Genomic DNA, 57,267 nt, shown 5'->3' with positions numbered 1-57,267 from the left:
CAGGCTATTAGAGTGCCAGAGTGGAACGTGAAGGGGTTTCCTGAAGAGTTGTAAGGTTCCTGAGGCTCTGGCAGGTAGTTGGCACGTAGTTTCCGGATGAGGCAGGAGGAGTTCAGGTGGTCCGCCCAGACAGCGATAAGCCGGTGAGCCGTGCAACCGCGCGCCGCGTGCATGTGCTGCGCGCAGTGGTTGACGATTACGTGAACTCACGCGAACCGGTCGGTTCTGCCGCACTCGTTGAACGGCATAACCTTGGAGTCTCGGCAGCCACGATTCGTAACGACATGGCGGTCTTGGAGGAGCAGGGACTCATCGAAGCACCCCATACCTCGGCCGGCCGTATCCCGACTGAGCAGGGCTACCGCTATTTCGTTGACCGTATCGAGGACATCAAGCCGCTTTCGGCGGCCGAACGTCGCGCGATCCACCAGCTACTTGAAGGCGCGGAGGAACTCGACGACGTTCTTGCGCGCACGGCACGCGCGCTGTCCGCATTGACCCAGCAAGTTGCGGTCATCCAGATCCCGAAGGTTTCTAACACGCGGATCCGGCACGTTGAGATCCTCACGATGGGGCCAGGCCAGGTTCTGGTCGTTGTGATCGCTAGCAACGGCGATGTGACCCAACGCATGGTGCCAGCACCGCACGAGGTCTCTGATGTGGACGTCGCTTTAGTGCGCGATCAGATTGCCGAGCACATCGTCGGGAAACCATTACACGCTGTAACCGGCGTGTTGACTTCGGTGTCTTCACCGCCACCTGGTGACCCAACTGGGTTCAACCTGCCGCGGCAGCTTCTGGACTTCGCCCACACCGTGGCCCGAGCGATCGCGTCCGCGTTGACAGCGCACCAGGTCGATAGGGTAGTGCTTTCTGGCACGGCGAATCTTGCCCGTTCGCAACAGGACTTCCGTAAAGATCTGACAGGTTTATTGGAAACCCTTGAAGAGCAAGTTGTCTTGTTGCGTCTGCTTTCAGAGATGGAAGCAGACGACGACCAGGTTGTGGTCCGTATCGGAAGCGAGAACACCCACGCGGAGCTCACGGACACCTCAGTTGTGGCCAGCAGTTATGGAGCTAATGGTTCCGCGATGCTCGGGGTACTCGGCCCTACCCGGATGGACTATTCAGGTTCGATGGGCGCAGTACGAGCGATCGCGCGTTACCTCAGCCGCATCCTGTCCAGCTAGAGGCACAAAGATTCATATACGACTCATTCAGCTAGCCCACTCAAACGACTAGACAACTAGACCAGCCAAGGAAAGCGACTTATTTACGTCATGGCTAACCACTACGAAACCCTGGGGGTATCCCAGGACGCTTCGGAAGAGGAAATCAAGCGCGCCTACCGCAAGCTTGCCCGTCAGCTCCACCCTGACTTGAACCCGGGTGAGGACACGCACGAGAAGTTCAAAGCGGTCACTCACGCTTATGAGGTGCTCTCTGATCCTGATAAGCGCCGCAATTACGATCGCACAGGCGATGAGAACGGCGCATCCGGTGGTTTCGGTGGCGGCGGATTCAGCGGATTCGGTGGCTTCGGGGATATTTTCGATGCGTTCTTCGGAGGCGGCGGTGGGGGTGGCCGCCCTCAACCGAAGTCACGGACTCAGCCGGGCCGTGACGGTCTAGTGCGGGTTCCGATCGATCTTGTCGATGCGGTTCAAGGTAAAGAGGTGACCATCACGGTTTCCACGGCTGTGGTGTGTTCGTTGTGCCACGGCTCCTGCACCGAAGGCAACACCGAGCCAGTCACGTGTGAAACATGCCACGGCTCCGGGCATATTCAGCGTCCGGTCCGCTCGATGCTCGGAGACGTCATGACTCTCTCCGAGTGCCCTGCATGTTCTGGTTTCGGTAGCCGTCTGGTCAAGCCGTGCCCCGAATGCAACGGTGAAGGTCGCGTCCGTGAGAAGACCGAGAAGACGATTAAGATCCCTGCGGGTGTCGACTCGGGTACGCGGATTCAGCTGCAAGGCGAGGGCGAAGCAGGTCCGGGTGGAGGCCCGAACGGTGACCTCTACCTTGAAATCAGCGTCCGTAACCACGCGACCTTCGAACGCGTCGGCAACGACCTTCACGCGGTCTTGTCGGTCCCGATGACTCAGGCGGCACTCGGCACCGAGGTCACGCTGGAGACGTTCGATGGTGACCAAGAGCTCGATATTCAACCTGGGACCCAGTCGGGCGAGACATTGACCTTGGCTGGCTTAGGTGTGCCGTCTTTGCGTGGCGGGCGCCGCGGGGATCTGCGAGTCACTGTCAACGTCGAGACCCCTAAGAATCTTGATGAGCAGCAGCGTGATCTTCTTGAACAACTTGCCCAAGCCCGAGACGAGCAGTTCACACGCGGCAAGCTCGCCCAGCGTGGCTTCATGAGTCGTCTACGCGAGAAGTTCCGGGGTTGACCGGTGTCGCTGAAATCGTTTATGGATCCCGCATCCACGCACTGGCAGCCAGGCGGTACGTATCAGCTGTGCGCCTCTGAGGCTCACCACGTGCGTGTCATGCGGTTTGAGCCGGGGGAGTCCATCCAGGTTGTGGATGGTTGCGGCCGGGCGGCGATCGTGACGCTGACCCGCGTGGATCCTGCAGGCGTGAGCGTTCTTGTCGACGAGGTCCACCAGGCGGCACCCGAGGTGAGGGTTGGCCTGATTCAGGCGCTATCGAAAAACGATCGTGACTTACAGGCCGTTGAAACCTGTGTCGAAATTGGTGCGGCATCCTTCATCCCCTGGCAGGCGGACCGCTCGATTGTCCGTTGGCGTGGGGAGCGTGCTCAGAAGGCCCACCAGAAGTGGGTCGATACGGCAGTGCGTGCCACTAAGCAGTCACGCCGAGCTGATCAGCCAGCAGTGGGTCCGATGGTCACCAGTAAACAGCTCGTCGACGCGGTTGCTCAGGCCAGCGAGCGCGGCGTGCTCGTTGCCGTGTGTCACGAGGAGGCCACACAGTATCTTGTCGACGTTCTGGCCACCAGGGCCAGCAGTCTTTCTCATCCACCTTCAACATCCACTCCGCCACCGGAATGGGATGTGGATGTGATGCTCGCGGTGGGTCCTGAAGGCGGAATCTCTCCAGCGGAAGTCGAGGCGCTCACTCATGCCGGCGCGGTTTTGGTTTCATTGGGGAGTAATATTCTGCGTGCTTCCACAGCGGGCGCGGTGGGCGCGGTGCTGACCCGCCATATTCTTGGCGATAAGACCTAGGTGATGTGTTCCTAGAGAACGCAGGCAGCGCGTCTTAGACTGAAGATAGATCCCGGTTGACCGGGATTCTGCCGAACTTCATATCTACCGAAGCGAGGATGAGCACGCACGTGCCCTTCACAGCAAAGAACAGCTCAGCCAAACCCTCTCATCATGGTGTTGCTGGGGACCCTGGCATCGCACACGCCCGCATCGATTTTGAATCCGATCAGGCAATGGTCGCCAGTCTTGGCCCTGCCGATACGCTTTTACGGATTGTCAGCGGGGTGTGGCCAGAAGTCACGTTGGCTCCCCGCGGCGATTCACTCGAATTGAGTGGACCGCTCGCTGGTGTTAAGGCTGTTCGGCGCGTCGTGGAGCAAGCTCGCGCCGCGGCGGCTGGTGGCAACGCCGTCACAGCCACGTTGGTTGAGCGCTGGATCATGGCAGAACGTCAGCTCGCGGCAGCCAACCCCGACCCTGCGGTGACTGGCGAGATTCTGCGCCACCGGGGCAAGAGCATCCGACCTAAGACGAATAATCAGGCGGCCTACGTCGAGGCGATGGACGCCCACACGATTACGTTTGGTGTGGGTCCAGCCGGTACAGGTAAAACGTATCTGGCGATGGCGCGGGCGGTTGCTGCCTTGCAGTCGGGCGAGGTTGACCGCATTATTCTGACCCGTCCCGCAGTCGAAGCCGGCGAGAACCTCGGCTTTCTGCCTGGCACGCTCTCTGACAAGATCGACCCTTACCTCAGGCCGCTCTATGACGCGCTGCACGACATGGTTGAGCACGAATCGATTCCGCGGTTGATCGCTGCCGGAACCATCGAGGTCGCCCCGTTGGCTTACATGCGTGGGCGCACGTTGAACAACGCGTTCGTGATCCTCGATGAAGCGCAGAACACGACCGCTGAGCAAATGAAGATGTTTCTGACTCGGCTTGGTTTCCGTTCGCATATTGTCGTCACCGGCGACATCACACAGATCGACCTTCCGGGTGGCAAAACATCCGGGCTCGGGATTGTGTTGGACATCCTCGATGGGATCGATGACATCGCTATCTGTGAGCTTTCAGCCGAAGACGTTGTGCGCCACCGCCTCGTGGGCAAGATTGTGGATGCATATCAGCGTTGGGACGAAGACCACCAGCGCATCAGCACCGGCAAACTCAAGCGTGCACGAGAGCCTCGAAGCAGTGGTGCCGAGCGCCGTAAAGCACCAGCAGCACAGTCCGCATCCGCATCTGCATCCGCAGGAGACTCTGAGTCAGCATGAGCGTCGAGATCCACAACGAGACCGAACACGAATGCGATCTCGAACAGCTCGGAACACTGGCCACTTTCCTCATGGATGAGCTCTATATCCACCCGGATGCCGAGCTGGGCGTGACCCTCATCGATGACGAAGCGATGGAACAGCTGCACATCGATTGGCTGGATCTGGCCGATACAACCGATGTTATGAGCTTTCCCATGGACGAGTTGCGGCCAGGTACCGTTCAGCATCCGAGCCCACCGGGTGTCATGGGCGATATCGTCATCAGCCCGACCGTAGCAGCTAAACAAGCGGAAGCCCAAGGGCACTCGACCCAAGATGAGATCTGTCTGTTGCTGACCCACGGATTCCTGCATCTGCTCGGTTTCGATCACGATGAGCCTGAGGCTAAAGCTGAAATGTTCGGTCTGCAGCGGGAATTGCTTGCGAAGTTTTTGAACCGCGAAGCACCTCAAGAAACTGAAACTAACTAACTCATGACTACCGTTGTCTTATTTCTCGCGGCCGGTGTTTTCTTCGCTCTGGCGTGGCTCTTGAGCACCGCGGAGGCCGCTTTCCTTGCGTTGTCCCGCCAAGCAGCTGAAGAGCTCACGGAACATCCACGCCGCAAACTTCTACCCAAGATCCTCGCGAAACCGACCCAACACACGTATGCGATCCGGTTCTGGAGAGTCTGGACCGAATCTTTGGCCGGCATCGCGTTGGCATGCGCGTTCTTCTTCGTGTTCGCACACCCGCTGGTGGCGGCTGGGCTTGCTGCATTAGTGACTGCGGTTCTGTCCATTCTTGTGGTTGGTTTCGCATCGCGTCAGTATGGGCAGCGCCATGCCGCAAAGACAGTACTTTATACGGCGTGGATCGTTCGGTTCTTGACCTGGCTGCTTGGCCCGGCTTCTTCGTGGCTGGTTGCGATGGCTACCCCTAAGGGCGCCCGCCCTGGGGCGACTTTCCTCACGGAGGAACATTTCCGTGACATGCTGGAGCGCGCATCGGAAACCCAACAGATCGATGATGCAGAAGCCGAACTGATTCACTCTGTTTTTGAACTCGATGACACGCTAGTCCGTAGCCTCATGGTTCCGCGCACAGACATGGTCACGATTTCGGCTGATTCCTCGGCAGAAGACGCGATCAGGCTGTTCATGCGTTCCGGTTGCTCCCGTGTTCCGGTGATCGGTGAAGACAGCGACGATGTTCGCGGCGTCGTTCACCTCAAAGACGTGATCGGGAACCTCTATTCGGATGAGCTGAATGCAACCAACGTGCTCGAGGTCGCTCGGCGTGCCCGTTTTGTACCTGATTCCAAGCACGTCAATGAGCTGTTGCAAGAGTTCCAGCGCGAATCCACGCACTTCGCGATTGTTGTGGATGAATACGGTGGCACCGCGGGGCTGATCACGCTTGAGGATCTTCTTGAAGAGCTCGTAGGCGAGATCGATGACGAATACGATTCGGATACACCTGACTACACGCAGCGCGAAGACGGAAGCTATGAGGTCGATGCCGGCTTCCAGATCGAACACCTAGGCGAACTTTTCGACCGCGAACTTCGCGATGAAGACGTCGATACGGTTGCCGGGTTGATGGGTAAGCTCATCGGCAAGGTCCCGATCGTCGGTTCCGTCGCTGAGATCGATGGGCTACGCATGGAGGTCAGAACCCTCGAGGGTCGCCGCAACCGTCCGGGCAAGATTATCGTCACGGAACTTGATCCACCTGTTGACAATGAAGCAGAAGACGATGGCGAAAGTGAATCTAATGCTGGTGCCACGACCATGCAACGCTATGAGCGGTTGCGAGGCGATCAATCGGGCGAGGACGGCACTCGCATGGATGACGCGGACGCTGGCTCAACAGATAGGCGCGTATCGGACCGTGACACACTAAGTGAAGAAGATGGGTCCGCTGGTAATGCTCAGCGGGCTTCGATGAGACGTGAAAGTGAGCAGGACTAATGCCTCCAGCACATGATTTCCGAGCTGGTTTCATTTCCCTTGTCGGGCGCCCTAACGCAGGGAAGTCCACTCTGACGAACGCTCTGGTGGGCCAAAAGATCGCGATCACCTCGAATAAGCCGCAAACAACCCGGCACACGATCCGTGGGGTTGTTCACCGCGAGAACTATCAGCTCATCTTGGTCGATACCCCCGGTATTCACCGCCCACGGACTTTGCTGGGGCATCGGCTCAATGACTTGGTTGAGAACACGTTGCGGGAAGTCGATGTCATAGGTTTCTGCACACCCGCAAATCAGGCGGTAGGGCCGGGGGACCGTTTCATCGTTGAACAGCTCGCTAAAGTTAAACGCACCCCGGTGATCGCGATCGTCACCAAGACTGACACAGTGGATAAAGCCCGCGTGGCTAACCACCTTCTAGAAGTCCAGGCGATGGGGGATGAACTCTTGCCTGGCGGGTTTAGAGCGATCGTTCCGGTTTCTGCACTCAAGGGTGAACAACTGGCAACCCTCGAAGACGTTATGGCTGAACACATGCCTGTCTCGCCGCCGCTGTATCCCGATGGGGACGTGACTGATCAGCCTGAACTCAAACTCGTCTCCGAGTTCATCCGCGAAGCCGCACTCGAGGGTGTCCGGGAAGAACTTCCGCATTCACTCACGGTCACCATCGAAGAGATGGCGCCGCGTGAGGACCGCCCGGAAGACAATCCACTCACCGATATCTACGCAACCTTATATGTTGAGCGTGATTCGCAGAAGGCGATCGTGATCGGTAAGCGCGGTTCGCGGCTACGGGATGTTGGGCAGCGTGCCCGACGATCCATCGAGGCGATGCTCGGAACTAAGGTCTACCTCGATATCCGCGTCAAGGTCGCTAAAGATTGGCAGCGCAATGCCCGCCACCTCGACCGTTTCGGTTTCTAACGCTCGGCTGAGGCGTAAGTCCACAGTTGCGTCATGAATGCACAAGCACCCCGGCCCGGGTGTTAGCTTTTAACCATGATCACGGTGCGCATGCTTCTTCTTGCTTGCCGCGACGAGATGCCACAGTTCTAAAGCCTTACTTACCCCCGCGCCAACGGCAGGTTGAAGGTAAACGTTTCGGCCGAGTCTCGTCGCGGAGTCTTTTGTTGCGGAGTTTTTCGCGCTCGGCCGTCGCACATTCGTCGTCTACAGGAGCTAAACCGTGAAGAATTTCCAGCAGCCATCTGGCATGCCAGTACACAAGTACGTCCCTTTTCATGAACAGATCACCGTTGATCTGCCTGACCGTACGTGGCCGGATCAGAAGATCACGAAGGCGCCGCGCTGGTGCGCGGTTGATCTGCGTGACGGTAACCAAGCACTCGTTGACCCGATGGACACCGACCGCAAGCTGAAACTGTTTCAGCTGTTGGTTGAGATGGGTTTCAAGGAGATCGAGGTGGGGTTCCCGGCCGCGTCCCAAACCGATTTCGACTTCGTACGCCACCTCATCGATAACGATCTGATCCCCGAAGACGTCACGATCCAGGTTCTGACCCAGTCGCGTGAGCACCTCATCGAGCGCACGTTCGAAGCCCTCGACGGCGTACACCGTGCGATCGTGCACCTATATAACTCGACATCGATCTTGCAGCGCCGCGTGGTGTTCCGTCAAGACGAGGACGGCATCGTCGATATCGCGTTGACCGGTGCCCGTCTGTGCAAGAAATACGAAGAGCAGATGTCCGGTGATACGGAGATCGTCTACGAGTACTCGCCGGAGTCCTACACGGGCACCGAGCTGGAGTTCGCTCGCCGGATCGTCGATGAGGTCGTCGAGGAGTTCGGTGCAACCCCGCAGAATCCGATCATCGTCAATCTGCCTGCAACGGTAGAGATGGCGACTCCGAACGTGTATGCCGATTCGATCGAGTGGATGCACCGCAACCTCAAGAACCGTGAGTCCATCATCCTCTCGCTGCACCCGCACAATGACCGCGGAACCGGTGTTGCTGCCGCGGAGCTTGGCTACATGGCTGGTGCCGACCGCATCGAAGGTTGCTTGTTCGGCAACGGTGAGCGCACCGGTAACGTGGACCTGGTTGCGCTGGGTATGAACATGTTCAGCCAGGGTGTGGACCCTGAGATCGATTTCTCTGACATGGATAAGATCCGCCGCACCGTCGAATACGCTAACCAGATGCCGATCCCTGAGCGTGTCCCGTGGGGTGGCGATTTGGTCTTCACCGCGTTCTCTGGATCGCACCAAGACGCGATCAAGAAGGGCTTCGAGGCGATGGAGGCCGACGCCGCGGCAGCTGGCAAGACCGTGGACGATATGGTGTGGGCTGTCCCTTACCTGCCGATCGATCCACGCGATGTTGGCCGAACCTACGAGGCTGTGATCCGTGTGAATTCGCAGTCCGGCAAGGGCGGGGTCGCCTACCTGTTGAAGGCGGATTACGGTTTGAATCTGCCGCGCCGTCACCAGGTTGAGTTCTCCCAGGTGGTGCAGAAGCACACCGAAACCTCCGGCACCGAAGTCACCTCGGAGCAGTTGTGGCAGGTCTTCAACGACGAGTATCTGCCCGCCAAGCAGGACGATTCGCAGTGGGGTTATTTCCGTCTGCTCAATGTTGAGAGCACCCACGAACCAAACGATTCAGTCAAGCTCACCGCGACCATGAAGATCGACGGTGTCGAGCGTGTACGCAGCGCTTCCGGTAACGGTCCGATCGACGCGCTCGTGAACCTGTTGAACTCCGAGGGTGTTGACGTGCGTGTCTTGGATTACACCGAGCACGCCCTCGAGGCCGGCGGTGCGGCGCGAGCTGCCGCCTACATCGAGGCAGCAGTCGATGACCGCGTCTTGTGGGGCGTTGGCATCCACACCAACACGACGCTTGCTGGCTTGAACGCTGTGATCTCGGCAGTCAACCGTGCGATCCGTGACCGTCAAGCGGCAGGCACCGCTGCTTCCTAAACCCTCGCACCGATTCCGGTAGCAGGCATTGTTGTGGGTGGGGCGAGCGCATCAACGCACGCCCCACCCACGTCTGTCTACGGCATAGGTCTATAGGCTGTAAGCATGGCCCGTGGTTCAACTTTCTCTGCGCGTTCTTATAAGGACCTCGCTATCGTGTTGCGCCACTATAAGCTCGCTGAAGCGGACCGGATCGTGGTGTTGCTGACGCAATCGCACGGGCAGGTGCGGGCGGTCGCGAAGGGTGTACGCCGGACCTCGTCCCGGTTCGGTGCGGTTTTGGAGCCGGGCATGGTGATCGATGTGCAGCTTGTTCAAGGCAGGAACCTGGATACCGTAACCCAGGCGCAGATCGTGGAGCCGTATGGCGCTACGTTGAGTGCGGACTATGTCCTCTATAGTTGCGCCGCGGTCATGGTTGAAGTTGCTGAGAAGCTCACTCGTGATGACGCCGATTCCACGCATGTCCAGTTCACGTTGCTCTACGGTGCATTGAATGCTTTAGCCACGCGGCAGCAGCACCCTTTCGCTGTGCTTGATTCGTACGTTTTACGTTCTCTTGCGGTTGCCGGCTGGGCGGCCTCGTTCGCTGAATGTGTCCGATGCGGCGCGCCAGGTCCGCATCGTAGCCTCAACGTCCCGCTGGGTGGCGCTGTATGCCCCGACTGTCGGCCTGCGGGTTCCCGTAGCCCAACGCCGGAAGTTATGGATCTGTTGGATGCTTTGAACACGGGGGAGTGGGAACGGGTTCAGCGCGCTGATCACGTGACGATGCGGCAGGCCGGTGAGATCGTGACACAATATGTGCAGTGGCACCTCGAACGCTCAGTTAGGTCGTTGAGTGTGCTTGATCGCGCGCAGGATGTTTGAATCGGAGGTTTGCGCTCATAGTGGCTGATGTTTCCGCTTCAGTTCCAGCACCAGGCCAAGGGGCTGTCCGCTTCATGCCGGACTATAAGAGGTCTTTGTTGCCTCACCATGTTGGCATCGTGATGGATGGCAATGGGCGATGGGCGAATCAGCGGGGCCTTCCCCGTACCGAAGGGCACCGGGCGGGGGAGCAGGCGCTACTCGATGTTGTCGCAGGAGCCATCGAGGCTGGCATTAAGCATGTTTCGGTGTATGCGTTCTCCACGGAGAACTGGAAGCGTAGCCCGGACGAGGTCCGCTTCTTGATGGGTTTCTCACGCGATGTTTTGCGGCGCCAGCGTGACACGTTGAACGAGTGGGGTGTGCGTGTTCGTTGGTCTGGTGAGCGTGGTCGGTTGTGGAAGTCAGTCATCTCTGAGTTGAGGACTGCCGAGCAGATGACGCGGAATAACACCGTCATGGACCTGGTGATGTGCGTCAATTACGGCGGCCGTTCGGAGATCATGCGTGCCGTGCGCGAGATCGCCTCCGCTGTTGCCTCCGGTGCGCTGTCTGAGCGGGGTGTCACTGAGAAAGCGTTGAACGCACGGATGTATCAGCCGGATCTTCCTGATGTGGATCTGTTTTTGCGCACCTCGGGCGAGCACCGGATTTCGAATTTTCTTCTATGGCAGTCGGCGTATGCGGAACTGGTTTTCTTGGATACGTTGTGGCCGGATATGAGCCGTGAAGTGTTCTGGGACGCGTTGGGCCAGTATGTTTCGCGGGATCGCCGTTTCGGTGGCGCGGTGAATAAGCCGGTGTCGTTAGGTTCCCAGCCTGGTTCGTCCCCTGCTATAAACGGCGAGGTTTAGCCCATGCACTATGGGCACTGTATTGGTCTGGAACGTTGTACTGATCAGGAAGTTGCTTGATGCGTTTTTACCCTACGTTTTTTAAGCTTGCGTTTTCTCGCATGGATGCGGAGAAAGCTCACCACCTCGGTTTTTCGATGATCCGCTTGGTCGAAAAATGCGGCCTTGGCGCGGTTTTGCGTCGCTTGACGCGCCCGTCGACTCCCGTGCGGGCAATGGGCTTGACCTTCCCTTCAGCTTTCGGGCTAGCGGCCGGTTTCGATAAGCACGGCGAGGGAACCACTGCGCTGACTAACCTGGGGTTCGGCCACATCGAGGTGGGTACGGTCACAGGGCAGGCTCAGGATGGAAACCCTCAGCCTCGCTTGTTCCGTCTGGTTGAGGACAAGGCGATTATCAACCGGATGGGTTTCAATAACGAGGGTGCTGCAGCGATCGCTCCACGTTTGGCCCGCACGCGGGAGGTTTTGAACCGCCGCGCCGGTATCCGCCCGATCATCGGCGTGAACATCGGTAAAACCAAAGTGGTTGAGCTTGAGAACGCTGTTGATGATTACCGGCTTTCGGCCCGCACTCTGGCGCCGTACGCGGATTACATGGTCGTGAACGTTTCTTCGCCGAACACACCGGGCTTGCGGATGCTGCAGGATATTGAGGCGTTACGTCCGCTGCTAGCGGCCGTTCGCGAGGAAGCCGATGCGGCGGTTACCGACCGCCGTGTTCCGTTGGCGGTGAAGATCGCCCCGGATCTTGCTGATGAGGATGTCCGCGATGTTGCCCGCTTGGCTCAAGATGTGGGGCTCGATGCGGTGATTGCTACCAACACCACGATCAAGCGGGAGCCACTTTCAACACCGACGAATGAGGTCGTTGCCCTGGGTGCTGGCGGTTTGTCGGGCCAGCCTCTGCGGGAACGTTCGATCGAGGTGCTAGAGATACTGCGTGAGGCACTCGCAGAAGAGATCGCGATCATCTCCGTTGGCGGTGTCACTACCGGCGAGGACGTGATTGAACGCATCGAAGCAGGCGCTGATCTAGTCCAGGGCTATACCGCTTTCTTGTATGAAGGTCCGTTCTGGGTCCACCGCATCAACCGTGCACTCAAGAAAGCCTATAAACGCAAGGCTGCTTAGCGGCCAACGCCTCACTTACTGCACGGTAGCTTCCCTTAAACACGGTTCGGGACCCTGTCAGGGTCCCGAACCGTTGTGTATTGAGCATTAGACCGCGGTGCTAGCACCGGCGGATTATCACTCAGGGTATTCGCCGCGCTTATTCTGTGGTTTTGGTTGGCGCATCGGGCGGAACTGCAGCGCACGCATGAATGCGTACCACATCGTTCCCTTCTCGACCTCACCGAATTTCAACAACAAACGCTTCTTGAGCTGGCGGCTTGCCCAGATGCCATCCACAATCACGATGAACAGGTAGATCCACATGATGAAGACCATGTTCGCCTGCGCCTCGGGAGGCAGGATCGAGGACATTAGAAGCGAAGTGACCAGGAAGAGCACCACAACGATGAGCAGGGTCTCACCGATGGATGTTCGGGCGTCGATGAATTCACGGGCGTAGCGGCGCTGTGGCCCCTTGTCGCGGGCGAGCAGGTAGCGTTCATCCCCGGTACGCATCCCTTCACGGATACGCGCGGCCTCAGCGGCGCGGCGCTCACGCTGACGCTGCTTCGCAACAGCAGGGGAGCCACCTACCAAAGGGCGGCGGTTCTTTGCTTCCTGTTCACGGCGTGAAGGGGTGGGGCCCTTCTTAGCGCTAGGGGAGCGGCCCTTGTCTTCTTCCACTACAGGCTCGGGGGCATTCGTTTGAGCTTTGCCCGCCCGTTCATTCTTTTTACGACCAAACACGGCCCCAATCCTATCGGCCTTTGGCTCAATTACCGAACACGCGACGTGTTATTGGCCTTGGTCACCGTATTAGTGTTGGTTCTATGACTGAAACAAACGAACCCTTTTCCGTTGTCTCACCTGATGTGGTCGATCAGCTGCGTTCAGCAGTTGATGGCCAACGTGAACAGCTCATCAAAGAGCTGAGCGCACTCGTTGAGATCCCTTCGGTCGCGTGGGATGATCTTGCCCCGCAACCGGTGATCGATTCCGCGGAAGCGGTGGCTGAGCTGTTCCGTTCAGCTGGCCTCGAAGACGTCCGTATTCTCTCCGCTGCTCGCCCTGATGGGGCGCAGGGCCGCCCGGCTATCATCGCGCGTCGCAAAGCAGCAGACGGTATGCCTACCGTGCTCATGTACGCCCACCACGACGTACAGCCCACCGGGGACGTGGAGCTATGGAACACGGACCCGTGGAAAGCCACTGAGGTCAATGGGCGCCTGTATGGCCGCGGCACGGCCGACGATAAAGCAGGCATCATGGTCCACCTTGGAGCGCTACGCGCTATCGACCAGGTAGCAGCCGCGACCGGGCTTGGCTTGACATATTTCATCGAAGGTGAAGAGGAAGTCGGTTCGCCATCGTTCGCTAACTTCCTGCAAGAGAATCGCGATGCGCTGGCAGCTGAGGTCATCATTGTTGCTGATTCGAGCAACTGGAAGGTCGGCCAGCCTGCCTTGACCACGTCGCTACGTGGCCTCACGGCAGGAGAGTTCGAGGTTCGGGTACTTGAGCACGCTGTTCACTCAGGTGTCTTTGGGGGCCCCGTTCTGGACGCCCCGACGATCGCGGCACGCTTGGTCGCAACCCTCCACAACGAGAACGGTGACGTGGCAGTTGAGGGGCTGGCCGTCGCCTCGACTGCCGAGATCGACTATGACGAGGCTGATTTCCGAGCCGATGCCAACGTAGTTGAGGGCTTACGTTTGGCAGGCACCGGTTCGATCGCGGATCGTTTGTGGCGCAAGCCAGCCATTTCGCTCATCGGTATGGACATCACCAACGTGTCGCTGTCTTCCAATACGATCATCCCGATGGTGCGGGGCAAAGTTTCAGTGCGTCTAGCACCGGGCCAGGACCCGGCGTTGGCGGCGAAAGCTATGGAAGAGCACTTTGCGAATCAAGACATCTTCGGTGCCGAGATTAGCTATAAGACCACGGAGGTTGGCCCGTCCTTCGCGACCGATACCTCCTCGCCGGCTGCTCAGGCGAAGATGTGGGCCCTTGAGCAAGCATGGAACGTCAAGCCAGTGGAAATGGGGCTTGGAGGCTCGATCCCATTCATCGGCGACCTCCAGGCGGTCTTCCCAGACGCCGAGATTCTCGTCACCGGTATTGAAGACCCGGATACCCGAGCACATTCGGCCAACGAATCGCTACATATTGAAGACTTCTTCAAGGCAACACTTTCGGAAGCTCTATTGCTTACGCATCTGGCCACTGAAGCGGCCAACAGCTAAGGTCCTCGGACTACACTAGAGACAAAACAAGGTTTTCCGATGGCAATAGAAATATCGCCTTCGATGACCGCAACAAGGCACACAGCATGCTGGATATCCGGCGTGCTGGGTATGGAGGTTTCTCATGACAACAGCTGCAGAGACTGCAAGCCATGAAGTCACTTTGACTGATGGTGCTGCCACTAAGGTTCGTGAACTGCTTCAGCAGGAAGGCCGCGATGATCTTCGACTACGGGTCGCTGTACAACCCGGCGGTTGTTCGGGTCTGATCTACCAGCTGTACTTCGACGAGCGTGTCCTCGACGGCGACGCCATCCGTGATTTCGATGGTGTCGAGCTGATCGTGGATCAGATGTCGGCTCCGTATCTTGCGGGATCGACCGTAGATTTCGAGGATTCCATCGAGAAGGTCGGCTTCACGATTGATAACCCGAACGCTGCGGGTTCATGCGCCTGCGGCGACTCGTTCCACTGACCAACATTAAGTGCATTCGGCGCGCCAACTGTGCGTCAGAGCGCAAAGAACGGTACTCTCTAAGGAGAGTAGGTGTGCCAGTTTCTCCACCGGCCGCCGCTTACCATCACGTCATCCGCATACACTCAAGAGGAAGGGCCGTCTGTGAGTTCGCAAGTTCGGACCAGCGGTCGCGTCAAGACCAAGGTCTTCGGCGGGATCCTTGCCGTTGGGGCACTAGCCCTCGCGGGATGCACCCCCGTGTCCAAGAATGGCTTCCTGCCCCTGGAAGATCTGGACACGACCAACCACACTCGCTCACTCGCGGAGCTGTGGAATCACTCCTGGATCGCCTCGTTGGTAATCGGTTTGATTACCTGGGGCTTGGCTCTGTGGTGCATCGTTGCCTACCGCCGCCGCAAGGGCGATACCGGTTATCCAAAGCAGCTGAGCTACTCGCTGCCACTCGAGGTCTTCTACACGGCGGTCCCGATCGCCATTATCATGACCTTCTTTACTTTCACCCACCGCACGCAGCAGAAGGTTGACACCCCAGTTGACTCTCCGCTGACCGTTAACGTCTACGGCAAGCAGTGGGCTTGGGACTTCAACTACGACTACGAAGGCGATCAGCGCTACGAGGTTACGACCCAGGTGCACGAGCCGGGCAAGGTCGTTGACGAGTCCAAGCTCCCGACGCTCTACCTCCCAGTTAACGTTCCGGTTCACTTCAAGTTGAACTCGCGTGACGTGATCCACTCGTTCTGGATTCCTGCATTCCTTCAGAAGATGGACATGATCCCAGGTAAGCAGAACCACATGTGGCTCACCCCGCAGAAGGAAGGCACCTACGCAGGTAAGTGTGCTGAGCTTTGCGGTGAATACCACTCCGAGATGATCTTCCAGGTCAAGGTTGTCTCCGAGGAAGAATTCAAGAACCAGCTCGCGAAGATGGAGAAGGGTAGCTTGAAGGAGGAGTACAACCGTCTTGAGGTTACTCCGACTAACGATCCTTCCTACCATCGTCTGACTGGCGAAGAAGAGCCAAGCCGAGAAGGGAAGTGATGACTCGTGGCAACTTTTGAATACTCGTCCAACGAGTCTCGCACCGTAAGTCAGCCGGTGGTGCCTAAGTCCAAGGGCCGCATCATCGTCGACTGGATTACGACGACTGACCACAAGAAGATCGGTTACCTTTACCTGATCTCCGCGTTTATTTTCTTCTGCATCGCCGGTGTCATGGCGTTGCTGATCCGTGCAGAGCTCTTCGAGCCAGGTATGCAGATCCTGCACACCAAGGAGCAGTACAACCAGCTGTTCACGATGCACGGTACCTTGATGTTGCTGATGTTTGGTACGCCGCTGTTCGCTGGCTTCGCCAACGTCCTCATGCCAGTACAGATTGGTGCACCGGATGTGGCCTTCCCACGTCTGAACGCGCTGGCTTTCTGGTTCTTCCTGTTCGGCTCGCTCATCGCGATGTCTGGCTACATCACCCCTCAGGGTGCAGCATCCTTCGGTTGGTTCGGTTACGCCCCACTTGCTTCCTCGACCTTCAGCCCTGGTTTGGGCGCTGACCTCTGGGTCTTCGGTCTGGCACTTCAGGGTTTCGGTACCATCTTCGGTGCGGTGAACTTCATCACCACGATCATCACCTTGCGTGCACCGGGTATGACCATGTGGCGTATGTCCATCTTCTCCTGGAACACGCTGATTACCTCGATGCTGATCCTCATGGCGTTCCCACCGTTCGCAGCAGCACTGTTCGCCCTCGGCGCTGACCGCCGCTTGGGTGCCCAGATCTTCGATGCCTCCAATGGTGGCCCGGTTCTCTGGCAGCACCTGTTCTGGTTCTTCGGTCACCCAGAGGTCTACATTCTCGCGCTGCCGTTCTTCGGTGTTGTGTCTGAGATCTTCCCGGTCTTCTCCCGTAAGCCGATCTTCGGTTACAAGGGCCTCGTCTTTGCAACCATCGCGATTGCTGCCCTCTCGGTTGCGGTCTGGGCGCACCACATGTACGTGACTGGCTCCGTCATGCTTCCGTTCTTCGGTTTCATGACCATGCTGATCGCGGTACCAACCGGTGTGAAGTTCTTCAACTGGCTCGGCACTCTATGGCGAGGATCCATCACGTTTGAGACTCCAATGATCTGGAGCCTCGGCTTCCTCACGACCTTCCTCTTCGGTGGTCTGACCGGTATTACGTTGTCTTCGGCACCGCTGGACTTCCACGTTTCCGATACCTACTTCGTTGTGGCTCACTTCCACTACGTGATCTTCGGTACCGTCGTGTTCGCGATGTTCGCAGGCTTCTACTTCTGGTGGCCAAAGTGGACCGGCAAGATGCTCAACGAGCGCCTCGGCAAGATCCACTTCTGGCTCGTGTTCATCGGTTTCCACCTGACCTTCCTGGTTCAGCACTGGCTCGGCGTCATGGGTATGCCACGTCGCTACGCTGACTACCTGCATTCCGATGGCTTCACCGCCATGAACCAGGTATCCACGGTTGGTTCCATGATCCTCGCGATCTCGATGATTCCGTTCTTCTTGAACGTATTCATCACCCACCGCAACGGCCGCCGCGTACAGGTTGATGACCCGTGGGGCTTTGGCGCCTCGCTCGAGTGGGCAACGCCTTGCCCACTGCCACGTCACAACTTCTACTCGCTGCCACGTATCCGTTCCGAGCGTCCGGCACTGGACCTGCACCACCCAGAACTCGCTTCGGGTCGTGTAACGCCAACTGGCCCAGTGGCATCGGTCTTCGGTCCGGCTGACCAGGGAGATAAGTGATTAAGTTATGAAAATTAGTGGTTACTTTTTCTTAGCTGGTGTTCTGTTCTTCATTCCGATTGGAATCGTCTACGGTTTCATGACGAGCTTCGAGGAGTGGGTAGGTTTCCCAGCACTGGTATTGCTTGGTCTGATGACCGGCATGATCGGCTACTACTTCAACAAGCACGCTAAGCTGTCCGACAACCTGCCGGAGGATGACACTGAGGGTGAGATCGCTGAGCGCGCTGGCATCTACGGTCAGTTCACTCCGTGGTCCTGGTGGCCACTGATGCTCGGGGCTGGCGTAGCCATCGGCTTCGCAGGCCTGGCCATCGGCTGGTGGGTTTTCTACCTCGGCCTAGGTGCTGTAGCAGTCGGCGTCCTCGGTTGGGCGTTCGAACTCAACCGAGGCTCCTACCGCCACTAAATACCAGCTGACATAGTTTGAAGGGGCTTCCGCACCACGGTGCGGAAGCCCCTTCAAACATTTAACGATCGAAAGTATCTTGTTGCCGATATAGTTGAAACGTAAGCCCTCGTCGTTTCTCATCTTCACGTGTCAGACCTTCCGCGGCAGGACGTTCAATGAAGAACTTGTCAATCAGCACCGAGAGCACTCACGACAATCCGGCAACACAGGAAGCTTCACCAACGCAAGAACCACCGCCAACACAAGAACTACCGGCATCCTCAAAGCCGTTGGCAACTCCCACAGAGCAGGCCGTCACCAATACGGACCTCATCCTGCAAGGACTCGTAGACGCTTGGAAACATCACCCGATGGGAGCGCAAGGGCCAGCCTCCCGGGGGCAACGCAGCAGGGAATCCTATAAACGTTCAGACGGCCTCACAGAGGCTTTGCGTGGCGTTCTGCTGCAGATACCGCCAGGAACGCGTTTACCGGGGGAGAGGCCCCTAGCTGAGGCTTTAGAGGTATCCCGTACGACGCTGAGGAATGCTGTCGAAACACTAGCCAGGGAAGGTTATGTTCGCGTTCAGCCGGGCAGGGGGACACGTTCAGCCCGGCCAACCTCCACGCCGCCCACGTATGGGCTACGCACCTTCGCTGAGGAGATGCGTTTACGGCACCGCACCCCAAGCGTTCGCTTGATCCGTCACGAGGTTGTGAAGGCGACGAATCTTCTTGCGCGAGAGCTTCGTCTTGAGCGGGGTGAGGAGATCCTGTACCTGCAGCGGCTGCACAGCGCCGATAGCGCACCTGTCGCGGTTGAAGAGATGTACGTTGCGTTGCGGCGCACTGCGGGCCTCTTAGAAGGGCCTCCCAGCGCTCGGATAGAGAAGCATCTGGATGAGCGTTGCGGCGTGTCGTTGAATCGTTCACTCGAACAGATCGAGGCTGTCACAGCCACATTGATGCAGGAGCGAATGTTGAATCTGAGTTCCGGTGCAGCGCTTCTCCAAATTGTGCGGCACCAGTTCGCCGGAGATGAGGTAGTGGTCTTTAGCGGTACGTTCTATAGGCCTGAGGCTTTCCCGATCAGGCTTGATCTCAGGCGCCAGTAGAGCTTTTACCTGCATGACTGCAGGTGGAGATGGCGGCCCTGCCAATGCTCTATCAGCCACCGATCGTGGCTCGCTATGAAAAGTGTTCCTGGCCAGTCACGTAAGGCTCGTTCCAACGACTCGATGGTGTCGAGATCCAGATAGTTGGTTGGCTCATCCACGATCAGTGTTGTCGGGTGGGCTGATATGGCAACAGCTATTTGCGCTCTGCGTTGGTTTCCGTCCGATAGCTCCGGGATTGGTGTAGACCACATTGCTGGGTGGATGACGCCCTTACCGAGCTGACCCACACCGTTGTGCCAAATATCAACGGTGAATCCCGGGTCGTTTTCCATTGGAAGTCGTTGCGGAACCATGGTCACAGGCTCCTCGCGGGTTATGATCCCTGACGAGATGACGCCCTGTGGCGGCTGAGCGGTGGCGATCCACTGCAGCAGTGTCGACTTCCCGGCGCCGTTATCGCCAGTAACAAGCAGATGCTCACCGGCAACTAGGTCGAGGTCGCACGGTGCCAGCCGGTGCTCGACAGCAGCGTGCCGAATGCTGAGAGCTAGGCCTTCGTATGGCTCTGGAGTTGGGATGCTGAGTTCGAGTTGATAGTCGCGCGGCTTACGGACTTCCCGCTCTTCTAGTCGTTCTAGCTTGACGTCATCGTTGCGTGTGCGTTTGACGGATGTCGCGGCTGCGCGGTCGGCGAAGAACTTCTTTGCCTTACCGGTCGCGGTCTTGAGGCGTACCCCGCCGCGGGCAATCTTCATGCTCTCGTTACGGTGCTCGCTTATGTGCCGTTTATCTGCTTGTTGCTCCGCATGAATCTGGCGGTGTGACTGCCGGGCTTTTTCTTTCGCGGCTAGATACTGCGAGTAGTTGCCAGCATTACGGAACAGCCCGCCGGTAAGTTCGTGGCCTTCGGCTCTAGCGAGCTCTTGCCAAACCGTGATGTCCATGTCGTAGATGACAGTCGCAACGTTCTCAATGAACAGACGGTCGTGACTGCTTACAAGCACAGGGCCGGGCCACTTGGTGACCATCGCGGTGAGAAAGTCGATCGCTTCACGGTCCAGGTGGTTTGTCGGTTCATCGAGTATCAGCACGTCTGGTTGTAGCGTGAGCAGCGCAGCTAAGTGAAGGCGTGCACGCTGACCGGGGGAGAGACTCGTGAGCAGACGTTCCGAGGAACCGGAAAGCACCCCTAGACCTAGGCCTTCAAGTGTTTCATCTAGGCGTGCTTCGAGTGACCAGACATCGTGTGCGGTCATCGCTGCCAAAAGCTGGTCGTATTCGCGCTCGGCGCCGGTGTCGCCAGTAGCTAGCGATGCAGTGTTTTCTTCGAAGCGTCGAGACAGTTCATGCAACGGTGCCAACGCGGTCGCAAAATACTCCGCTACAGTACCGTTGAAGCGTTCCGGTTCTGGAATCGGTGCGCCAACAACCCGGGAGGTGATACGACCGCTGTCTGGTTTAAGTAGCCCCGAGGCGACGTTCAAGAGCGTGGTTTTGCCACAGCCATTGGGTCCCACAAGGAAGGCTCGCTCACCATCACCAACGTTGAGTGACACCTCATCTAGTACCTGGTGTGAACCGTATGCGAAAGAAATATGGTCGAGCTTGATGGAAGGCATAGTGATCTCCTGAGCATTGCTGGGCTCTAGCAACACAATGGGCACCTATAGCGTGCCGACTGCTGCCGTTAGAAGCGGGGTGGAGATCACTTGTTCATGGCTATGAATTATACACACCAGTTGAGCGTGGCTGTTGGCTACAAGGATGCTGTCGAAAGAACCCGGGTAACGCAAAGGGGTGGGTCCGAAACTTTCGTTTCGAACCCACCCTCAGCTGTTGTGTGGAGTGAAGCCTACTTCTCTACCGAACGGTGATCAGATCCTTCGATCTCATCGTGGTGTTCGTGAGCTGCTTCGAGTTCTGCCGGGGTGACCGGTGCAACACGGTCCTCGAGGAAGAACTTGGCCCACTTGGCGCGGCGGCGCTCCTTCTTGGAGATCTTGCCGTCTTCATCCGGCTGGGCCGGGATGTAGGCAGGGGAGTTGTAGGAGACCAAGCGCCAACGGTCGTATTCGCTGAGCTCGTTGTGCTTCTCGTGGAAACCACCGTCTGGGCTCATCAGAACGATGCCGGATTCGCTACCGTGCAGGACGGTCTCGCGGTCCTTACGCTGAAGCGCGATGCAGATTCGGCGGGTAATGATGAAACCGAGGATTGGGCCCAGGAAGAACAGGACACGCAACCAGTAGGTGACGTCGTTGAGCGAAACCTTGAAGTGCGTTGCTACGAGGTCAGAGGACGCTGCAGCCCACATGACGCAGTAGAAGATCACACCTGCAACACCAACGGCCGTACGGAACGGAGCGTTACGTGGACGGTCGAGGATGTGGTGCTCGCGGTTATCCTTGGTGATCCAGCGTTCGATCCATGGCCAGCCGAACATCAGCGCGAACAGGAACAGAGCCGGGCCAAGCGCTGGCAAGAGCACTGCGAATGCGAAGGTGTTGTCACCCCATGGGAGCGATACGACGCGCTCGAACGAGAAGTCGCCGAGCATACCTGGCATGAGACGCAACGCGCCGTCGACCCAACCGATGTACCAGTCAGGCTGAGTACCCGCGGAGACCGGCGATGGGTCGTATGGGCCGTAGTGCCAGATCGCGTTGATCTGGAAGACACCCGAGATGAATGCCAAGGCACCGAAGACGACGAAGAAGAAGCCGCCAGCCTTAGCTGCGTAGACAGGACCAACCGGGTAGCCGACCACGTTGTTGTTGGTGCGGCCCGGGCCAGGGTACTGGGTGTGCTTGTGAACGACGACCATCATCAAGTGGACGACAATCATCGCGAGGATCATCGCTGGAACCACGAGGATGTGGAGCACGTAGAGGCGAGGAATAATGTGCTCGCCTGGGAACTCGCCGCCGAACAGGAACATCGAGATGTACGTGCCAACGATCGGGATGGCCTTGATAACGCCATCGATAATGCGCAGACCGTTACCGGAAAGCAGATCGTCTGGTAGCGAGTAGCCGGTGAAGCCAGCTGCGAGACCAAGGATCAACAGGACGCAACCGACAACCCAGTTGAGTTCACGTGGACGGCGGAACGCGCCGGTGAAGAACACGCGCAACATGTGCACGGACATCGCTGCTACAAACAGCAGTGCAGACCAGTGGTGTAGCTGACGCATGAACAGGCCGCCACGCACATCGAAGGAAAGGTCCAACGCGGTGTGGTAGGCAGCGGACATTCCGATTCCCTGGAGACCAGGGTAGGAGCCGTCATAGGTGACGTGCGTCATCGACGGATCGAAGAAGAACGTCAGGAACGTACCGGACAGAAGGAGGATCACGAACGAGTAGAGGGCTACCTCACCGAACATGAACGACCAGTGGTCAGGGAAGACCTTGCGGCCGAACTCCTTGACGAGCGACTGAGCGCCCGTGCGGGTGTTCACGAAGTTGGCAATACGACCAGTTTTGGTCTTTGCCTCGTATTCAGTGACCGTATTAGTCATAGTGATCAACCACGCTCCCAGTAGCTCGGGCCAACAGGCTCCTGGAAGTCGCTACGCGCAACAAGGAAGCCTTCGTCGTCAACGGTGATTGGAAGCTGCGGCAGAGCGTGGGACGCTGGGCCGAAGACAACCTTGCACTCCTGCGTGAGGTCGAACGTCGACTGGTGGCATGGGCACAGCAGGTGATGCGTGTGCTGCTCGTACAGTGCGATAGGGCAACCGACGTGGGTGCAAATCTTGGAGTATGCAACGATGCCGTTGACATGCCAGTCTTCACGACCAGGGGAGATGTGCATCCGGTCTTCAGACAGGCGCATGACAAGCACAACAGCCTTGGCTTTCTCGTTGAGCATGTCTTCCTTGAGCTCGTTGAGGCCCTCAGGAATAACGTGCACTGCAGAACCGATCTGGATATCGGATGCCTTGATCGGCAGACCGGAAGGGTCACGGACGAGGCGGACGCCTTCGTGCCACATAGTGTGACGCAGGGAGTCAACCATCTGGTTCGCGGTCTTCTTGGTGCGATCAAGGTCGCGGAACATGAAGATTGCTGGAAGCGGCGCGATAGCGGCTGCGCCGATGAGCGTGCCGGTGAGGACCTTACGGCGGCTCATGCCGGACTCTTCGATGATCTCCTCGATCATCTGCTGAGCTTCAGCTCGGCCAGCCTCAGGAGCGATCTCGTGGCGCTCTTCAACAACTTCATGGTCTGGCATCAGGGACTTAGCCCAGTGGATGACGCCAAGACCGATACCGAGCATCGCGAATGCGGTACCCAGACCGATCAGCGTGTTCTGCAAGCGCAGCTTGGTGCCGATTTCGATGCCGGTGTGGCCGACTCCGAAGTAACCGAAGAAGAACAGGATTGTTCCCAAGATGGAGATCAGGAACAAGACGAAGACTTGACGAGAAGCGCGCTTCTCGGCCTTCGGATCTACGTCGGTGATACGCGGGGTGTGCGGCGGTAGACCGGGGTTCTGGAACTCCTTAGGAGTTCCCCCCTGACCGACCGGATCGACGGCACCCGACGTGTGCGGGTTGCCGTGACGTTCGTCGCTCATAGTGGCTTACTACCTTCTCTTAGATGTGCAAGTGGAGATGACATGATGCGTCCCCAACATTAGTTGGGGAGCACGTGGATCATTAGGCGCGACGCGACGTGATCCAGATGGTGAACGAAATGATCAGGGCGAGACCTGCAGTCCAGATGAACAGACCTTCAGCCACCGGACCCAAACCACCGAGCGGGAAGCCGCCTGGGTTGCCCTCGTTCTCAAGCATCTTGAGGTAGCCGAGAACCTGGCGCTTCTGGTCAGGTGGCAGGTTGGTGTCGTTGAAGACTGGCATGTTCTGAGGACCAGTGACCATGGCCTCATAGATGTGCTTTTCAGAAACACCGTGAATGGTTGGCGCGAACTTACCACGGGTCAGAGCACCACCAGATGCACCGGCGTTGTGGCACATAGCGCAGTTAACGCGGAAGATCGTGCCGCCGTCAGCGATCTCTTCTGGAGTCAGGTTGGAGTGATCCAGGGTCTCCTTGGATGGGACAGCTGGTCCTGCACCAAGCGATGCAACATATGCCGCAAGGTCAGCGGTCTGCTGCTCGGAGAACTGCTTCGGTTTGATCTGAGCCTGTGGGCCCTGCATCTGCATAGGCATGCGGCCGGTACCGACCTGGAAGTCAACCGATGCAGCGCCAACACCAATCAGGCTTGGGCCAGCAGGGGAGCCTTCAGCGTTAGCACCGTGGCAGGTTGCGCAGTTGGCGGAGAAAAGCTTGCTGCCGTTTTCTACGTCGCCCTCGGCGGTTGCCTGAGCTTCAGCATTGGCGGAAGTTACGGAACCGGCAACTGTATATACGCCACCAGTCACAACCAAGCCGAGCACAAGCAGGGCGAGGAGTGCTAGCGGGGAGCGCCGGCGCTGGGACAAAGCCTTCACGTGCGGATCCTCAATTCGGGTTTATGGGCAATGAAGTGATGACGGTGGGAGCCGTTGACTACTTCAGGATGTAAATGATGATGAACAGGGCCACCCACACTACGTCGACGAAGTGCCAGTAGTAGGAGACGACCATGGCAGAGGACGCTTCATGGGCACCGAAGTTGCGTGCCATGTAGGTACGTCCAATGACGATCAGGAAGGCAATCAGACCGCCGATCACGTGCAGGCCGTGGAAGCCTGTGGTGATGAAGAATGCGGAACCGAAGGCCGAGGACGAGAACGTCACGCCTGCCTGTACCAATTCGGTGTATTCGAAGGCCTGGACGGCAACGAAGATGGCACCCATCAGGAACGAGAGGATGAACCATTCCGCCAGCCCCCACTTGCCGATCTCGAAGATGCCGCCGGTACGCCGCGGAACCGCAGGCTTACCGTGCGCTTCGACCTTGTTCACGCCGATCTGGCAGGTGAAGGACGAAAGCACAAGGATCGTCGAGTTGATCAAGGCAAGAGGGAAGGCCAAATGCTGGGTATCCGCTGCCCAGACGTCTGGCCTTGTGGCCTTGAGGGAGAAATACATGGCGAATAGAGCCGCGAAGAACATCAGTTCGGACGACAACCAAACGATGGTTCCGACGGCCACCATGTTGGGGCGGCGAGGAATGGCCTGCCCCTGCTTGCTGAGTGATGAAGTCGCAGTGGTCACAGACCCATTATCCCTATTTCGACCCGTTTTGCCCAACGGCACGCCGCCTCTGGTGTCGTACATCCCCTATTAACCGCTTGCTCTCGGGGTTCTCGTGGTTACGAAACAAACAACCAGGCAAGGCGGTGTCCGTCTCAGAGAATCCGAGTTCTGTGTGAGGAAAAGAGTTACGTGCTTAGCGTCACGTTCACCGATTGTTTCGCTTCGACCTTGTAACGTGGCCACGTGACGATGACTAGTGAAGTTTTTACCTGGCCCCAGATCCTCGCGCCTCTTATGGAGGGGCGTGACATCACGACAAGTCAAGCAGCGTGGGCGATGCGTGAGATTATGCAGGGATCTGCAACCGATGCGCAGGTTGCCGGCTTCCTCATCGCGTTGCGCACCAAAGGTGAGACTGTCGATGAGTTCACTGGGCTTGTGGATTCGATGGTCGCCGCGGCCCGACCGCTCAACGTGGAGGGGGAGACCCTCGACATCGTAGGTACGGGCGGTGACCGCCAGAACACAGTCAACATTTCAACGATGGCCTCGCTTGTGTGCGCGGGTGCTGGCGCGCGTGTGGTGAAGCACGGCAACCGGGCCGCGTCGAGCTCGTCGGGCTCAGCTGACGTGATCGGCGCGCTTGGCGTTCGGCTGGATGTTCAGCCTGAGCATTTGCTTCCGGTTCTTGAAAAGGCTGGCCTCACGTTCTGTTTCGCGCAAGTTTTTCACCCCTCGATGCGGTTCGCGGCTCCAGCACGTGCACAACTAGGGGTGCCTACGGCTTTCAACTTCATGGGTCCTCTCACAAACCCGTCTGACCCGAGCGCTTCGGTTATTGGTTGCGCGATCGCCCCGATGGCTCCGATCATGGCTGGCGTTCTTGCCAAGCGAGGCAAGCGTGGCCTGGTTTTCCGTGGCGAGGATGGCCTTGACGAGTTCACGACCACCACTTCAAACAAAGTATGGGAGGTCCGTGACTGCGAGGTTGCAACGTTTGAATTCGATGCTCAAGACATCGGTGTTCCACGAGCTACCTTGGATGATCTGCGCGGAGCTGACGCCGAACACAACGCACAGGTGGTTCGCGACGTTTTGGCGGGGGAGAAGGGGCCTATCAGGGATGCAGTCCTGCTCAACGCAGCCGCTGCGTTGGTCGCCTTTGACAAGGAAGCCTCAGGCTCTTTCAAAGAGCGAATTGCCGCGAAGTACGCAGTAGCCGAGCAATCGATTGATTCGGGTGCCGCTCAGAAGGTTCTCGAAGCCTGGGTTGCCGCGACACAAGAGGCATAAAGAGGAAATCCTTAAACGCGTGAGGCGTACCTAGTCTGGCCAACGGCTAGATACGCCTCACGCGTATATAGGGATCTATTATTCGAGGCCCAGCGAGAACGCTGCCTCAAGATCGTGTTGAGAGAAGGCTCGGAACGCGATGTTGGTGGTCGTGGAGACCACACCTTCGACCTTATTGAGATGGTTTGGGATAACCTCAGCAAGGTCTTCGTGATTCATGACACGCACGATAGCGATGAGGTCCCATTCACCGCCAGCAACCGAGTAGACCTCAGCCACGCCATCGAGCTCTGAAATCTCCTGGGCGGTTTCCGGGATCCGTTCGGCCTCAACATCGATCATCACAAAAGCGGTAATCATGACCCTCCTTATACAGGGCATCTAGACAGGGCAACCTAGACAGGGCATCTAGGACTCGCCGACCACTCTGTACGCGCGGGGGAGTCACACAACCTATATGCCCATACATTTTTAGACAAACATGAACACTGAAGTGGCACACCTATGGTGTTCAGACGCGGTGGCGCATGAAGAGGCCGCTGATCATGCGGCGGCCAATCAAGAACAGGAACAGCACACCGGCTGTGACGAGAATGAACGGCAGTGCTGCAGTGGCTCCGCCGACGATCCGTAGCAGAACGCCAATCACGACGACCAACGCCCAATAGATGAAACCGTGCGGCCAGATCTTCCAGTAGGTTTGCCATCCGCGGGTCACTGCGAATGCGATCAGGACCGCAACCATGAACGGCCACGCGACCTGGAAGATCCCGCCGGCGCTGAGTTCTTCATTATGAGAGCTACGCCCTGTGGTTGCGAAGACAAGCATGAGGGCGAGATCGACGATGAGCCACAGGATCCACACGAAACGTTGCATACACATCAGTCTATGCCGGGCAGAGCCCGGTGGGGCCTGGGCACCACAACATTACTTGACATAATGTAGATTATCGGCGCTTTATATAGGTGCCGCGACGACGCCGCAATACAGTCCATCCAGTCCATACAGCCCATCGTGAACCATTTCCCAGTGCGATAATGATGCACATGTCCTCTGAGTCAAACAATCACTCCAGCACCCACTCCAACGAGCCCCAAGCTGACGCCCCAGAACGCGCGCCGTTTTCTTCAGAGCCTCTGCCGCTTGTGCATGTTGGCGACCCTGTCTTGCGTCAGGTCTGCGATGACTGGGATGGATCTGATACGCCTGAGTTACGCGAACTCGTTGAACGCATGGTCGCCACAATGCACGACGCGCCGGGCGTCGGCGTTGCCGCACCCCAGGTCGGCGTGAATCTTCGCTTGGCGGTTCTCGAGGATCTCTACGAAATACCGGCTAGCTTCGCCGAGGCACGTGAACGGGAAAAGCTCGAGCTCATGGTCGTACTCAATCCGTCCTATGAACCGATCGGTGATCGAACGGCTACGCATTACGAGGGTTGCCTTTCGATGCCAGGCTATACGGCTGCAGTCGAGCGCCCTGCTGACATCCGCGCAACATGGCAAGACCTTGACGGGAATCTACACATCCGCGATCTTTCAGGTTGGCAGGCTCGCATCTTCCAGCATGAGACCGACCACTTGGCCGGCATCATCTATATCGACAAAGCCCACATCCGTAGCATCTGCACCGATGAGAACTACGCGGGGCTGTGGGCCGAGCCGACACCTCATGAAGTCCGCGAGGCGTTGCAGTTTTGAGTCGCCCTTCACCGCACCTCTCCCCTGCTGACAACAACGCTAGCATAACAATGCATGATACAAAAGAGGTCGCCCCTCAAGATTCACACGGATTTTCGTGGACCTTGACCTGCCCTGTATGTGGCATCGAGCCCTCGCCATTGACCATCGAGTACAAGGGCAATAGGAAGCCAGCTACCGCATCGTGTGCTTCAGGCCACCGCTTCGATGCCGCCCGCCAAGGACACATCAATCTACTGACCGGCCGCGGCACCTCGTTCACACCGGATAGCCGCGACATGGTGGCCTCACGCATTCAGTTCCTTGAAGCGGGGCACTACGAACCGATCGCGCGCACCATCCGGGAGGCCATAACAAAGCACGCCAGCCTTGACCACACAAGCGATACGAAAGAGAGAGCGGATCATTGCTCCGCTCCCCTTGTGCTCGATGCCGGATGCGGCACAGGCTATTACCTTGCCCACGCAATCGCCGGGCTGGGCACTGGCGCACGCGGCATCGGGTTCGACATTTCTCCCGCCGCAGCGCAGCGTGCCGCGCACATCGACAAAGTTTTGGCCCTGGTGTGGGATGTGTGGCGCACTTGGCCTATCCCCACACATTCGGCCGATGCAATCCTGAACGTGTTTGCACCACGAAACTGGGAGGAATTCGACCGAGCACTCAAACCATCCGGCGCGCTGATCGTGGTGTCTCCCCTGCCTGACCATCTGACTGAGATACGCGATCTCGCAGGCCTCTTAGCGATCCAAGAAGGAAAACAGGAACACCTGCTCGCTGATGCCGCTCGCCACGGTTTCCGTCTTGTGGACGAACACAGCCTCAAAGAAACGATGCTGCTAGAGCCTCAGGCGGTATCGGCTCTAGCGCACATGGGTCCAGCCGGGCATCATCACAGCCGCTATGAGATCCGTGCGCGCGTCGAAAGCGAATGGGACAGGCACGTTCCCGAAACGGCCCAACCCGATTCAGCCTTGCAGGTCACATGCAACGTCATGATCAGCGCTTTCAAGAAACAGTGAACATTCTTTTCAAACTGATCATTCTGCTCAAACAGTGAGCGTCCCCAGCGAACCAGCAGCCATGAGACCAGTGAAATCCACTAATTCCCTAACTCATGCGAAGATAGGGTCATGATGCATTGGATCATGGAAAACGGTTGGGCGTTTTGGCTCATCGTGATGCTCGTCATGCTCGGAATCGAGATGCTCTCGCTCGATTTATGGTTCGCGATGCTCGCAGGTGGGGCCCTCGCCGCTACCCTCACATCGCTGGCCGACGCTGAATTTTGGTTGCAGCTCATCGTGTTCAGTGTGGTTTCTTTGATCCTGATGACAACGTTGCGGCCCTTCGCGATGCGGATGTTGCGCAAACGAACCACAGACGCCCGCTCCAACGTTTCCCGGCTCATCAACAGTGAAGCCCTCGTCCTCGAACGAGTCACTAAGCAGACCGGGCTCATCCGCGTTGAAGGCGACGAATGGAGCGCCCGCACCAATCTTGCTCAAGGCATCGCACCAGGTGAATACGTCACGATTGACAGCATCCAGGGTGCAACCGCCTACATCTCCCCTGTCCGGACACACGAAAGCTAACCTATGTCATCAGTAGACTCCTCGGAGCCGTTCCTCTCCCCGGCGCTCGTTGTGGCGCTCGTGGTTGTGGTGATTGCGCTCATCGTTTTAGTCAAGTCCATCCACATCATCCCGCAGGCTCGTGAACGCATCGTTGAACGTTTGGGCCGTTACCACCGCACCGCGAAAGCGGGCCTGACCCTGGTGGTGCCGTTCATCGACCGTCTCGGCCCGGTCATCGACTTGCGTGAACAGGTTCAGACCTTCCCGCCGCAGCCGGTGATTACCGAAGATAACCTCGTGGTCAACATTGACACCGTTGTCTACTACCAAGTCACTAACGCGAAGGATGCCACCTACGAGATCGCGAACTATATTCGCGCCGTTGAGCAGCTGACCACCACGACGCTACGTAACGTGGTCGGCGGCATGAACCTTGAAGAAGCCCTGACTTCGCGTGACCGCATCAACGGTCAGCTGCGCGGTGTTCTCGATGAGGCGACCGGCCGCTGGGGTATCCGCGTATCCCGCGTTGAGCTCAAGGCGATTGATCCGCCGATGTCCATCCAGGACTCGATGGAAAAGCAGATGCGTGCTGAACGTGACCGCCGTGCCGCGATCCTCACCGCAGAAGGCGTCAAGCAGTCCCAGATTCTGACTGCTGAGGGTGAACGCCAGGCTCAGATCCTCAAGGCTGAGGGTGAAGCGAAGGCCGCTGTTTTGCGTGCACAAGGTGAAGCTGAAGCGATCCGCAACGTCTTCGAAGCGGTCCACACAGCTGACGCCTCTCCTAAGCTGCTGGCGTACCAGTACCTGCAGCAGCTACCAAAGATCGCCGAAGGTGAATCGAATAAGCTCTGGTTCATCCCGACCGATGTCACTGATGCGATGAAGGGCCTCGGCAATGCCTTCGGCAGCCCTGGCGCTTCATTCGGTAGCGCTTTCGCCTCCGATTCCTCCGAAGCCGGCGGCACGGCTGGAACGGACGCGAAGAACTAACCTGTCTGGTTCGCAGGGTGCACCATGATGTGCGGGAATAATTCCGCCGGCATCGTTGTTGCACCCTGCGAATCATTTTTCATTGGAATTAAACAACGACAAGCAAACACTGAGGAGAACGTGTGAGCGATCGCAGCCTACGCGGTATGCGTCTTGGATCTCAGTCGATGGAGTCTGAGGCAGGTGTCGAGCCTGCAGCTCGTCAGACCGTAACCTACGAGACTGAAGACGGCGAACGCATGGATGTCGTTTTCGCCCTCGAAGCCGACGTCCCGACCGTTTGGTACACCAAGACCGGCAAGAAGGCTAAGCGGATTGACGGTGGCGAAGAGGAACCAACCAAGGAAAAACCGGTTCGAACCCACTGGGACATGCTGCTGGAGCGTCGCTCTTTCGACGAACTCGAAGTTATCCTCAAAGACCGCTTGAACCAGTTGCGTGAGGCCCGCGGAGAGAAGCCGAAGAAATAGGGCTCACCCGGCCGGCTGAACGCTAGAAGGCCGAGTACATACACGGTGAGGGGGGGTACCGAGAACATCGGTACCGCCCCTCACCGTGTATGTTGGGCTGCTCAGCAGATTGACGCTTAGCCCTTGAACAAGCTAACGAGCTTTTTCGCTCGAGCCTTCAGGCCCCATCGAACAACGTTGAGCAACGCTTCGATGATGATGTTGCCGCTCATCTTCGATTCGCCCAGCTCACGGTCGATGAAGGTCACGGGAACCTCAACGATCTTGTGTCCAGCCAGTGCTATCTGGAAGGTCATGTCGATCTGGAAACCGTAGCCGACAGACTCAATCGAGCCGAGCAGCTCATCCGTGAGAATCTCCACCCTATATGCGCGCAAGCCAGCCGTGATGTCTTTCAAGTTCAGGCCCAAGAAGAAGCGGGAGACGAACGATCCGGCCTTCGAAAGCAGCTTGCGGGACGCCGGCCAGTTCTTGACCTCGCCCCCAGGAACCCAACGGGAACCAATCGCGGCATCCGCGCCGCGTTCGATCGCACGCAGCAAGCGAGGCAACTGCTCTGGCTGATGCGAGCCGTCAGCGTCCATCTCCACCAAGACGTCATAGCCGCGCTCTTTACCCCACCCGAAACCAGCGAGGTATGCGGCACCCAAGCCCTGCTTACCCGGACGGTGCAGAACGAAAACCTGCTCATCGTGCTCGGCGATCTCGTCAGCGAGCTTGCCGGTACCGTCAGGAGAGTTGTCATCGGCGATCAAAACGTCCACGTGTGGAACCGCGGCACGAACACGCTTAACGATGCTTTCGAGCGTCTCAATCTCGTTGTATGTAGGGATGATAGTCAATACACGCACAGTGTTTAGTCTAACCTTTCACGATCCTCATCCACGCTTAGGCGGCCGTTGCACAGCACTGACTGCGCAACGGCCCACACCATTATGGGTGCAAACCTTGAGCGTCCCATAAAATTTCGCCATGCCGCAGCGTCGCCCAGCACTCCGGCAGCTTCTCACCGTCAAGGTCCGGAAGCATCGGGGTCCGTGCCCGCGCATCCGTTGAGAAACTGGTTCGCGACTGATCAGCAGAACCGACCACGAGCTCGCTCGGTTCCCAGATCGCAAACGTCGCTGAAGCTCCCCAACGCAAGACCCCCGCCGTAGGGTCAGGACTATTCAAGGCGCGGTAGCCGGCGCGCGTATGAGCGAGGAATCCCGCGCGTGCAGGCAGAGTCTGTTGCGCATCGTGGTGATGCATCGCCGCACGAATCGCCTTCCACGGATGAGCCTGGGTCACCGGGGCATCCGAGCCGAACACGAGCGGAACCCCCGCCGCAGAGAGCGAACCGAACGGGTTCATACCGCCAGCCCGCTCGACGCCTAGGCGGGCCTCATACATGTCGCCTGTATGACCCCACAACTCATCGAAGCGCGGCTGAACACTCGCGGTGAGGCCGTAGTCCAGCATCGTCTCAATGTGTGCAGCATCCAGCATTTCAGCATGTTCGATGCGGTGCCGTTGCTGCCGGATCGCACGGGCACCCACCACATCAGCGGCGATCCGATACCCTTCCAGGAGCGCGTCCAGCGCCGCATCGCCGATCGCGTGGAAGCCTGTCGAGACGCCCGCGGTAACGCACGCGATCACGTGCGCCGCTACCTGCCGAGGGGTTAGCAGCAACTGCCCCTTCTCCCCCGGCGCGTCCGCATAATCCTGGCGAAGCGCCGCGGTATAGGCGCCAATCGAACCATCCATCGACAAATCCCCGCCGATGCCAGCTAAACGCCTGTAACGGCTGTTGGAGCTGAAAGACGCCACGAGCTCGCGCGCCTGCTCTTCAGTCTCGACAAGCTGCGCCCAGAACGCATCCACCGAAGGGAAAGCCCGAGCCTCTTGTTCGCACGTTGCCAGAAGAACCTCGAGGTCACGCCCGCCCGAAACGTGCGGTGCCGCCATCTCCGTCACCAGCGCATGCCCCGTCTGAGCGAAACTGCTCAAAGCTCTCCGTTGCCAATCACGCAGTTCATCATCGCTAGCTGTGAGCGCCCAGTCTCGCAACGCATGATGCTCTTGTTCACTCATCCACGCACCATCAAGCTCACCCGATGGAACGTCCAGGCCAGCCGCGGTGAGTGCCGCACTCGAGGCCAGAGCCGTGTGCAAGTCTCGACGCAGAATATAGGCCGGGCGGGACCCCACCGCACGGTCCAGTTCCGCTACGGTCGGCAAAGCTGCCCCGTCCGCTACTCCAGCGTCACCTTCACAAGCCGCCTCATCCCACAGCGTCTCATCCCAACCGGACGCCAAAACACGCTGTTTCTCGCCCAAGCCGGCCGCGTAGCGGGACAATTCATCCAGAAACTCAGTCTTGGAGCGCACATGATCCAGCTGCAGAGTCGAAAGATGCCTGCCGGTCTCAGTGATATGAGCGTGAGAGTCCACGAAAGCCGGCGCGATGAGTGCGCCTTCAACATCAACGACCGTCATGGCATCAGAGATGATCGTCTTCGCAGCAGCGTGGGTACCCATCCACGCGATCGTTCCGTCCTCAACCAACATTGCAGTGGCGAACGGATCCTCCGGCGCATAAATCGCAGCGCCCACATACATGACCGGCTTAGTCATGCGTCTCCTTTTCTTCTAACGCTTCCTCGACCACCGAGGAGGCCTCCACGATGCCTCGCGAGATCAGATCCGCCGCAGCCGCCGCACTCGCACACACATCCGGGGCAATCGCCTCGTTGCTAGCAACCTGACCTAAAAAGTCGATGGTCTGCTTAGCCCAACGTACAAAATCGCCGGCCTCAATCGGGGACGCAAAAAGCGCATCAGCAAGGTCCTCGCCCGTCGCCCAACTGTGCATCGGCTGAACAAGCGAACAATCCGGGGCGGGCGTCGGCTCGATGTGGTGCTTCTTCTCCAAGTGAGAAAGCTCCTCAGCGATGCTCACGGCTTCATCCCAGATCGGGCGAACACCGGTAGGCCACACGTGCGGAACCACATCCGCATCCCGTTTAGGCATGAACACGAACATCGTCGCAGCCGCGGCCATCGCCGCAGGGGAAAGACCAGAGAACAACCCCGTATTAGCTACCAGGCACGTCAACAGATCGCGCTCGCCGTACATCCGCAGCATCACAGTGCCCGCGTCAGTGACCCGCGCATCTTGGCCGCGTCCCTTGACGTAGCCGACCTCCTCCAAGACGTGCAGAACACGGTCGAAGGTTCGCGCGATCGAGTTGGTGCGTGCCTGAATCTCTCCGTGGAGGCGGTCTGTTTCTCTTTTGAGGCGCTGATAGCGCTCGGCCCAACGCGCATGCTGTTCACGGTCAGGGCACTGGTGGCACGGGTGGTCTTTGAGCTTGGCACGCAGTTCTTCGATGCGTTCGTTCGCATCCTGCTGACCCGGGAACGTGAAGCCCACAGTCCGCGGGCGGTGCTTGGGCGACCTGTTGGCCGCTGCGTTACGTGCCCGGCGAGCCAACTCGATGCGCTCCTTAGGGGAAGCTCCCTTAAAAGACTTAGGAACCTTGACCCGCGCCACAACCTCAACCGGAGCGTCGAGGTCATTGACGCTCAGGCGGCGGCTCGCCCCTTCCATCGTGACCACGAACGGACGCGGGTCGCGCAAGGACGGGCTGGGTTGGGTCACCACAACAACGCCAAGCCCGCGCCGGCCACCCACCTCAACGATGTCGCCGCGAACTAGCGATTCCAGCGACATCTCGATAGCGCTCTTGCGGGCACGGTTACGTCCCGAGGAAGCCGCTTTCTCCGCGGCAGAAAGCTCGGCACGAAGTTGCGCGTATTCCTTGAAATCACCCAAGTGACACTGCATGGCTTCCGCGTAGCCATCGAGGGATTCTTCACGCGAATCCAGCTGGCGGGCAAGCCCCACAACAGAAGCATCGGCCTGGTATTGAGCGAAAGACCGTTCAAGGACTTCACGCGCTTTCGGAGCCCCCAACCGGCGAACCAGGTTGAGGCTCATGTTGTAGGTTGGGCGGAAACTTGAATTCAGCGGATACGTGCGCTTCGAGGCAAGCCCGGCAACCTCGCCCGGCTCCATCCCTCGATGCCACGTCACTACCGCGTGCCCTTCAACATCGATTCCGCGGCGCCCGGCCCGTCCGGTGAGCTGGGTGTATTCCCCCGGGGTGATCGGGACATGTGTTTCGCCGTTGAACTTATCGAGCTTCTCCAACACCACTGAACGTGCGGGCATGTTGATACCCAGAGCGAGGGTTTCCGTCGCGTAAACGACCTTAACCACCCCGCGCACGAACAGGCGCTCCACGGCTTCCTTAAACACTGGAACCATGCCGGCGTGATGCGCGGCAATGCCTCGCAGCAAGCCCTCACGTAGCTGCCAATAGCCGAGCACATCGAGGTCTTCGGCAGGCAGATTCTGCGCTACTTCATCCAGCTCGGCACGGATGATCCTCTGTTCGTGTTGGTCCGTAAGCCTCAGACCCGCGTTGATGCACTGCTGGACAGCGAGATCGCATTGCTTCCGCGAGAAAATGAACACGATCGCTGGCAACAGGTGCGCTTTCTTCAGCGTCATCACCACGTCAGGCCGTTGGGCCTTTGCCGGAACGAGGTGATGTTCTTCATGCTGTTCATGCCCAATGCGAGCATGAGCGCTCCCCTCAGCACGGTGCGCCGAGTAGCTTTCCCCACGGCTATAACGCCGCGCATCTTCCTTGAACTCTTTAGAACGCTTAGCGCGCCCGCCTTGACGGCCACGCCCGCCACGACGGTTGCGGCCACGCCGCTCGCGCTCATTTCGACCATGTGAACGGCTACCTCGTGGCGCGCGCCAATCCCTCAAACCGCCACGGGAGTTTTGCTGCTGAGCAAGCCGCAGCAGGTGCGGATTCACCAGTTGGTCAACACCGGCGGTCTCCTCGAAGGAAACATCTTCAGCGAACAGATCCACCAGCTGCTTGCCCACCAGAACATGCTGACTGAGCGGGACAGGCCTGTGCTCGGTCACCACCACATCGGTGGCCCCGCGCACTGAGTTCAGCCACCCGCCGAACTCTTCAGCGTTGGAAACCGTAGCCGAAAGCGAAACCACCTGGACCCGTTGCGGCAAATGCAGAATAACCTCTTCCCACACCGCGCCCCGGTCTTTATCCGCCAGGTAGTGGACCTCGTCCATGACCACATATTCAAGTCCCTCGAGGGTTGTGGAGCCCGCATACAGCATGTTCCTGAGAACCTCGGTGGTCATCACAACTACCGGGGCCTCAGAGTTGATGCTCGTGTCCCCCGTCAGCAACCCGACGTTATGGGCGCCATACGTGTGGGCGAAGTCAGAGAACTTCTGGTTCGACAACGCCTTGATCGGGGTCGTATAGAACGCCTTAGTGCCGCGGGCCAGCGCCAAGTGCACCGCGAACTCACCTACGATGGTCTTACCGGCGCCTGTCGGAGCGGCAACCAGGACATCGCGCCCGGCTTCAAGCGCGTCACAAGCCGTGAGCTGGAACTCATCCAAAACGAACGAGAATTGCGACGTGAACCGGCCGACCTCGTTCCGGTTACGGCGTTGCCTGGCTGCTGCTGCTTGGAAGCGCTCGGCGGGGCTGAGTCCCTCTACTTCAGATGACACGTCTTGTCCTCGATGCTTTCTTGACTCCTGCTGGGGTCGGTTGACGCGGTGGGCGGGTTTCCGCGGTGTCGTCTAAAGCTCATCACTTCCTTTGGGCGCCGATACAGCCCGAGCGGCCTCGACCTCGGTTGGTGCCGCTTCGCGGTTCTTGGCCTCGCGTTTGGCCCGCCGCCGGTCCAGGATCCAACAGAACAGTGTGGCCGCGATGAACAGCACCAGCATGGGACCGGCGATGAAGAACATGCTCAACGCGTCACCACCGGGTGCGGCCACAGCTGAGAACACGGTGATCAGAAACACCGTGATCCGCCAATGCTTCAGAATCGACTTAGCAGGCAAAATCCCCACCAAGTTGAGCCCAACCATCCCGACCGGCAGAACCATCGCAATCCCGAACGCGAGAGTCAGGCGGGTCACGAACGGCAAGAAGTCCATGACCGGGATGATGTTGTCCGCCTGGTCAGGGGTTAGCGAGAGGAAGAACCGGAGCGCATGCGGGATCACATAGATGCCGAGCGCCACACCCATCAGAAACAGCGGGATCGCCGCCGCCATGAAGGAAACCGTGAGGCGCTTTTCCTTCCGTAACAGGCCAGGGACGATGAACGCCCAGATCTGCCAGATGAACATCGGTGCCGCCAAGACCATACCGATCCACAGGGCGACCCTGATCATGACATCGAGCGGGGCGATCGCCGAACCGAAGTTGATGGTTCCACCAAGATCGGAAACGAGCTCGATCATGAACGCCATGACTGGCTTATACAGGAAAAAGCCAACGATGGACGTGACCAGTAGCGTGATAACGCAAACAATGAGCCGGTTGCGGAACTCTTTAAAGTGCCGCTTTAAGGGCATGTGCCCGCCGGTGTTCTTCCGCCGAGTGCTCGACACCACTGAAGGTTTACTTGTTCTCTTCCCGAGCCTGCGGGGTGTCTACGATGCGGCCTTCGAGAGGTTCCTTCGCCTGGTTCTCAGCCGAGCTGGATTCCGCCTTGCTTTCCTTCTCGGAAGCCTTGGCGGCTTCTTCGTCCTTTTTCATCTGCCGCATCTCGGATTTGAAGATGCGGGTCGATTCACCCAGGCTGCGTGCGATGGTCGGCAACTTGGGCAGCGCGAACAGCACAAGAATGACGACGATGATGATCGCCCAGGCCATGGGTGACGGCGGATGCATAGTTGCTACTCCTTCAAGCGTTCGGTGAGACAACCCGCCAAACATGGGTTGTCATCTAACTTCTCTTATTCTAGTGCAGGGGTCTACCCAGGCAGGTGAGCAACGGCGGCGGTTGCGAGACCTCCGTGATTGCGAGACGCCCGCGGTTCCGAGACGTCGGCACTCAGGCTTGGCGGAGTGTGGCTTGAGGTTTCGCCGTTGTGCCTGGGCATAGCCGGCATCGTTGGCGTTAGCGGACTGCGGTGTCCTCATCGACGTCGTGGATGTCTTCCCAACGGCGTGGCCGTCCTGTGGCCCACAGCATGTCGATGCGGCGCTTCCGGCGCGCTTCAACGCGCTGATCGCGTTGGTTGGCTCGAGCCGCGCGCACCACGGCGGGGTCAGCAAAGGTGGCGTCCCAGCCGACGGGCGTTCCGTGGCGGCCTTCCGCGCTCAGCGAGGCGACCGGTTCAGCGTCAGTCTGTAACGCATCGGCGATCTTCTCACTTGCTTGAGACACATCCACGAGCGAAGCACGCACTTTACGCCATAAGTGCAGGGCGCCCCAGGCGAGCATCGCGATCAGCCCCAGGGAAAGTGCGAGCCATAACAAGGTCCACATGAACCAATTCACTTCTGCTCCTGATGGTTGGGGTTTGGATCGTGTGCCGGGATTTGCTTCAGTGCGCGCGTCATGTCACGCCACGAATCAGTTCAGTGCCCACTGTACGGCACTTCCGTGAGCGATCGAGTAACCCCTCGAGCGCTAAGCTGACGTCGTGCCGCAATTGGGTCGGCGCGATGATGCGCATGTCCCCGCCTGCTGCAGCGACCGAACGCGCGACCCGTTCAGCACTGATCACCTCGATGCGGCCGATGAGTTCATGCTCGGTGCGCTTGGTTGCACTGGGACGGAACGCGGGCGCCATCCACTCTGCATTCGGTCCGAACGCGACCAGGGCGTCGATCCCTTCGCCCTGCTCTTGGGTACCGCGCGCTTGAACGCCGTACGGGTGTACCGGAGTGTGGGTCGCTTCGCGCTCAGTGATGTTCATATGCACGATGCGCTCCAACAGGAAGGTACGCTCGTCGCTTCGAAGATGGCACCACGCCCGCACATAGAGCTTGTCATCAACCCTGATCAGAGTGAGCGGATCGATGCTGCGTTCCGTGGTGGCGTCAAGGCCCGCATATTCGAGCTCAACGGTTCGCCGGTCTGCGATCACTTGGCCTAGTTTCTGGGCGAAACCTGCCGTTTCGTGGCCGGGTTCTCCTGCCTCGATGGCGACGACCTTATCGAAGGCGCCGAGCTGTTCGCGTGCTTGCATCAGTTTGTGCATCACAGTCTGCGCCGCTGCATGGACAGTGGGGGCAATGCCTGGGATCGAAACCAACAGTTGACAGCCCAAAAGTAATGCAGTGGCTTCTTGCAATGACACGTTGAGCGGGTACCTCAACGCATCACCTCCGGTGAGTTGAACGTTTCCGTTCTCGATGCTCAACGCAAAGTTCTCTTGAGATCCCGCTGCGTCTTCGGTCAGCTGCGCACCTAACTCAAGGGTTGCAACCCGTCGCTGGATTTCGCTGACGCTCACACCGAAGCGATGCGCCAGGTCTTCCAGGCCGGTGATCCCTTCGCCCTGGATCACAGCAACCAAGCTCACAACATCAGCCAGGACGTGATCTGTTGACGGCCTTCCGCCTGCTGATATACGCACTCTCGGAGCCGCGGCATCAGCGCCTGTTGGGTCAGCATTCGCGGCAATGGCTGCCTCGACCAACGCTTCAACATCCTCGAGCGCTGCGCGTTCGGGCTGATCGGTTTCTGTCACATCAAGCTCCGGGACACCGATGTCAGCTTCCGCATCGACCACGGCAGCCCCGATAGCCGCGCATTCCCGCACCACATCGGGATAGACGCCCTGGATCTCGATGACCTCTACCCCACCACCGTGAGCCACGCTGCGGCCGCGAGCCTTCATCTCAGCTCCCGTACCTTCAGCAACAGCGATCAGCACCGTATGGCGAGGCTCACGCTCGCTCAACCTGCCGAGCTCTTGACGCATCGAAAACTTATCCGGGCGCCCATAGATCTCGTGGACCATTTCGGTTTTGCGTGCGTTGGCTTGCGCGACATGCCCTTGGACGCGGTCGAGCCTGAACATCCGTTCGCCCCCGCGTTCGATGTCCCCACCGAACATGTACCAACGGCCCGCTTTCTGCCCCACACCCCACGGCATGATTCTGCGTGAGGTCAGTTCACCGTTGGCCGCACGGTAATCGAACGCGACCGGATATTCGCATAAGGCTGCCAGGATCAACGCTTCAGCGGCCTCTGGCGGGTTGCTCAGCTCGACACGTGCTCCGAGCCCCGAGGTTTCCCTACCACTGAGGCGATCGGATGCACCACCAACGAGCCGAGCGGATGCTCGACGCGCGTGGGATCCCCAACTGCTACCCCCAACAGCGGCCGCGGCAAGAGAGGTCACAAGCCGTTCAGTCTCGCTCAAATGAAGCTCAGGTAGCCTGTGCGCGGGCAGGTCGATGCGGTAGCGCACCTCCCCTAAGCCGTCAGCTTCGAGCCTTTCCACAGTGAGTTCAAGCCCGAGCGCGCGCAGACGGCTCTTATCGCGTTCAAATGCACGTTCAAAAGCGGCGTCGCTGAGGCCGCGATACTCAGGGATACGTTCCCGGAGCATGGCTGCAGTGAGTCCTATGCGAGTCGAGGTAAGCACGCGCATGAGCCCCACGGCTTTCGCCGCAGGGCTCACGGGCTTAACGTTGCTTCTGCTCACTGTTGCTTCTTAGCTTCGTGCGCTAGATTCTCTCCGGGCTTCTAACACGCCTTTTCTAGCGCACTGCCAGAAGATCAACCACGAAGATGAGGGCTTCGTTAGGGCCGATCGCGGGAGGTGCTCCGTGTTCGCCGTATGCGAGGTTGGCTGGGATTTCGAGTCGGCGGCGCCCGCCAACCTTCATGCCGAGCAGGCCTTCGTCCCAACCCTGAATAACCTGACCGATGCCTGCGGTGAATTCGAGTGGCTGGCCACGGTTCCAGGACGCGTCGAACTCTTCTCCAGTGGAGAAAGCAACGCCGACGTAGTGGGTTGTCACGTGCGAGCCGCGTGCGACTTCCGAGCCGGTGCCTTCGATCTCATCGATGATTTTCAGCTCGGTTGGTACCTCGCTACCTGGGAAGTCGATTTCTGGTTTCTCGCGGTCGATATCAAAGTTCCGCTGTCCAAAAGACATACTGCTTTTCTCCTGCGTCTTGGAGGTCGGTGTTTAGGCTGTGAGGTCGATGTTTTGACTGGTTAGTCGTTGTCGGTTGCGTCCCGCTGGGTTTCAACCTTCTCGATGGTCACGAGGAACACGAGCGTGCCCTTTGGTGGGTTGCCGGTGTCCCCTGGGGATTCCTCGCCGTAGGCTTTATCCCCCGGGATCGTGAGCAATACCGTGGTGCCGGCCTTGAGGCCTTCGAGGCCTTCCGTCCAGCCTTGAATAACCTGGTTGAGCCCGAACGTGCTTGGTTCAGGTGCGTCGAAGTTACCGTCGAACTGTTTGGCATCGGACCATTTAGCGCCGGAGTAGCGCACCGTCAGCATGGATTCCTTGGTGGCCTTAGGCCCCTTGGTGCCTTCGTCGATGACGTCGACCTGGAGTTTCTTAGGTGCGTCAGATTCAGGGATGGTTACCGTGTAGGTGTCTTTCTTACCCTTGTCTAAGCTTGGCTTATCGCCCTTTTCCGAAGACTTCTTCCACTTCACTGACGGGTCTTTCGCATCCTCAACATGGATGACCCACAACTGCGGGCTGTCAACGCTAGGCGAGGTGATGAAGTAAGCGATGTCGGAGCCTACGGTCGCTTCTTTGAGACCGTCGTAGAGCCCTTCAACACCAACGAGTGCGTCCTTGTCGAGTGTGAGCGCTTGCGGCTGCTTGAAGCTACCCGGCTGCAGTTCCTTGCCCGTTTCTGCATCGAAGGTCGCCAGACGCAACTGGACGCTCTGACCGTCCTTAAGCTTGGCGCCATCACCCTTGTTGACGAGCTTGGCTGTGGCTTTTTCGCCCTTGAGCGGGTTCTTGAAGTCCGCTGCGACTTTGTCTTTGCCCTCATGGGTGATCTTCACGGAGTCCAAGTCAGCAGGTGCGCCAGTGTTTCCCTTGTCCGTGTCTTGTTCTGTTGTTTGAAGTTGACTATCTCCGGACGCCGAGCTAGCGGGTTCATCTTTGGAGCCCGAGCATGCGGCCAAAGACAGGGCCAGGGTGCCGACTAGGGTTGCAGTCGCTAGTTTGCGCACTGAAAACCTTCCTTCGCAGTATGAGCAGAGACGAGGGTGGATATTCGTGGGTTAACTCTACAGTCCACCTGGGACCATGTTTCGCGCGGGAAGTGAAGCGAAAACTGTGTCGATGTCGGTGCCGGCGTTCTCTACGCCACGCACGTGTTCGCCGGAGCCAAGCGATTCCCGGTTCAGAGGAAGTGCACCGATCAGCTCCGCCGCTGCCTGCGATGTCGCCTCAAGCGGGTCTGGCATGAGCACTTTCGTTTCGGCAGTATCTGTGAGCCGGAAGCTCATCCAATCAGCTTTATACCCTGCCCCGCACGCCTTAGCTGCAGCGATCAACGCACCGCGTGAGAATGCCCGTGTGGTGCGCGGTGGGTTGGTACGTGCGTGTTCAACCGCATCGGGTGCTGTTATCCGCTCCAAGAGACCGGCGGCTTCCAGTTTTTCTTGCAACGAGGAACTACCCGGTTGGGCCAGCTCATGATAAGCGAGTTCGAGGCGGCGCATGGAGGCGTGGCTCCAGTCCACTCCGCGGCGGGCAACATTGCGTTCTAGGAGTCTGCGTTTAGCCTCAAAATCTAAAGTTGTGGCAACAGTGCTGAGGTCTTCAGCCTGCCACGCATCCAAGGTTCGGCGCCACAACGTCAGTGCGGTGGCCATCAGCGGGTCACGCTCCACAGCCCCACTTCGTTGAGCGTGAGCTGCGGCTTGTTCATAGAAATACTCCTGAACATCTACAGCGCTGAGCCGGCGGCCGCTGTCGAAGTTCACAAGCGTGCGCCCGTCCGCGTCATCAGACACGGCACGTAGCGCATCCACCGGATGCGCTATCTCACCAAGATCAGACCCGCCACCGGCCTCGAGCCAATCCAAAACAAGCCACGTCGAAGCGACCTTCAATAAGGTGGAAGCCTCAGACACATTGGTGTCGCCCACAATCACGTGCAGACGCCGGTGCTTAGCCGCATCCGCATGTGGTTCATCGCGGGTGTTGATCATCGGGCGGGAACGGGTCGAACCTGAGGAAACGGCCTCCCACATGTGCCGGGCGCGCGGAGAGAGCACATAGCGGGGTTTGTCATCGAACAAACGGATATGGCCTGAGCCGCATAGCAACGGGCGTGTTACCAAAAAAGGGATGAGCGTATGGGCCAGCCGGGCAGCAGCCAGCTTACGCGGGATCATATAGTTCTCGTGGCAGCCGAAAGCGTTACCGGCGGAGTCCACGTTATTACGCAACAGGTGCACGGTCCCTGGATGGGGTGAATCCTCCCAGGAGTCCTCGGCTATCCGTGCAAGCTGTTCCAGGGTCCGCGCCCCTGCACGGTCCTGTTCGAGCACCTCGCCCAGCATCGAGCATTCGGCGGTAGCAACCTCGGGGTGGGACCCGACATCCAGATAGAGCCGCGAACCGTTCGGTAGGAACACCGAGGTCGCTCGTCCCCATTCGATCACCGGCTGAAATAAATGCTTGGCAACCTCATCGACCTCAGGGGCACGCCCGCTACGAGCGCTGTAGGCAAGACCGTATTCGGTTTCCAAGCCCACAATCCGGTTCGCGGCAGGGTACTGCTGGCTCACTGCCCGCCCTTTTGCACGTAGCCGGAAACGAACTCGGAAGCGTTGCTTTCCAATAATCCGTCGATCTCATCGAGGATCGAATCCACGCCTGCGTCCTGACCCTGCGTGTTGATCTGCGGGGTGTCCGCGGTTTCGTTGCTCTGTTCCGCGGGTGATTCGCTCTGTTGGTTGATGCGTTCCTGGGCCATGTTCTACTCCCTACTTCCCTATGCCGTTTCAGTTCCCGGTGGTCTTTGCATGCCGGTTGCTGTGTGCCTCCATGCTACAAACCCGCCTGTTAGAGGGCGTGCGGGTCGCTCGCGCTCGCCGTGTGTGCGTTCATTGATGCGTTGATGGATGAACAGAATTCGCCCAAGCGGAATTCGTTCGGGGATGTGGCGCTGACTTCCTCGCAGGTGCCCGCCCACGGCACGGGCATGTCGATGCGTTCGATGGGGCCGTTGGCTTCGAAGGTCAGGCTCTCCCACGATGCGGCGTTCAGTTGGCTACCGAAGGTTGTCACGGCCTGGCCACGGGCCCACGCGCGTGTGTTGGCAGGTGGTGTGGTCATTGCCGTAACGATATCGGCCTCCGCAAGCACGGTTTCTGCTTTGCCGGCGCGCTCAAGTGCCCACGCTAGGCCTTTACCTTCCCTCATGTCAGACCATTGCAGGTCGATGAGCTTGAGCTGGTCTGCTTCCCAGGCGTCCGGATCCTCAACGTCGAGCCCGCCACGAGCGGCATAGGCCCGCAGTAGCGCGTATTTACCGCGCCATTCAACTAACCGGTCAGCGACAGTGTCGTTAGCACGCAACGCATCGATCACCCGCCGCCATAGTGGCAACACCTCGCGCTCCGCTCCGGTAGCCTCGGCGTCGCTTGCGGCGTAGGCTTCCGCCGCTTCGAGATAGCTCTCCTGGATATCAAGCGCACTCACGCGCTGGCCATCAATCGTTGGCACCTGAACGTGCAATGCAGGGTCGTGGGAGAAAATTTTCACCGCGGCCACCGGATCAACAATCTCAACGCGCGGGCATCGGCCTGCTTCGATGAGACGCAAAACCCAGTTGGTTGCACCCATACGGAGGCGAGCGGAAACACCCCAACAATTCGCATCCCCCACAATCACGTGCAAGCGGCGAAAACGACTATGTTGAGCATGCGGCTCATCCCGCGTGTTCACCAGTGGGCGCCGCAGAGTGGTTTCCAACCCTACGCGCTGCTCAAAATAGTCGGCACGCTGGGAGACCTGAAAACCCGGTTTCTCACCGAACTGCCCCAAACCAACCCGGCCGGAGCCGCAGACGATATGCCGAGTAGCGAAGAACGGCAGCAGGCCTGACACGAGGGCATCGAACGGTAACGCACGCGGGGTCAGATAATTCTCGTGCGTTCCATACGAGGCACCCTTACCGTCCACATTGTTCTTGTGCAGAAGAATCTCGTGCCCGATGCGCCCGCTAGCGATCCGCGCCGCCGCGCCCGCCAGGCGGTCACCTGCCTGATCCCACACCGCGGCATCGTAGGAGTTCGTGCTCTCCGGGGAGGAATATTCGGGGTGAGCGTGATCCACATAGAAGCGGGCACCGTTACCCAAAACCGAGTTCATCAGAATCCTGCCCGAACCACCCTTAGCCGCAGCCCCTGCGGCAACTGAGGTCCCTTCATGGGTCAGCTGGGATTCGTGGGCGTCTGCGCGCCTCATCGAAAAGCCGCGGGCGTCATCAAGCGGCCGCTCATGCAGGTAATCCCACGGGGCGGCAGCGCTTGCTGAGCCGAGCTGTTCGAGTGCCTCCCCCATCGCGGTCACTACCGCCGCGGAGAGCTGTGTTGGTGTCAGCCCGGAACCGGGGGCGATGACCCCGTATTCGGTCTCGGTGCCCATGATCCGTTCACCGGGTGCCCGCCCTACTAGTCCGGCGGCTACTAAACCAACCGGGACGTGTTGTTGGATCGTACTCACGCGTGTGGTCTCTGCTTTTTGGTTCCTCACTGATCCCCTGCCGGTTCCGTTTCTTCGCCGTTTTCTTCACCGTTCTCTAGGCGGCGCACGCTCACGATGCGGGTTCCGGTTGGTGTGTTTAGCCCCAGGATGCGGGCCCATTCGTCCGGTGAGCCTTGCGTTGGCATGTGGCCGGAGTGCGTGAACTCGTCTTGGACCGCTGAACGCAGAAGGCCCGCGTCGAGGCCGGTCTCTCCGCCGTTGATCTCGCGTTTGATGGCGGCACGCTTTGCGCGGTCAACGATTGCTTTGACAACTGCGCCGGAGATCAGCTGGGCTCTGCCGATGTAGTGGGGTTGGCCGTCGGTATCGAGACATTCGAACAATGGAGCGTCAGCATCGAAGATTTCGTGTGCCACCACCTCACACAGATGCGCTGCCGCCGCCGCTGCATCGACGTGTTGGGTGAGCTCAGTCCGTGCGATTGGTGTGTCTTCGTTCAGGTAGCGCTGCAAAATATCGAGTGTCGCGGCGCGGTCGGGCCTCTCGATACGCACTTTGACGTCCAGGCGTCCAGGCCGTAACACCGCCGGGTCAAGCATGTCGGCGCGGTTGGTCGCGCCGATTACGAGCACATTCGATAGCTTCTCTACCCCATCGATCTCCGCGAGCAACTGCGGGACGATCGTGGTTTCAACGTCTGAGGACACGCCGGTGCCGCGGGTGCGGAAGAGCGCGTCCATCTCGTCAAAGAACACCACGACGGGGTGGCCGGCTGCCGCTTGATCGCGGGCTTGGTCGAAAATCAACCGGATGTGGCGTTCGGTTTCACCTACGAACTTGTCGAGCAGTTCGGGGCCTTTGACATTGAGGAAGTAAGCGGATGATCCGGTTTGTTCGCTCAAGGCATGGGCGACCGCTTGGGCGATCATCGTCTTGCCTGTCCCTGGAGGCCCGTAGAGCAAAACCCCGCGTGGGGCTTCAAGCCCGTAGGCCGCGAATTTCTCGCGGTGAATGAACGGCAGCTCGATGGCATCGCGAACCTGGGTGATCTGCTGATCCAGTCCGCCGATCATCTGGTAGGTCGTTTGTGGAACCTCGGCCAATTGCAGGCCTGACGTGCCTGAGTCCACCGTGACCGTGGCGAGGGCCATGTCCGTCTTCGGGTCAACGACCACGAGCTCACCGGCCCGGACTCCGCGGCGGGCCAGCTCGGTAGCCGCGCGGACTACGAGCCGTTCGCCTGTGCGGGTTGAAACGACAATCTTATCCGCGCCCAGAGTATCGGCCACGGTCATGACAGTCCCGGTTTCTCGCCGCCCAAGAACAGCCACGACTATGAGGGACTCGTTGACTAGAACATCCGCACCAGGAACAACGTGCGCATCGTCCAGCAGGGGTGAAATGCTGGTGCGCACGGTTCTTCCGGCGTGCAGGATGTCCACCCCGGCAGCTGCTGCCCCTGGGATTGCACGCGTGCGGTCCGTGATCGCTTCGTGGCGAGCCAGCACTACCGCGTGAGTCAGCGGGAAGTCCCCGTCCCGCTCCAGCGAAGCTCGTAAACCGTCGATTGCTTCGCGTGAGCGGCGCAACGCATCTACTAGCCGCGCGTTTTGTCGGCTCAGGTCCTCTGCCCTGCGCGATAACTCGACGTTGCGGCTACGCACGTCGGAGAGTTCGTTGGAAGAACTCTGCCTGGGTTCCGGCGAAGGTGGCGGTGTTGATGGTTGATCGCTCATGCATCCACCCTACGTGTTGCCCAGCAAGGCAAGCACGATGGTGAGTGTAGCTTCGGCAGTCGATGCGCCGTGCCGCGAGAGGGCGCAGCCTAGTCTTCGGGCTGGGTGGCGTGGGTTCCGTTAGCTTAGGTTTCGTTAGCTTAGGTTCCGCTGACGTCCGTCCCGTTGACTTCGCTTCCGCTGCCTGCATCTGGAAGATCAGCGCCGGCGGCTCGGCCCATCGCTACCGCGTCGCGCGCTGAGCGGCGCAGTTTCTTGGCTGAAAGGCCACGCTCCCCTAGTCCTTCGGCTGTCCAGGCTTCTGGGTCGTGATCAGCGGTCCAAGCGGAAACATCCTCAGCCGGGAAGGTCACGTCTTTGACACGCCGAGACCCTGGAATACCTACGGCCCCGTCAGCGAGCCGGCGGGTAGTCATCAGAAAACCGGTGTGGGCAACCATGCGGTGATCAGGCCGGACAGCCAAACCTTCTACGTGCCAGCCGCGCACCATCGATTCAAAGGCCTCAGGTTCGGTGAAACGGCCGTCGGAGCGGATCGCTTCGATCACGCGGGAAAGTTGCGTTACGGTCGCGACATAGTTAACCCATACCCCACCTGGAGCCAGAACGGTGGCTACCGCATCCAGGCATTCCCAAGGCGAGAGCATATCCAGCACCACGCGGTCCACACTGCCTGGCTTGTGCTCTTCGACCACACGATCCTGGAAGTCCCCCAACGATAGTCGGAAAGAGGGCGGAACTTCACCGAACATCGCGGCGATGTTGCCGCGAGCGATATCCGCGAACTCTTCACGGCGCTCAAAGGAATGCACAAGGCCCGTATCGCCAACCGCACGCAACAAAGAAATCGTCAACGCGCCCGAACCGATGCCGGCTTCCACCACGCGCGCACCCGGGTAGATGTCCCCCATCGTCACGATCTGGCCGGCGTCTTTCGGGTACACCACTGTCGCGCCGCGCGGCATCGACAAAACGAAATCTTTCAAAAGTGGACGCAACGCCTGATACCGAACACCTTCGGAGTTCTCGATGACGCTGCCTTCTGGTTGGCCGAGCAACTGATCGTGGAACAAAACACCAACGTGGGTGTGGAACTCCCCGCCCTCTTTGAGGGTCAGTGTGTGTACGCGGCGGCGCTCGTCTGTGACTTGCACCCTGTCGCCCACTTTGAACGGTCCGCGACGGTGCTGGGCACCTACAGCCACTATTTAAGTCCTTTCGCTCAGCGCCCTTCGAGCGCCTTGACAACGCTTTCGCGACGCACAGCACCAATGCATTGCTGCTGCGAGTCCACTACCAGCACCGTCCCCGTCTCAGAATCAAGTGCGGCACGAGCCAAAATATCACCATCTGATTCAGCGGAGACTACATGGGCGTCCATCGCGTCCATCACAACATGCATCACTGGCGTGCCTGCATACACAGCAGGAAGCATGTTCTGAAGCGGTTCCGGGCGCACACGGTACAAGTGCGTTCCGTCTTGGCTTAGGACCAGGACAACGGTGTCGTCAAAGACCCCTGCCTCAACCGCATCGGCCACTGAAGCGTGAGGAGCAAGGCGCACGACGGGGCTGATCAACTGCCCGGCCTGCATGCCTTCGATCCGCAAACGGAAGTGCCCCAACCGAACTGACTTGACCGCTCCATCAAGCAGCGGAACGATCATGACCAACAGCATCAGAAGCGTCACGAACTTGGTGTTGTGTTGGGCCTGCACCAAGAACACGATAACGCTGACTCCGCCAGCCAAAGCGAGAATCCCGCCGATCCACCCGGCAACGATCGTGCCGATCGGCTGGCGCCCGGCGATACCCCACACGATTGACTCAACTACCCTGCCGCCATCCAGGGGTAGGCCTGGTAAGAGGTTGAACACGCCGATCGCGAGGTTCGCGATGACCGTCATCATGATGAAGAACTTCAGCGGCCCATCGGGAAGTTGGGCTCCCAGCCAGATGGGTGAATAGATGATCGCTGCAAGGGCAAGGTTGGTGAGCGGCCCCACGATCGAGACGAAGAACGATTGCGACGCTTTCGGTTTCGTCGTATCGAAGCTCGTGTGCCCGCCCCACAGCGTGACTTCGATGCCCGTGGTTTTCCAACCGAGTGCCTTAGCGACGAGCGCGTGGGCGACCTCGTGGATGAGAACCGAGAACATGAGGGCGACTGTCTGTAGAAGCCCCAAGATGATCGCTACAGCGGTAGTGGTTCCTGGCAGCCAGTCTTGGACCACCACAACCACGGCGATGGGAAGGACTAAGGCTACGAAGAACCAGGATGTGGATAGTGAAACGGGTACGCCACCGATACTCCCGAGCGGGAGCGGACGGTTGTACCACGGCTGGGTGGCACCTTCGGTAGGCATGACTCATATCTTAGGTCCTAAAACGCGAACCGATTAATCGGTTGGTCTTTTCACTCGCCGAGAGGGTGACTAGGGTAACGAATAAATGCTTGAAGGTGAGGAGACTGAGCACGTGAGCAGTGACCGTGAGAGCACTCAACCGCTCGAATCATTACCGTATGAGTCGGTGCCGTTTGATTCGGTCAAGGAGTGGGTGCGCGCCCAGCCAGTCTCGGGTTCGAGTACGGATAAGTTGCGTCCGGCTGTTTTGATCGCGGCTTTCGGTGGCTTTGAGAACGCTGGCCACGCCGCGACCAGTGCCGTGGAATGGATTCTTGAACATGTCGATTCAACCTTGGCGGCCAAGTTAGATCCTGAAGAATATTACGACTTCCTCGTCAATCGACCTTCACGTGTTGCAGGTGTCAACGGAAACCTTAAACTCGCTTGGCCTACTACGCGGTTGTATCGGTTCCGCACCCCGACCGGTTTGGACGTCGTGGTTGCTCTGGGCCCGGAACCTAACATGCGGTGGATCTCGTTTGTTGGTGAGGTTTTGATGCACGCCGAAGCCCTGAACGTTGTTATGGTCACAGCCTTGCACGCCACCGCTGAACAGATACCTCATTCAGCGAACGTCCAGGCGCGCTTGACCTCTGACTCTCGGGCTCTGCGTTCGCTGACTTCAGCGGATCGTTCGGTGGATGTGGGCCCTGCCGGCATTGTTTCGGTGCTTTCGGATACCGCGTGGGCGGCGGGTCTACCTGTTCTGGATGTGTGGGTTGATGTGCCGCGCTATGTTGCCGCGCTGCAGGATCCGAAGGCCCAGATCGCTCTGATTGCGGCGCTCGATGAGCATTTCGGTTTGGATCTGCCAACCGATAGTTTGCGCGCACACGCCGAAGAGTGGGAAGAGGCCCTCGATGCCGCGGCCGCGGAAGACCCGCGGCTGGCAACTCTCTTTTCGGAGCTTAAACAACAACATGCACAGACCGAACAGGAGACTCCGCAGGAGCGCATCGATGGGGAGGCCATTGCGGAAGAGCTCCGCCGCTACCTTTCTGGCCGCGACGACCTCACGTCCTAGAAAGTCCTAGTTCCCGGCAGGCTGCAGTTCGATACCCAGTAGAGCATTGACGGCGTCTGCGACCAAGCGAGCGGCCGCATCGGAAGTAGCTGGCCCATCGTGCGTTGCCGCGGCCCATTCATCGAGTGCGGCCAAGGCAGCTGGCGCATCGAGGTCGTTGGCAAGTGCGGCCCGCACGCGAGCGAGCACGTCCTCCGCCTGCTGCTGGGTGCTGCGGCCCAGGGCGCTCTCCCACGTTGCGATGCGCTGGTCGGCGCGTTCCAGATCTTCGTGTTCGAAAGACCAGTCGTCACGGTAGTGATGATCCAGGATAACCGCGCGGATCGCTCGTGGATCGCGCCCTTCGGAGGTCAGCTTTGAGACGAGCACAAGGTTGCCGAGCGATTTCGACATCTTGACCCCGTCAAGGCCAACCATGCCGGTGTGTGCGTAGTGTTCGGCAAGACGGTGACCGGAAACAGCGGCCGTATGGCCTGCAGAGAACTCGTGGTGCGGGAAGATGAGGTCGTTACCGCCGGCCTGGACGGTGAGCGGACCGTCGTTGAGGCGGGCCGCCATGACGGAGCATTCGATGTGCCAGCCGGGCCGGCCGTCACCGAGGGTCCCGCCGTCCCAGGATGGTTCCCCTTCGCGGGCCACCCGCCACAACAGCGGATCCAACGGGTCGCGTTTACCTGGACGGTCCGGGTCGCCGCCACGTTCGGCGAAGAACTCGTTCATGGTTTCGGCGTCGTAGTGAGACACGTCCCCCAACCGCCATGCGTCCGTTGCTGCTGCCGCGGAGTCGAAGTAGACATCCCCGTCTGGCTCACCGGCCGCACCGCGCACACGGTAGGCGACACCGTCGGCGAGCATCTTCTCAACGCCTTCAACAACCCACGGGATCGCGGCAACCGCGCCCATGTAGTGCTGCGGTGGGATGACCCGTAGCGCCTCCATGTCGCCGCGGAACAGGTTGGTCTGGTCTTCAGCGAGCCATTCCCAATCCACGCCGGTATCGTTGGCCCGCTCCAGGAGCGGGTCGTCGATGTCGGTCACGTTTTGAATGTAGTTCACTTCAAGGCCAGCATCGAGCCACTGCCGGATCAGCAGGTCAAAGGTCACATACGTTGAGGCGTGCCCTAAGTGTGTGGCGTCATAAGGGGTGATACCGCACACGTAGATGGATGCACGATCGTTCGTCTTGACCTCTTCGATCTTTCCTGTCGAGGTATCGAACAACCGCATCGCTGGTGGTTGTCCGGGGACCTGAGGAACGTGTGGTCGTGGCCAAGACTGCACGGGCTCTCCTTACGTTACGGGGTGGAACGCGGGCATAACACTTATCATTCGAGGCTACCGTGTGGCTCGCCCGTTTAGACCGTTGGGTCGATGAGGTTAAGACCGAGCAGGACGAACAGGATGAAGCCCAGCGCGATGCGGTACCACACGAACAGGCGGAACGAGTGGGTTGAGATGTAGCGCAGCAGCCATCCGATCACTACGAAACCGACGATGAACGCGATGACGGTCGCCAACGCGGTGGGGCCTGCACCGTATGGGCCGTCGAAACCGTCTTTAAGTGCTTTCGCGAGTTTGTAGCCGCCGGAGATCATGACCGCGGGGATCGCTAGCAGGAATGAGTAGCGGGTAGCGGCTTCACGCGAATAGCCGAGGGCCAAACCACCCGTGATGGTTCCGCCTGAACGGGATACGCCAGGGATCAACGCGAGCGCTTGGAAGAAACCATAGAGAATACCGTGTTTGACGGTGAGGTCTTGTAGCTGTCGGCGTTGTTTACCCAAGGAGTCCGCGGCCGCGAGCAAGAGGCCGAAGAACACGAGCATGAACGCCACGATCCACAGACTGCGGAAGGTTGTGTCGATCTGTTCTTCCAGTAGCAGACCGAGCACGCCGATCGGGATCGAACCGATGATGATCAGCCAACCCATACGCGCGTCGGGGTCATTGCGCGGCATCTTCCCCACGAGCGCTAGGCACCAGTGCTTGATGATCCGCGCGATGTCTCGCCAGAAGAACAGCAAGACCGCGGTCTCGGTGCCTAGCTGGGTGATCGCGGTGAATGCCGCGCCAGGGTCAGACCCGCCAGGCAGGAAAGACCCCGTGATGCGCAAGTGCGCGGATGAAGAGATCGGAAGAAACTCAGTCAGCCCTTGAACGAGGCCGAGGATCGCTGCGTATAACCATTCCACCACTGCAGGGTATCGTGCCGAGCGGACACAACCTAGCTGTTAGTGGTGTGTTCCACCGGACCAACCAGCCAGTTAGCCACAGATTCCATCGCCGATGGGCGTTGCGACGGATGGTGCATACCTGCCGCAACGTCGCGGTAAAGACGCGAGATCTCTGAGGTGCGCGTGAACCCGGCTCCACCAGAGAGTGCTCGGGCGGTCTCGATGTGGGCTTGGGCGGTGTCGGTAGCCATCGTGCGCAATGTCACCCACCGTGCGACTGTTGCCGGGCTCGGGTTGAGTCCAGCATCCAGTTCGTTGACGACTGATTCGACCACTGCATCGAGCGCGATCTGTTTCATGCCGGCCTCCGCGATAAGCGTACGTGGCGCCGGTTGTTGTGAGAGCGCCAGCCCGGTTGAGCGGGATGTGCGTTCATTCGCGCTCGTGCGTGCGAGCTCGAGCGCGCGGTCTGCGATGCCGACGTACACCGAACCGGTGAGGGTCAGGAAGGAGGCGAAGATCGCCGCAACCAGCGGCTCGGTGGCATCCCACGGCTCAAAACGGGTGTGGATGGTCTCTTCTTTCATCCATGCGTCGGTGAGTTTGGTGGCAAATGATCCGGAAGCCCGCATGCCGAGTGCGTCCCATTCCCCGACTCGCTGCACGCCTTCCTGTGGTTCCACGAACCCGTAGAGCAGCTGGCCGTCATGTTTACCCATGACGCCCAGCCGCGTCCACGCCGGACCTAGGGAGGTGAAGACTTTCAGGCCGTTGAGGGTATAGCCGCCTTGCCCTGGGGTCGCTTGAGTGTAGGAGTCCAGCAGCACGGCGTCGTTGCCTGGTTCGGAGACCCCAAAGGCCAATAGTTCGCCTTCGGAAACCCACTGGCGCATGAACGCGAGCCGATCATCGCCCCAGGACCGCAGGATCTTGTCGACGCCGCACCACACCTGGTGCATGTTCACGGCCAGCGCGGTGGCAGGTGCCGCGGCTGCCAGCATCCTTTCGGCGCGCACCAGGTCTGCGAAGCTCCACCCTGCCCCGCCTTCTTCAACTGGCAACGTAGCGGTGAAGTAGCCGGCTTCTGCGAGGTCGCGCACATCCTGGGCCGCGAACTCGTTGTTCTGGTCGTATTCAGGTGCGCGCTCACGCAGGGTTTCTAGCAGGCCGGGAGTCAGGATTGCTGTGACTCGATCAGACACGGTGATGTCCTTTCCGTTCGTGGTAGGGGCTCTATGGGTTGTGGGCGCTAGTAGTCGAGGAGGAATTCGGAGAGTACGGCGCGGCCGAAAGTGATCGATTCGATGGGTACTCGTTCATCGATCCCGTGGAACATGCCGGTGAAGTCTAGTTCGGCTGGGAGCAGGAGTGGAGCGAAGCCGTATCCGTTGATTCCGAGGTCGGCTAGAGCGTTGTTATCGGTTCCTGCGCCGAGCATGTATGGCAGTACGTGGCAGCCGGGGTCGTGGCGGTTCAGTGCCTGCCGCATTGCATCGAAGATGGGGGCATCGATTGGGGCGCTGACTGATGGCCTGTGGTGGTCGATGCTGTAGGTGACGTGTTCTCCTGCGAGTTCAGCGATGCGTTCAAGCGTGGATTCGTGCTTACCGGGTAGCGTGCGCACATCGAGCCGCGCTAGGGCTTCTTGTGGGATGACGTTGTCTTTGTAGCCGGCTTTCAGGACGGTCGGGTTGCTTGTTGTCTGTAGTGTGTTCGCGATGAACTTCACGGTGGGCCCGAGTGCTTCTAGTTGCGGCTGGGGGTTGTCGGGGGCGAATTCTGTGCCGGTGATGTGCGCGATGCCTTCAAGTAGGGCTGTGGTCGCTTCGTTGTATTCGCGGGGCCAGTCATCGCCTGCGATGCGGGCGATAGCGGTGGCCAGGTGCACGATCGGGTTTTCGTGTGTTACGGCGGATCCATGCCCGGCACGGCCGTGGGCGGTGAGTGCGCCCCAGGCGCGGCCTTTCTCGGCGGTTTGGACGAGGTAGACGCGTTCGCCGTTGATGGTGGTTGAGTAGCCTCCGACTTCGCTGATGGCTTCGGTTGCGCCAGCGAATACTTCTGGATAGTTTTTGACCATCCATAGTGCACCGTATTCGCCGCCTGCTTCTTCGTCTGCGAAGAACGCGACGATGAGGTCTCTGCGTGGTTTGAGTCCGCGGCGTGCCATGTCTCGCACGGTGGTGAGGATCATCGCGTTCATGTTTTTCATGTCTACGGCTCCGCGGCCCCAGATCATGTCGTCTTTGATGACTGCTTCGAACGGGTTGACGGACCAGTCTTCGGCTTGTGCTGGTACGACGTCGAGGTGACCGTGCACTACGAGCGCGGGCAGGTCGGGTTCGCGGCCTTCGATGCGGGCTACGACGCTGGCGCGGCCTGGCGCGGACTCATACATTGTGGCTTCGAGGCCGACTTCCTGGAGTAGCTCCATCACATATTTGGCGGCGGGACGTTCATTTGCGGCGTCTGGATAGCTGCCGAGGTTGGTGGTGTCGATGCGGATCAGGTCTCGGCAGATCCTCACTACTTCTTGATCCAGAGATTCCCGTGTACGGGTATCAGGGGCGCGTTCACTGGAGTATCGCGGTTCAGGATTCTGAGGCGTGAGCACGGAGTCTGGCATGCTCTCAAGTCTAGAACCCTGAAGCGTCCTGGGAATGGTGCGCACTTCGGCTCGCGAAGGATTGAACTATGCCCGGGAGGTACTCCGGCGAGTTCAAGGGGAAGAAGCGGGTTGTTCTCTACAGGGACTGTGCATTACTTTCTTTTGCGGCGACGTCTACGTTCACGCCGCTTTCGTACGCGACCTTTCAGCCAGGCGATAGCAGTTGCCCATTCTTCTTTCTGTTTCTTCACCGCCCACTTAGGTAAGAACGGATAAGGAAGAGGGACACCGCCCGCCCCGAGAAAACCAATAAATCCAATAGCTATGCCAGCGTACATTGGCACCCCTACGAACCAGAACAGCACGAACTTCGGCATATCTAGCTGAGCGAGCAATAGCGCCGCCGAAACAGAACCTGCAGCGAGCCATCCATACGGAAATATATACAGGCTTCCAAGACTCCAGACTGAGTCATACCACGCATCAGATTTCGGTTTACGCACAACCTTGACATAGTAAATCCAATACAACACCGCACAAACCAGCAAGACACCCCAGAGTAGATTGTCTTCTGCAGACACTGTCCCTTACCTTCCCGGACTCATTTAGCTCTCCGCCAAGCCGGTTTTCGAATCACTGAGTGGCCTACTTTCTTCTGCGGGAACGCAGGCGGTCCCGCAATTTCTGCATGTACTCTTTGATATAACCTATGGTTCTAACCAAGTCCTCTTTCTGTTTCATCACCGCCCACTTGGGTAAGAACGGATAAGGAAGTGGGACACCGGCTAACCCGAGAAAAGCAATAGCCACACAAAGGATGACACCCCACGGGACCAACTTCAGGAGCCAATATCCCACAACCTTAGGCAAACCGAGCTGCACAAGCAGGAATGTAGCCGAGAGAGAACCAAACATGAGCGCAAGGTAGGGATATAGGTAAAAGCTAAAGACACTCCAGGGCGATTCCCACCACGACTCATTTTTCGGGTTACGTACAACCTTGACATAGTAAATCCAATACAATATCGCCCAAGTAAGCATGGCGACCCAGAATAGATTGTCCCCTAGAGACACTGTCCCCTACCTCCCCGGACTCATTTAGCTCTCCGCCAAGCCGGTTTTCGAATCAGCGAGGGGGCCACTTCCTCTTGCGGAGACGCCTACGTTCACGCCTAATTCGTGCCCGTACCTTTCGCCTGGCTCTGCTCCTCGCCCATTCCTCTCGACGCTGCTTCACAAACCACTTAGGCACCAACGGATAAGGAAGAGGAACACCGCCTGCCCCAAGAAGCCCAATAAAAGAAAGAGCTATGCTGGCGTACATTGGCACCCCTACGAACCAGAAC

At 58.9% G+C, this 57,267-nt stretch carries 52 protein-coding genes; 24 read left to right on the top strand and 28 right to left on the bottom strand.

Annotated features, from left to right (window positions below):
- The first annotated feature begins 143 nt into the window (after positions 1–143).
- The 11 genes from hrcA (at position 144) to HMPREF3160_RS00905 (ending at position 12,232) form a co-directional block, all read left to right on the top strand.
- The gene (gene hrcA / locus HMPREF3160_RS00955; RefSeq protein WP_035755370.1) at positions 144–1,190 is read left to right on the top strand and encodes a heat-inducible transcriptional repressor HrcA; all 1,047 of its coding nucleotides are present in this window, start codon (positions 144–146) and stop codon (positions 1,188–1,190) included.
- 90 nt (positions 1,191–1,280) lie between these two features.
- Positions 1,281–2,408 carry a molecular chaperone DnaJ gene (dnaJ, locus tag HMPREF3160_RS00950; RefSeq protein WP_070506533.1) on the top strand — a complete coding sequence of 376 codons (1,128 nt, stop codon included), beginning with the start codon at positions 1,281–1,283 and terminating at the stop codon, positions 2,406–2,408.
- Positions 2,409–2,429: 21 nt separating this feature from the next.
- Complete coding sequence (locus tag HMPREF3160_RS00945) at positions 2,430–3,209, top strand: 16S rRNA (uracil(1498)-N(3))-methyltransferase (protein WP_070506530.1); 780 nt, start codon at positions 2,430–2,432, stop codon at positions 3,207–3,209.
- A 98-nt stretch (positions 3,210–3,307) separates the two neighbouring features.
- Positions 3,308–4,468, top strand: coding sequence for a PhoH family protein (locus HMPREF3160_RS00940; RefSeq protein WP_083285226.1), 1,161 nt, complete (start codon positions 3,308–3,310; stop codon positions 4,466–4,468).
- Positions 4,465–4,941: an rRNA maturation RNase YbeY gene (gene ybeY, locus HMPREF3160_RS00935; protein WP_035755217.1), complete on the top strand. Its 477-nt coding sequence runs from the start codon at positions 4,465–4,467 to the stop codon at positions 4,939–4,941. The genes HMPREF3160_RS00940 and ybeY overlap by 4 nt, the downstream gene beginning before the upstream one ends.
- Positions 4,942–4,944: 3 nt before the next feature.
- Complete coding sequence (locus tag HMPREF3160_RS00930) at positions 4,945–6,423, top strand: hemolysin family protein (protein ID WP_070506525.1); 1,479 nt, start codon at positions 4,945–4,947, stop codon at positions 6,421–6,423.
- Positions 6,423–7,352, top strand: coding sequence for a GTPase Era (gene era, locus HMPREF3160_RS00925; RefSeq protein ID WP_070506523.1), 930 nt, complete (start codon positions 6,423–6,425; stop codon positions 7,350–7,352). Before HMPREF3160_RS00930 ends, era begins: the two co-directional genes overlap by 1 nt.
- Before the next feature lie 262 nt (positions 7,353–7,614).
- Positions 7,615–9,375, top strand: a complete 1,761-nt coding sequence (gene leuA, locus HMPREF3160_RS00920; RefSeq protein WP_035755220.1) for a 2-isopropylmalate synthase — start codon at positions 7,615–7,617, stop codon at positions 9,373–9,375.
- Between the two features lie 105 nt (positions 9,376–9,480).
- Positions 9,481–10,245, top strand: coding sequence for a DNA repair protein RecO (gene recO, locus HMPREF3160_RS00915; RefSeq protein ID WP_070506520.1), 765 nt, complete (start codon positions 9,481–9,483; stop codon positions 10,243–10,245).
- A gap of 20 nt (positions 10,246–10,265) precedes the next feature.
- Positions 10,266–11,099 (top strand): isoprenyl transferase, encoded by an 834-nt coding sequence (locus tag HMPREF3160_RS00910; protein ID WP_256173735.1) that lies wholly within the window; start codon positions 10,266–10,268, stop codon positions 11,097–11,099.
- A 59-nt stretch (positions 11,100–11,158) separates the two neighbouring features.
- Positions 11,159–12,232, top strand: a complete 1,074-nt coding sequence (locus HMPREF3160_RS00905; protein WP_070506518.1) for a quinone-dependent dihydroorotate dehydrogenase — start codon at positions 11,159–11,161, stop codon at positions 12,230–12,232.
- A gap of 117 nt (positions 12,233–12,349) precedes the next feature.
- Here HMPREF3160_RS00905 and HMPREF3160_RS00900 read toward each other — a convergent pair whose 3' ends face one another.
- Positions 12,350–12,961, bottom strand: a complete 612-nt coding sequence (locus tag HMPREF3160_RS00900; RefSeq protein ID WP_035755227.1) for a DUF3043 domain-containing protein — start codon at positions 12,959–12,961, stop codon at positions 12,350–12,352.
- 83 nt (positions 12,962–13,044) lie between these two features.
- Between HMPREF3160_RS00900 and HMPREF3160_RS00895 the strand changes: the two genes are divergently transcribed.
- The 6 genes from HMPREF3160_RS00895 (at position 13,045) to HMPREF3160_RS09515 (ending at position 19,213) form a co-directional block, all read left to right on the top strand.
- A complete protein-coding gene (locus HMPREF3160_RS00895) occupies positions 13,045–14,460 on the top strand; it encodes a dipeptidase (RefSeq protein WP_070506515.1) in 1,416 nt (471 codons plus the stop codon).
- Positions 14,461–14,584: 124 nt separating this feature from the next.
- Positions 14,585–14,935, top strand: coding sequence for an iron-sulfur cluster insertion protein ErpA (erpA, locus tag HMPREF3160_RS00890; RefSeq protein ID WP_035755232.1), 351 nt, complete (start codon positions 14,585–14,587; stop codon positions 14,933–14,935).
- Between the two features lie 144 nt (positions 14,936–15,079).
- The gene (coxB, locus tag HMPREF3160_RS00885) at positions 15,080–15,979 is read left to right on the top strand and encodes an aa3-type cytochrome oxidase subunit II (protein WP_070492135.1); all 900 of its coding nucleotides are present in this window, start codon (positions 15,080–15,082) and stop codon (positions 15,977–15,979) included.
- A 6-nt stretch (positions 15,980–15,985) separates the two neighbouring features.
- Positions 15,986–17,707, top strand: a complete 1,722-nt coding sequence (gene ctaD / locus HMPREF3160_RS00880) for an aa3-type cytochrome oxidase subunit I (RefSeq protein ID WP_035755233.1) — start codon at positions 15,986–15,988, stop codon at positions 17,705–17,707.
- 7 nt (positions 17,708–17,714) lie between these two features.
- A complete protein-coding gene (locus tag HMPREF3160_RS00875; protein WP_035755235.1) occupies positions 17,715–18,116 on the top strand; it encodes a cytochrome c oxidase subunit 4 in 402 nt (133 codons plus the stop codon).
- Between the two features lie 158 nt (positions 18,117–18,274).
- A complete protein-coding gene (locus tag HMPREF3160_RS09515) occupies positions 18,275–19,213 on the top strand; it encodes a GntR family transcriptional regulator (RefSeq protein ID WP_083285222.1) in 939 nt (312 codons plus the stop codon).
- A gap of 5 nt (positions 19,214–19,218) precedes the next feature.
- Here the strand turns inward: HMPREF3160_RS09515 and HMPREF3160_RS00865 are convergent, their stop codons facing one another.
- The 5 genes from HMPREF3160_RS00865 to HMPREF3160_RS00845 all read right to left on the bottom strand — a co-directional run bounded on the left by HMPREF3160_RS00865 (position 19,219) and on the right by HMPREF3160_RS00845 (position 25,389).
- Positions 19,219–20,835: an ABC-F family ATP-binding cassette domain-containing protein gene (locus HMPREF3160_RS00865; RefSeq protein WP_070506510.1), complete on the bottom strand. Its 1,617-nt coding sequence runs from the start codon at positions 20,833–20,835 to the stop codon at positions 19,219–19,221.
- Positions 20,836–21,068: 233 nt separating this feature from the next.
- Entirely contained in the window at positions 21,069–22,736 is a 1,668-nt protein-coding gene (locus HMPREF3160_RS00860; RefSeq protein WP_035755241.1) for a cytochrome bc1 complex cytochrome b subunit, read from the bottom strand.
- A 5-nt stretch (positions 22,737–22,741) separates the two neighbouring features.
- Complete coding sequence (locus tag HMPREF3160_RS00855) at positions 22,742–23,797, bottom strand: cytochrome bc1 complex Rieske iron-sulfur subunit (RefSeq protein WP_070506507.1); 1,056 nt, start codon at positions 23,795–23,797, stop codon at positions 22,742–22,744.
- Positions 23,798–23,879: 82 nt separating this feature from the next.
- Positions 23,880–24,680, bottom strand: coding sequence for a cytochrome bc1 complex diheme cytochrome c subunit (locus HMPREF3160_RS00850; protein WP_035755245.1), 801 nt, complete (start codon positions 24,678–24,680; stop codon positions 23,880–23,882).
- A 58-nt stretch (positions 24,681–24,738) separates the two neighbouring features.
- On the bottom strand, positions 24,739–25,389 hold the full coding sequence (locus tag HMPREF3160_RS00845) for an aa3-type cytochrome oxidase subunit III (RefSeq protein WP_035755248.1): 651 nt from the start codon (positions 25,387–25,389) through the stop codon (positions 24,739–24,741).
- Between the two features lie 231 nt (positions 25,390–25,620).
- Here HMPREF3160_RS00845 and trpD point away from each other — a divergent pair, with 231 nt between their 5' ends.
- Positions 25,621–26,664: an anthranilate phosphoribosyltransferase gene (gene trpD / locus HMPREF3160_RS00840; protein ID WP_070506504.1), complete on the top strand. Its 1,044-nt coding sequence runs from the start codon at positions 25,621–25,623 to the stop codon at positions 26,662–26,664.
- Between the two features lie 78 nt (positions 26,665–26,742).
- Here the strand turns inward: trpD and HMPREF3160_RS00835 are convergent, their stop codons facing one another.
- Together HMPREF3160_RS00835 and HMPREF3160_RS00830 are read right to left on the bottom strand one after the other, a co-directional pair.
- Positions 26,743–27,024, bottom strand: a complete 282-nt coding sequence (locus tag HMPREF3160_RS00835) for an Lrp/AsnC family transcriptional regulator (protein WP_070492119.1) — start codon at positions 27,022–27,024, stop codon at positions 26,743–26,745.
- A 151-nt stretch (positions 27,025–27,175) separates the two neighbouring features.
- Positions 27,176–27,541: a DUF3054 domain-containing protein gene (locus tag HMPREF3160_RS00830; RefSeq protein ID WP_052048320.1), complete on the bottom strand. Its 366-nt coding sequence runs from the start codon at positions 27,539–27,541 to the stop codon at positions 27,176–27,178.
- Positions 27,542–27,711: 170 nt separating this feature from the next.
- On the opposite strand from HMPREF3160_RS00830, the gene HMPREF3160_RS00825 reads away from it, so the two are divergent.
- From HMPREF3160_RS00825 to HMPREF3160_RS00805, 5 genes are all read left to right on the top strand, one after another.
- Complete coding sequence (locus HMPREF3160_RS00825; RefSeq protein WP_035755255.1) at positions 27,712–28,365, top strand: peptide deformylase; 654 nt, start codon at positions 27,712–27,714, stop codon at positions 28,363–28,365.
- Positions 28,366–28,415: 50 nt separating this feature from the next.
- On the top strand, positions 28,416–29,387 hold the full coding sequence (locus HMPREF3160_RS00820; protein ID WP_070506502.1) for a methyltransferase domain-containing protein: 972 nt from the start codon (positions 28,416–28,418) through the stop codon (positions 29,385–29,387).
- Between the two features lie 111 nt (positions 29,388–29,498).
- The gene (locus HMPREF3160_RS00815) at positions 29,499–29,960 is read left to right on the top strand and encodes an NfeD family protein (RefSeq protein WP_035755257.1); all 462 of its coding nucleotides are present in this window, start codon (positions 29,499–29,501) and stop codon (positions 29,958–29,960) included.
- A 3-nt stretch (positions 29,961–29,963) separates the two neighbouring features.
- Complete coding sequence (locus HMPREF3160_RS00810) at positions 29,964–30,938, top strand: SPFH domain-containing protein (RefSeq protein ID WP_070492111.1); 975 nt, start codon at positions 29,964–29,966, stop codon at positions 30,936–30,938.
- Positions 30,939–31,060: 122 nt separating this feature from the next.
- The gene (locus HMPREF3160_RS00805) at positions 31,061–31,408 is read left to right on the top strand and encodes an RNA polymerase-binding protein RbpA (protein ID WP_035755262.1); all 348 of its coding nucleotides are present in this window, start codon (positions 31,061–31,063) and stop codon (positions 31,406–31,408) included.
- A gap of 116 nt (positions 31,409–31,524) precedes the next feature.
- Here HMPREF3160_RS00805 and HMPREF3160_RS00800 read toward each other — a convergent pair whose 3' ends face one another.
- The 15 genes from HMPREF3160_RS00800 to HMPREF3160_RS00730 form a co-directional block, all read right to left on the bottom strand.
- On the bottom strand, positions 31,525–32,259 hold the full coding sequence (locus HMPREF3160_RS00800) for a polyprenol monophosphomannose synthase (protein ID WP_070506499.1): 735 nt from the start codon (positions 32,257–32,259) through the stop codon (positions 31,525–31,527).
- A gap of 82 nt (positions 32,260–32,341) precedes the next feature.
- Entirely contained in the window at positions 32,342–34,027 is a 1,686-nt protein-coding gene (locus HMPREF3160_RS00795; RefSeq protein ID WP_070506497.1) for an amidohydrolase, read from the bottom strand.
- Positions 34,020–37,022 carry a DEAD/DEAH box helicase gene (locus HMPREF3160_RS00790; protein ID WP_035755270.1) on the bottom strand — a complete coding sequence of 1,001 codons (3,003 nt, stop codon included), beginning with the start codon at positions 37,020–37,022 and terminating at the stop codon, positions 34,020–34,022. Before HMPREF3160_RS00790 ends, HMPREF3160_RS00795 begins: the two co-directional genes overlap by 8 nt.
- 72 nt (positions 37,023–37,094) lie before the next feature.
- Positions 37,095–37,916, bottom strand: coding sequence for a twin-arginine translocase subunit TatC (tatC, locus tag HMPREF3160_RS00785; RefSeq protein WP_232219253.1), 822 nt, complete (start codon positions 37,914–37,916; stop codon positions 37,095–37,097).
- A 10-nt stretch (positions 37,917–37,926) separates the two neighbouring features.
- Positions 37,927–38,199 carry a Sec-independent protein translocase subunit TatA gene (gene tatA, locus HMPREF3160_RS00780; RefSeq protein ID WP_035755275.1) on the bottom strand — a complete coding sequence of 91 codons (273 nt, stop codon included), beginning with the start codon at positions 38,197–38,199 and terminating at the stop codon, positions 37,927–37,929.
- A gap of 229 nt (positions 38,200–38,428) precedes the next feature.
- The gene (locus HMPREF3160_RS00775; protein WP_141739766.1) at positions 38,429–38,800 is read right to left on the bottom strand and encodes a hypothetical protein; all 372 of its coding nucleotides are present in this window, start codon (positions 38,798–38,800) and stop codon (positions 38,429–38,431) included.
- 70 nt (positions 38,801–38,870) lie between these two features.
- A complete protein-coding gene (locus HMPREF3160_RS00770) occupies positions 38,871–40,973 on the bottom strand; it encodes a helix-turn-helix transcriptional regulator (RefSeq protein ID WP_141739765.1) in 2,103 nt (700 codons plus the stop codon).
- Between the two features lie 55 nt (positions 40,974–41,028).
- Positions 41,029–41,430 (bottom strand): FKBP-type peptidyl-prolyl cis-trans isomerase, encoded by a 402-nt coding sequence (locus HMPREF3160_RS00765; RefSeq protein WP_035755282.1) that lies wholly within the window; start codon positions 41,428–41,430, stop codon positions 41,029–41,031.
- Positions 41,431–41,492: 62 nt separating this feature from the next.
- Entirely contained in the window at positions 41,493–42,308 is an 816-nt protein-coding gene (locus HMPREF3160_RS00760; RefSeq protein ID WP_141739764.1) for an FKBP-type peptidyl-prolyl cis-trans isomerase, read from the bottom strand.
- A gap of 228 nt (positions 42,309–42,536) precedes the next feature.
- Complete coding sequence (locus tag HMPREF3160_RS00755) at positions 42,537–44,048, bottom strand: proteasome accessory factor PafA2 family protein (protein WP_070506489.1); 1,512 nt, start codon at positions 44,046–44,048, stop codon at positions 42,537–42,539.
- Positions 44,045–44,236, bottom strand: a complete 192-nt coding sequence (locus tag HMPREF3160_RS00750) for a ubiquitin-like protein Pup (protein WP_035755288.1) — start codon at positions 44,234–44,236, stop codon at positions 44,045–44,047. Before HMPREF3160_RS00750 ends, HMPREF3160_RS00755 begins: the two co-directional genes overlap by 4 nt.
- An 89-nt stretch (positions 44,237–44,325) precedes the next feature.
- Positions 44,326–45,990 (bottom strand): depupylase/deamidase Dop, encoded by a 1,665-nt coding sequence (gene dop / locus HMPREF3160_RS00745; RefSeq protein WP_141739763.1) that lies wholly within the window; start codon positions 45,988–45,990, stop codon positions 44,326–44,328.
- Between the two features lie 26 nt (positions 45,991–46,016).
- Positions 46,017–47,708 (bottom strand): proteasome ATPase, encoded by a 1,692-nt coding sequence (gene arc / locus HMPREF3160_RS00740; RefSeq protein ID WP_070506484.1) that lies wholly within the window; start codon positions 47,706–47,708, stop codon positions 46,017–46,019.
- A 140-nt stretch (positions 47,709–47,848) separates the two neighbouring features.
- Positions 47,849–48,916 (bottom strand): tRNA (adenine-N1)-methyltransferase, encoded by a 1,068-nt coding sequence (locus HMPREF3160_RS00735; protein WP_070506481.1) that lies wholly within the window; start codon positions 48,914–48,916, stop codon positions 47,849–47,851.
- A gap of 14 nt (positions 48,917–48,930) precedes the next feature.
- A complete protein-coding gene (locus HMPREF3160_RS00730; protein ID WP_052048325.1) occupies positions 48,931–50,073 on the bottom strand; it encodes a site-2 protease family protein in 1,143 nt (380 codons plus the stop codon).
- Between the two features lie 112 nt (positions 50,074–50,185).
- On the opposite strand from HMPREF3160_RS00730, the gene HMPREF3160_RS00725 reads away from it, so the two are divergent.
- Entirely contained in the window at positions 50,186–51,139 is a 954-nt protein-coding gene (locus HMPREF3160_RS00725; RefSeq protein ID WP_176744672.1) for a PAC2 family protein, read from the top strand.
- Between the two features lie 6 nt (positions 51,140–51,145).
- On the opposite strand, the gene mshC is transcribed toward HMPREF3160_RS00725, so the two are convergent.
- The 5 genes from mshC to HMPREF3160_RS09775 all read right to left on the bottom strand — a co-directional run bounded on the left by mshC (position 51,146) and on the right by HMPREF3160_RS09775 (position 56,502).
- Complete coding sequence (gene mshC, locus HMPREF3160_RS00720) at positions 51,146–52,420, bottom strand: cysteine--1-D-myo-inosityl 2-amino-2-deoxy-alpha-D-glucopyranoside ligase (protein ID WP_070506475.1); 1,275 nt, start codon at positions 52,418–52,420, stop codon at positions 51,146–51,148.
- A gap of 74 nt (positions 52,421–52,494) precedes the next feature.
- Positions 52,495–53,331: an undecaprenyl-diphosphate phosphatase gene (locus tag HMPREF3160_RS00715; protein WP_070492303.1), complete on the bottom strand. Its 837-nt coding sequence runs from the start codon at positions 53,329–53,331 to the stop codon at positions 52,495–52,497.
- A 32-nt stretch (positions 53,332–53,363) separates the two neighbouring features.
- Positions 53,364–54,515 (bottom strand): acyl-CoA dehydrogenase family protein, encoded by a 1,152-nt coding sequence (locus HMPREF3160_RS00710; RefSeq protein ID WP_070492071.1) that lies wholly within the window; start codon positions 54,513–54,515, stop codon positions 53,364–53,366.
- A 47-nt stretch (positions 54,516–54,562) separates the two neighbouring features.
- Positions 54,563–55,939: a M20/M25/M40 family metallo-hydrolase gene (locus tag HMPREF3160_RS00705; protein ID WP_083285215.1), complete on the bottom strand. Its 1,377-nt coding sequence runs from the start codon at positions 55,937–55,939 to the stop codon at positions 54,563–54,565.
- Positions 55,940–56,073: 134 nt separating this feature from the next.
- Positions 56,074–56,502 (bottom strand): hypothetical protein, encoded by a 429-nt coding sequence (locus HMPREF3160_RS09775; RefSeq protein WP_141739762.1) that lies wholly within the window; start codon positions 56,500–56,502, stop codon positions 56,074–56,076.
- Between the last annotated feature and the right edge of the window lie 765 nt (positions 56,503–57,267).

This window comes from Arthrobacter sp. HMSC06H05, assembly GCF_001807395.1.
Taxonomy (GTDB): domain Bacteria; phylum Actinomycetota; class Actinomycetes; order Actinomycetales; family Micrococcaceae; genus Pseudoglutamicibacter; species Pseudoglutamicibacter albus.
This window is presented reverse-complemented; position numbering and strand designations above follow the sequence as displayed.

What these genes read in the sequence shown, in the direction of transcription:
- tatA (WP_035755275.1), bottom strand. Translation starts at nt 38,199, where the DNA reads ATGCATCCGCCGTCACCCATGGCCTGGGCGATCATCATCGTCGTCATT.
- HMPREF3160_RS00795 (WP_070506497.1), bottom strand. Translation starts at nt 34,027, where the DNA reads ATGACTAAGCCGGTCATGTATGTGGGCGCTGCGATTTATGCGCCGGAG.
- HMPREF3160_RS00750 (WP_035755288.1), bottom strand. Translation starts at nt 44,236, where the DNA reads ATGGCCCAGGAACGCATCAACCAACAGAGCGAATCACCCGCGGAACAG.
- HMPREF3160_RS00940 (WP_083285226.1), top strand. Translation starts at nt 3,308, where the DNA reads ATGAGCACGCACGTGCCCTTCACAGCAAAGAACAGCTCAGCCAAACCC.
- HMPREF3160_RS00815 (WP_035755257.1), top strand. Translation starts at nt 29,499, where the DNA reads ATGATGCATTGGATCATGGAAAACGGTTGGGCGTTTTGGCTCATCGTG.
- HMPREF3160_RS00825 (WP_035755255.1), top strand. Translation starts at nt 27,712, where the DNA reads ATGTCCTCTGAGTCAAACAATCACTCCAGCACCCACTCCAACGAGCCC.
- HMPREF3160_RS00865 (WP_070506510.1), bottom strand. Translation starts at nt 20,835, where the DNA reads ATGCCTTCCATCAAGCTCGACCATATTTCTTTCGCATACGGTTCACAC.
- HMPREF3160_RS00930 (WP_070506525.1), top strand. Translation starts at nt 4,945, where the DNA reads ATGACTACCGTTGTCTTATTTCTCGCGGCCGGTGTTTTCTTCGCTCTG.
- HMPREF3160_RS00895 (WP_070506515.1), top strand. Translation starts at nt 13,045, where the DNA reads ATGACTGAAACAAACGAACCCTTTTCCGTTGTCTCACCTGATGTGGTC.
- HMPREF3160_RS00905 (WP_070506518.1), top strand. Translation starts at nt 11,159, where the DNA reads ATGCGTTTTTACCCTACGTTTTTTAAGCTTGCGTTTTCTCGCATGGAT.
- HMPREF3160_RS00945 (WP_070506530.1), top strand. Translation starts at nt 2,430, where the DNA reads ATGGATCCCGCATCCACGCACTGGCAGCCAGGCGGTACGTATCAGCTG.
- HMPREF3160_RS00860 (WP_035755241.1), bottom strand. Translation starts at nt 22,736, where the DNA reads ATGACTAATACGGTCACTGAATACGAGGCAAAGACCAAAACTGGTCGT.
- HMPREF3160_RS00875 (WP_035755235.1), top strand. Translation starts at nt 17,715, where the DNA reads ATGAAAATTAGTGGTTACTTTTTCTTAGCTGGTGTTCTGTTCTTCATT.
- ybeY (WP_035755217.1), top strand. Translation starts at nt 4,465, where the DNA reads ATGAGCGTCGAGATCCACAACGAGACCGAACACGAATGCGATCTCGAA.
- dnaJ (WP_070506533.1), top strand. Translation starts at nt 1,281, where the DNA reads ATGGCTAACCACTACGAAACCCTGGGGGTATCCCAGGACGCTTCGGAA.
- HMPREF3160_RS00855 (WP_070506507.1), bottom strand. Translation starts at nt 23,797, where the DNA reads ATGAGCGACGAACGTCACGGCAACCCGCACACGTCGGGTGCCGTCGAT.
- HMPREF3160_RS00820 (WP_070506502.1), top strand. Translation starts at nt 28,416, where the DNA reads ATGCATGATACAAAAGAGGTCGCCCCTCAAGATTCACACGGATTTTCG.
- erpA (WP_035755232.1), top strand. Translation starts at nt 14,585, where the DNA reads ATGACAACAGCTGCAGAGACTGCAAGCCATGAAGTCACTTTGACTGAT.
- trpD (WP_070506504.1), top strand. Translation starts at nt 25,621, where the DNA reads ATGACTAGTGAAGTTTTTACCTGGCCCCAGATCCTCGCGCCTCTTATG.
- era (WP_070506523.1), top strand. Translation starts at nt 6,423, where the DNA reads ATGCCTCCAGCACATGATTTCCGAGCTGGTTTCATTTCCCTTGTCGGG.
- HMPREF3160_RS00810 (WP_070492111.1), top strand. Translation starts at nt 29,964, where the DNA reads ATGTCATCAGTAGACTCCTCGGAGCCGTTCCTCTCCCCGGCGCTCGTT.
- HMPREF3160_RS09515 (WP_083285222.1), top strand. Translation starts at nt 18,275, where the DNA reads ATGAAGAACTTGTCAATCAGCACCGAGAGCACTCACGACAATCCGGCA.
- HMPREF3160_RS00765 (WP_035755282.1), bottom strand. Translation starts at nt 41,430, where the DNA reads ATGTCTTTTGGACAGCGGAACTTTGATATCGACCGCGAGAAACCAGAA.
- HMPREF3160_RS00835 (WP_070492119.1), bottom strand. Translation starts at nt 27,024, where the DNA reads ATGATTACCGCTTTTGTGATGATCGATGTTGAGGCCGAACGGATCCCG.
- HMPREF3160_RS00775 (WP_141739766.1), bottom strand. Translation starts at nt 38,800, where the DNA reads ATGTGGACCTTGTTATGGCTCGCACTTTCCCTGGGGCTGATCGCGATG.
- HMPREF3160_RS00705 (WP_083285215.1), bottom strand. Translation starts at nt 55,939, where the DNA reads ATGCCAGACTCCGTGCTCACGCCTCAGAATCCTGAACCGCGATACTCC.
- arc (WP_070506484.1), bottom strand. Translation starts at nt 47,708, where the DNA reads ATGAGCGATCAACCATCAACACCGCCACCTTCGCCGGAACCCAGGCAG.
- recO (WP_070506520.1), top strand. Translation starts at nt 9,481, where the DNA reads ATGGCCCGTGGTTCAACTTTCTCTGCGCGTTCTTATAAGGACCTCGCT.
- HMPREF3160_RS00730 (WP_052048325.1), bottom strand. Translation starts at nt 50,073, where the DNA reads ATGCCTACCGAAGGTGCCACCCAGCCGTGGTACAACCGTCCGCTCCCG.
- HMPREF3160_RS00830 (WP_052048320.1), bottom strand. Translation starts at nt 27,541, where the DNA reads ATGCAACGTTTCGTGTGGATCCTGTGGCTCATCGTCGATCTCGCCCTC.